Consider the following 57,671-nt stretch of genomic DNA (forward strand, 5'->3'; position numbering starts at 1 on the left):
GCCTTTTGATCCTGTGCCTCGATAAGAATTGATCAGTGGAGACAGGTCGAGCTGGTCAACAACATCCACCACAAAGCGAGCCATATGACCTTCTGGAAGATAATCCTGGATGCTGGCAGGGAAAAGGTCGGGAGTGTTTCGGTCGACCGGTTTGAACTTCCACTTATTCATAGTGCTTTGAGTGTTACTGGTACTGGAATCAGGATTTTACCTGTTTTGCTGGTTAAGTCCGACAGGCTCCTAGGGTTATTTAATGGCTTTTTGCTCTTTTAGTTTGGCAATGTCGTTTGCAGAGAAGCCTGCTTCTGACAGAATTTCGTCGGTATGCTCTCCGACCCGGGCAGCCGGTCTTTGAATCTCACTGTCGGTTCGGCTGAAGCGTGGTACTGGTCTTGGCTGCATCACGCCTTCTCGTTCCACAAAGGTTCCACGAGCAACATTGTGTGGGTGACTGTACGCTTCAGACATGGGTAATACGGGCGAGAAACAGGCGTCGGTGCCATCGAGTATTTCACACCATTCATCCCGGGTTTTGGTCTTGAAAACGGCAGTGAAGCGATCTTTCATATCAGGCCACTGTCCCATATCCATCTGATGAGGCAGTTCTTTCTCTTCCAGTCCGATCAGGTTGAGCAGCTCGGCATAAAACTGGGGTTCAAAGGCTCCAACACAAATGTATTTACCGTCTGATGTTTCGTAGGTGTCGTAGAAGTGCGCACCGGAATCCAACATATTGGTTCCGCGTTCTTCTGACCAGAAACCACTTTGCTGTGCACCATAAACGCTGGCCATGAGTGCAGCGGCGCCATCCACCATAGCGGCATCGACCACCTGTCCTTTACCGGAGATTTTAGCTTCGAGAATGGCACAGACCATGCCGAAAGCGAGCATCAAACCGCCGCCGCCAAAATCACCCACAAGATTCAGGGGAACCACAGGCTTTTCACCACGGTTGCCAATGGCGTGGAGAGCTCCAGTGATGGATATGTAGTTAATGTCATGACCACTGGCATGAGCGAGAGGGCCATCCTGCCCCCAGCCTGTCATTCTCCCGTAGACAAGGCCGGGATTCAGAGCCATGACCTGCTCCGGACCAATACCGAGCTTTTCAACGACACCGGGTCGAAAACCTTCGAACATGGCGTCGCAACTTTCGGCAAGCTTCAGGACGGTTGCAACCCCTTCAGGTGTTTTCAGATCAACCCCGATACAGCGTTTACCCCGATTCAGGATATCCAGTTTGGGGTTATCTCCGAACATGCCCCCTTTGGGACGTTCAACCCGAATAACGTCGGCACCCATATCCGCTAGCATCATGCCGGCAAACGGTCCTGGTCCGATACCGGCAATCTCCAGAACCTTGATGCCTTTTAAAGGACCCATGGCCTTCCCCTGTTGTTGTTATGTCAGGGCCCTATTATCCATTAATGTAAGTCGATCGCTTTAGTCTGAATGGCTGATAAAGGCAGATGTCTCGAGCGTTTCTCACCGCATTTATGCAGCGTATCCAGAAGCAACTGTCTATCCTCGTGACTCAAAGAAGCGTTGCAATTGGCCTGCGAAGAATTTTCTCTGTGCTAACTTAATTTAGTTTTCGTTTGGAGAGTATGAATGAGGGCTTTTATTCTTTTCTTTACGGGACTGATACTGGTCCAGTTGCAGGCCTGGGCTCAGCCTAAAGTGGTGCTGGTTACCGGAGCCAGTAAAGGTATCGGAAAAGCGCTGGTGCTTAAACTGGCTGAAAACCCGGATCAATACAAGGTATACGGCACCTGGAATACCACGCTGCCCGATCCGCAAGACTTTCCTGGCGTCACCATGCTGAAGATGGACCAAACCCGTCATGTGGACATACAGCAGACCATCGGCATTATCAGGAAGAAGGAAAGTCGTCTGGATGTGCTGGTGAATAATGCCGGTGTAGGGGTGTATGGACCTCTTGAGCTGCTGACAGAAAAACAGATCAGAAAGCAATTTGATGTCAATGTCATCGGTCCCCTGCTGCTTATGAAAGAAGTACTGCCGGTTATGCGGGAAAACAATTATGGCCGTTTACTGAATGTTTCTTCTTTGGCAGGGGCCGTTGGTATTTCTATGATGGACGTCTACTCTGGCTCAAAGTTTGCCCTTGAAGGCACTTGTGCGGCGCTGGAAGGCTATTTGGGTGTAATGAAGCAGGCCGATGGAGAGCCCTGGAATCTGAGCTGTCAGGTGATTGAGCCTGGCTATACCCGAACAGAATTCAAGAAGGGGGCTGAATTCCCGGAAGCAGGACAGATCCCCGACTACTTTGCCAAAACCTATCAGTCTTTTGAGAAGAAGCTGGAACAGGGGCTGAGCCACGGACAGGATCCCGTTGAAGTGGCTGAGGTTATTAAAGCAGCTATTGATGACGACAGTGGCAGTAAGGCATTCCGTATTCAGACCCAGCAGGGAATAGCGCAATACATGAAGGAAAAGTATGGAATAAATCTTGATGCGACAGGCGCTTCCTTAGTGATCAGGCCTGTGCCTTCAATGGCTGGGAAGTGACGATAGAATCCAGTAAGAGCTACAACAAAGACTATGCTGTTTGACGGTATTCATACGACAGGATAGCTCTGATGAAGCGTTTTCTGATCTTGCTTTTGTTGATCTGCCCATGGGTACAGGGCTCGGAAATTGACAGTTTTACAGCCCGTACCCAGCTGATTGCCAGTCAGCACCCGCAAAATCTTGAATTTATCAATCAATATGTCAACAGACTGATTCAGGAAGCCGCTCAGGAAACCATGGGCTGCGACCGAGAGGCCTTCTACGATAACATGCTGGCCAAATTAGGGGGCATGACCAAAGATGCTTTCAATAAGGAAGCAGAAAATAACCACAGCCTTGTAAAAGTCAAGCCGCCTTTTGATCAGAGTATCTACAGCGATGTCAGGGAGCCTGACAGCCTGTGGTTCCCTATTCGAATGCCTGGTGTCTATAACCCTGCACTGGGTGTAGATGGTCTGGTAATAGGCACCGATAAAGTTTCCCACTTTCTGGGAACAGGCTACGTCTATTTCTATTTTGTTCGCAGTCATCGCCATCCAACGCTCAGGGCGCTGCTGGATTTTGGCATATTTACTGAAGCAACGTTTTATGGACTTTCTACAACAGGAGTCTTTTCCCGGGGAGACCTGGCGGCCAACTATGAAGGATTTTTATTCTGGCAGGATCTGTTGGGAGAGCGTTATTTTGATGAGATCAGAACTACAAAAACCTATGTGGTTTGTGCCAATGATCACTATGAACTGAATCAAAAGGTGTCTTTTGATGTCAGCACCTACATGTCACCTGCCTGGGATGAGAGCGTAAACTGCAGTTCCTACTCTGCCCGGCGCATGGCCCAGTCAGTGAATGGGAAAATAAAGGCCGCACAGGGTGGCTATGACTGTCCTCTGGAAATTCAGCGATGCCGAACTATTGTTGAGCGCTATCAACATCAACCATTGGTTCTGAACTATTTGTTAGCACCCGAATGCCGGTTCTCTGAGAAAGTCGACTTTGAGAAGTTGGGAGTGAAAGGGGATCCCTTCAAACTGAAGGCTGTGGAAAACTTTTCCACGCATCCTCATTCTTTGAAAAAACTGCTGTTTTCTTTGGAAGAACAGATTTCGCTGGAATTGAAGGATCTATACAAGAAGATGGTGCGTTCTTTTCGGGCTCAGCGGGATGAACTCTGAGAGAGATCACTTCAAGGAGAAATAGTGGAGCTCAAGGCTCCACTGTTGAGAGTGGTAGTTAACCGAAATCACCGGCAATGTAGTCACGGGTCTTCTGGTTAGCAGCATCCTTGAAGATCTTGCTGGTTTCATCAAATTCAACCAGCTCACCCAGGTACATAAAGCCGGTATAGTCAGAGATACGCATGGCCTGCTGCATGTTGTGGGTTACGATTACGATGGTGTATTTCTCACGGAGCTCAGTAATCAGTTCTTCAATAGCGCTGGTGGCCAGAGGGTCAAGAGCCGAAGTCGGTTCGTCCATCAGAATCACTTCTGGCTGCAGGGCTATAGTGCGGGCAATACACAAACGCTGCTGCTGACCACCGGACAGGCTGCTGGCATCAGCATGCAGCTTGTCTTTGACTTCTTTCCAAAGGTGAGCTCGTTTCAGTGCTTTCTTGGCACGGATAGCCATTTCCGGCTTGCTCATGCCTCCCCTCATTTTCAGTCCAAAGGTGATGTTATCATAAATGGACATAGGGAACGGGGTTGGCTTCTGGAAAACCATGCCGACTTTTGAGCGAAGGTCGTTCAGATCCACACCACGCTGCAGGATGTTTTCATTATCCAGCAGAATCTCGCCTTCAGCACCCTGGTTTCCGTACAGATCAAAGATACGGTTCATGGTACGCAACAGTGTGGATTTACCACAGCCGGATGGACCAATCAGAGCCGTAACCTTGTTGTTGTAGATCGGCATGTTGATCTCTTTCAACGCAGGCTCGGAACCCTTGTTGTAATAGAAACTGAGATCTTTGACTTCCATTCTCGGGTGCAGAATATCTTCTGCCAGAGTGGAATCTGTATTGAGGTCAGTCAGGCTTTCTGTAGCCGCAGGAGCAGTAGCAATGTTCATGTTCATTTGGCTGCCTTTCGAGCTTTGATCCAACGCGGTAAAACGGTGGCCAGAATATTGATAATCAGGATAAATACGGTAATCAGTAACGCGCCAGCCCAGGCCAGTTCATTCCAGGATTCATAAGGGCTCATGGCGTACTGATAAATAGTCACCGGCAGGTTAGCCATCGGCTTGTCCAGATCGGTGCTCATAAAGTTACTGTTCAGGGCGGTAAACAACAATGGTGCTGTTTCACCGGTGATACGGGCAACAGACAACAGAATACCCGTAATAATACCGGGGCCTGCTGCTCTATAGCACAACTGGGTAATCACTCTCCAGCGTGGAGCACCCAGACCACTGCCTGCTTCTTTCAGTGTGGTAGGTACAAGGCGCAGCATTTCTTCAGTGGTGCTGACAATAATGGGCAGTGCCAGAATAGCCAGTGCTGTAGCGCCTGCCCAGCCTGAGAAAGATCCAGTGGTAACCACTACCACCTTGTAGACAAACAGACCTACCAGAATGGAAGGTGCACTCATCAGCATGCCGTTTAGAAAGCGCAACATTTCCGCAATCTTTGAGCTTTTGTCAGATTCAGACAACCAGGTTCCAGCCAGTACACCCAGAGGTGCGGCAATCAGGATACCCAGTCCGGTCAGAATCAAGCTGCCTATAATGGCGTTTTTCAAACCACCAGGGCTACCCGGTCCAGGCGTCAGTTCGGTGAAAATATGCAGCCCCATGCCGGAAATACCTTTTCCAACCAGGCTGTAAAGTACGCTGGCCAGGACCACCAGGCCAAACAGTGCACAGAAAATGCAAAAGCCGATAAAGGCGTAGTTCTTGAGTTTCCTGACTGGCATTATCGCGTCCTCAACAGCAGACGGGCCGCACCCATCACAATAAATGTCAGTACAAACAGTACGAGACCCAGGCTGATCAGAGCCGAGATGTGCATCTCATTGGTGGCTTCGTTGAACTGCTGGGCAATCGTGGAAGAAATAGAGCTCGCAGGCATAAACAGTGAGGTCTCTATACGGTTGGCGCCGCCTATAACAAAGGCTACCGCCATGGTCTCACCCAGGGCACGACCCAGGCCGAGAATTCCGGCACCCACCGCAGCATTCTTGATACTTGGCAGCAGTACACGGGTAATCACTTCATAAGGTGTAGCTCCAACACCGTAAGCAGCTTCCCTGACCACATTAGGAATAGTCTTCAGGGCGTCACGAGTCAGGGCGGTAATGATGGGCAGAATCATAAACGACAGAATGATGCCGGCCGTCAGCAGACCAATGCCGATGGGGGGGCCATCAAACCAGTGACCAATCAGAGGCAGGCCCACGAGATTTTCCAGAGCCCAGAACTGGAAACCTTCTGAGAACCACGGGGCAAAGACAAAAAGACCCCACATACCGTAAATAATACTTGGAACAGCGGCCAACAGTTCAATGGCCATGCTGATGGGCTTGCTGATCCAGCTGGGAGCCAGCTCAGCCAGGAAAATGGCAGTGCCCAGACCCACTGGAATAGCAATAACAATAGCGATAAGAGAGGATACCAGGGTGCCGTAAATGGCCGCAGCTGCACCGAAGTCGCTGTTTACAGGATCCCAGACATTACGAAAAACAAAACCGGGTCCAAACTCGGCGAGGGCTTGCCAGCCTCCGTCGATCAGGGAAAGGATAATCCCGATCAACACCAGAAAGATCAGTATGGCGCTGGTGAGGCTCAGTCTGTGAAAGATTGAATCACCATTGATGGCGCGGGGCGTCGTAGTCGAAAGCATAAGCAGCAGTACGACAGCTGACCAGCGCTATGCTGATCAACTGTCGTTCGTTTCCTAGTTCAGAAAGCTTTGGGTACTTGGACTCTTGATTATTGAAATGCTGCCAGAGGCAGCATTTCAGGCTTAGGGCTATTTGATAATGGTCTTGCCATCAGTGGTCAGGTCTTCTTTCCAGACGTTCTCAACCATTTCAACTACAGCCTCAGGCATTGGGATGTAGTCCAGGCCTACTGCGTAGTCGCCGCCTTTCTCATAGCTCCACTCAAAGAACTTGATGATCTGCTTTGCTTTTTCAGCGTTAGCCTGATCCTTGTGCATCAGGATGAAAGTAGCGGCAGTCATAGGCCAGGAGTCAGCACCAGGCTGGTTGTTCAGCAGCAGACGGAAGCCAGGAGCATTTGCCCAGTCAGCGTTGGCAGCAGCGGCCTGGAAGGTGTCCATATTAGGCTGCAGGAACTTGCCTTCAGCACTGGCCAGCTGGGTGTAAGTCAGGCTGTTTTGCTTGGCAAAAGCGTACTCAACATAGCCGATTGCACCACGGGTACGACGAACAAAGTTAGCGACACCGGCGTTACCGTTACCACCAATAGTGGTAGCTTTCTTTGGCCAGGTAATGTCGGTGTTCTTGCCAATGTTTTCTTTCCACTCCGGGCTCACACGGCTCAGGTAGTCAGTGAAGTTGTAAGTGGTGCCGGAACCGTCAGAGCGGTGTACGACATAGATAGCCTGATTAGGAATCGTGACGCCCGGGTTAAGGTCAGTAATACGTTTGTCGTTCCACTTCTTGATGTTACCCAGGTAGATATCTGCCAGTACTTCACCGGTCAGCTTCAGTGCACCGGGCTCAATGCCTGGAACGTTGATAACAGGAACGATAGCGCCCATCACCATTGGGAACTGGATCATGTCTTCTTTATCCAGCTTCTTGGCGTCCAGAGGGGCATCGCTGGCGCCGAAATCAACAGTCTTGGCTGTGATCTGACGGATACCACCGCCGGAACCGATGGCCTGGTAGTTGATACGAACACCGGTTTCTTTCTGGTATTCCTCAGCCCAGTTGGCATAGATAGGGTGTGGGAAACTGGCCCCGGCACCGTTGATGGTTTCAGTCTTGGCAGATGCAGAGAAGGACGCAGCAGCCAGTAGAGATGACATCAGAACAGACTTCAGTAACTTCACTTGTTCTCTCCCCGAAAACTCGCTTGGAGTGTGTAGTTGTGTTCACTGAGAAAAATATTTTGCCGCGCCGTTATCTGATTATGGGTTGTGCAAAACACTTTTCTGTTGTTGGTAAATTTGATGGTTGCGAGAATAGGGGGATAATATTTCAGTAGTGTTACAGCTTTGTTGGTGTTTTATGATAATATCGACTTCGTTGATCCGACTACTTGTGAGCCGGGGCCTCCAGGCTCATTAGCCTGGATTTTTTAGTTGCGCTGGTGACGGTTTTTTCAATAATGGCGATCAAAGCCAGCATGATTGCCGAAAGTCTGGATGCGTCACGATCCGACAAAATAACACTTTTTCCATCCAGTTTTATCTCTTCCAGTGAGTGCATCAAAATTCGGGCACTGTTGGAAACATCCTGATAGCCGAATGATTCTCCAGAGCCCTGCAGATTGCCAATTTTGATCATGAAGGCTTTCAGGTCATCGGAGTTAAGCGTCTGGCTGTCGATAGCAACCAGCTGATGCTGAATGCTCTTGATCGACTGATTGAGGTTCTTCAGGTATTTCTGACGAAGCTTCTCCAAGCCATCACTGTAGGCTTCTGCACTTTTCTGGTGATAGTCATTCCAGATGTCATTGATCTGTCGTGGCAGCTCAACGGGGTCAAAGGGTTTGGAAATAACGCCGGCAGCACCCAGCTCAAGATATTCTTCTATCTCTTCTTCCTGATTTTTGGCTGTGAGGAATATGACGGGTACCGTCTGGTAATGCTGAATCTGTTGTAACTCCTGGAAGACATTGGGGCCACTGATGCCTGGCATGATCACATCCAGTAAAACCAGTTGGGGTTTGAGTGTCTTACACTTCTCCAGGGCGTCCTTGCCATTGACGCATGTGTCGACATGATAGTTGCCCAATGAATTCAGAGCGATCTTGACGAGTTCACGAATGTCGCTGTCATCTTCTACGTAAAGAACATTCTTCAGGACGGGCTTGTTCATCATTTTAAGGGTCAGGAGTAATGATAAAAGGCTATCGGCTCAGGTGTTTAAAGCTTTATGGATGAATCAAGAGCATAAGACTGAAGCCGATAAACTCCTGAATATTGTCTTAACATCTGAGTCAGGGGTCAGGGATGAATCAGCAAGATGATGGCCTGAAAACAATTCTTTATGCAGAAGATGACGAAGATATTCGTTCGATTGTTGAGATGACGTTGGAAGCCATGACGAATATAGAAGTGATCAGCTGCAAGAATGGTTCTGAGGCTATTTTGAAGTCATCTTCTGTATCGCCTGATCTTGTTTTGCTGGATGTCATGATGCCAGACATGGATGGCTTGACCGTTTTTGAATACCTTTCCCGTCAGGAAGATTATTGCAAGGTACCGGTAATACTTATTACGGCCCGGGTGCAGGCTCATGAAATTGATGAATATCTTGCCAAGGGTGTTGTCGGGGTTATTCAAAAGCCTTTTGATCCCGTTACCCTGCCTGACCAGCTGATTGCTTTCTGGGAAGCGTTTCAGGCACAGGTGTCAGGAACAGACCTGTCATGAATCGTAAGCAATCCTACCTTTATCTGACGGCCATTCTTTGTCTGCTCTCGGGTCTGACATTTTTTGCTGTCAGCGCTTACTTGCAGATGAAAGCTGAAGAGTCCAATCGAGAACTCCTGAGGTTTCAGAGCAGTGCACTTCAAGCTGAAGTGTCTATCCAGAGGGCCATCACCAGTAAACTGGATGTTCTGTATGCCATGAGGGACGCTTTTGCTGTGAGTACCCGAGAGATCAGTCGTGAACAGTTCAGGGTTCTGGCTGAAAGTGTCTATCAGAGAACCGGTGGCATTCAGGCGCTGGAATGGATCCCAAGGGTCAAGGCCAGTGAGCGTCGACTGTATGAAGCCAAAGCTCAATTGGAGGGTTTCTCCGAGTTCATGATCAAGGAGCCCGATGCCAGAGGCAATATGGTCAGGGCAGGTGAGAGTGATGAATACTTCCCGGTTTTTTTTGTTGAGCCATTAAAGGGTAATGAGAAAGCTCTGGGCTTTAACCTGGCATCGAATCCTGCCAGAAAGGCCGCTCTGAAAGCTGCGCTTAACCTGGGAACTATGGTGGCCAGTTCCAGAATCAGGCTGGTTCAGGAGACCGGATCCCAGAATGGAATCCTGGTTTTCTACCCTCAAACGGCAGGGCTTGATCTGGTTGAGGCTCGAAAGAATCAGAATCTTTTTCTGGCTGTATTCCGTGTGCAGGATATGTTTATCAGCGCCTTTCCTGGGGGATACGACCCCAACTTGCACATCTATATCTATGACGTTGAAGATCGATGGGACCCTTCACCTTTAGCTGTACTCAGTAATGATCCGGCAGTGAATACTCAGTTACCTGTGCATAATTTGAGTCAGGAGTTCAGTCAGACAGCCTCTTCGGATATTCAGGTAGGAGGGCGGACATGGAAAGTAGTGGCTGTGCCCTCTACTCCGGTGAGAACCTTTGATAAGGAACATCTGGCCTGGATGATTGCCTTTATGGTGTTGGCGGTGGCATTAACCATGAGCGCCTATATTCTCAGCAGAATCAAATACGCGCTTGAAGTCAGGGCTTCTGAAGAAAGACACAGGGTCATGAGTCAGCGTCTGAATGCCATTCTGGAAAATACTCTGGATGGCATTCTGACGATTAACCATCATGGTGTCATTCAGTCTTTTAATAAGGCTGCACAGAGTATGTTCGGTTATACCCACGTTGAAGTTCTTGGTAAACCTGTCACTTTGTTACTGCCGGATATTGATTGGCAGCAAGAGCGGGAAAGTACCCAAGAACCAGAAAATACTGAGATGGCCGCAAATTCCCGCTCGGGCAAAGACTTCAAGGGTAAAAGAAAAAGCGGGGGCAGTTTTTACATTAGGCTGGGAATCAGTGAAGTGCCCGTTCAAAGCGACCCTATCTATGTAGGTGTCATACAGGATATAACCGAGCAGAAAAAAATCGAAGCGCTCAAAGACAGCTTTATATCCACTGTAAATCACGAGTTGCGAACACCCCTGACGTCTATACAGGGGGGCGTGGAGTTGCTTAAAAAACTGTATCAGGAAGCACTTCCGGAAAAGGCACAGAGCCTTCTGCACATCACAGAGAAAAATACTCGACGCATCATACGACTGGTGAATGACATTCTGGATCTTCAGAAAATGGAAGCGGGAGAAATGGTGTTCAAGTATCAGCCTGTTTCTTTGCAGTCACTGATTGAGTCTGCGGTTTCTGAAAATCAGCTGTATGCCGGTCAATATAAGGTGTCAACAAAGGTACTTCCCTTTAGTGACGATACTTTTATATTGGCCGATGCCGACCGGGTGATACAGGTTCTGACCAATCTGCTGTCCAATGCCATCAAGTTTTCACCTGAAGGTTCAACCGTTGAAGTTTCGGTCAAATCAGACCCAGAGAGCAAAAAAGTCAGGGTGAGCATCAGGGATCAGGGGCCTGGTATTCCCCCAGAGTTCAAAGATAAATTATTTGATCGCTTTACTCAGGCAAGCAGTGTACTTACCCGGAAAGAGTCTGGTACAGGGTTGGGGCTCAGTATTTCCAAATCGATTATAGAGCGTCACGGTGGGGCTATTGGCGTTTCCAGTAGAGAAGGGAGTGGGGCTACTTTCTACTTTGAGCTGGACAGCTATGAACATTCGTCGGCCATGGCTACATAAAGCAGGTTGATCATAGCGTTTGAAGCTGTATCCATGATCAACCCTGCTCAAATCAGCCTTGTTTTTTCATCAACCTTAATGCATTCAAAGTCACCAGAACGGTGCCACCTGCATCAGACAGTACTGCTGCCATCAAACCGGTCATGCCAAACAGTGTGGTCAGCAGGAATAAGGTGTTGATGCCCAGGGCCAGAGCGATATTCTGACGGGTGATTCTGGCGGTATTCTTGGACAGCTTAATCATGTGGGGTAGTTCAACCAGACGCTCATGTGTCAGGGCGGCGTCGGCAGTTTCAAGAGCAACATCACTGCCGCGTCCCATGGCAATGCCCAGTTCTGCAGTTTTCAGCGCTGGGGCATCGTTAATTCCATCCCCAACCATGGCCACTGCACCATTATTTTGAGCCTGGATTGCCTGAACTGCTTTAACCTTGTCTTCAGGCAACAGTTCGGCCTTGAAATCTATCCCTAGTTTACCGGCAATAGCGGCGGCTGCACGTCGATTGTCGCCGGTTAACATGACACTGCTTACGCCAATTTTCTTCAGTTTGGTGATGGCTTCAATCGCATCTTCTCTTAAAGTGTCAGCCAGACCAATCAGGCCCAGAACGGTATTACCTTCCAGCACTACGACCACGGTATTGCCTTCTGACTCCAGCGACTCAATGGTAGTCTTGTGTTGTCCCAGGGCGCTGTCGTCAATGTAGCGGGGAGCCAGAATTTTCAGGGTTCTGCCTGAGACAGTACCTTGTACTCCTCGTCCTGTCAGAACCTGAAGATCAGTAGCTTCTGTAAATGCCAGATTTCTGTTTTTGGCTTCATCAATGATGGCTGCTGCCAGAGGATGACTGGAGCCCATCTCGATAGAACCCGCCAGGGAAAGGAGAACGTTTTCCTGTTCCGCAATACCCGCTACATGGGTCACCTTGGGTTTGCCTTCAGTCAAGGTGCCGGTTTTATCAAAGGCCAGTTTTTTAATACTTCTCAGTTGTTCCAGTGCCGCACCCCCTTTAATCAGAGCACCAAAGCGAGCGGCGGAGGCCAGAGCTGAAGTCACAGCTGCAGGAATGGATACCACCAGGGCACAGGGGCAGGCAATTAACAGCAGAGTCAAAGCTTTGTAGGCCCAGGGTGTCCAGGCGGCTCCTGTGAGCAAAGGCGGGATAATCATGACCAGAGCTGCAAACCCCATAACCAGCGGAGTATACCAGGCACTGAATTTATCAACCATTCTGGCAATGGGTGCACGACGCTCTTCTGCTTCTTCAATCAGGGTGACGATACGATCAATCGCATTTTCTCCCGGTTCGGACTCAACGGTCAGGCGCACAGGCTTATCAACGACCAGGGAGCCTGCCATGATTTTTTCACCGGCTTCACGATTGACAGGTATAGACTCACCGGTCAGGGCACTTTCATCAAATGAACCCAGCTTTGAAAAGAGAACCGCATCTACTGGCAGACGATCGCCGGGTAATACTTCAATCTGTTCTCCGGGAACCAGAAAATCTGCGGGCACTTCTATTCGTTCACCGTCTTGTATTTTCCAGGCCGTATCCGGGGTCAGCTGCATAAGGCTTTTGATACCGGCTTTGGCTTTGCGACCGGCAAAGCCTTCCAGCATTTCCCCCAGAGAGAACAGCAGTAGAACCAGACCCGCTTCAACGGTTTCACCCAGAATCAATGCACCCAGAGCAGCAACGGTCATGAGGGTTTCAATACCAAACCAGGTACCGTTGCGGATCTGATTGAGAGATTTTTTTGCAAAGGGAATGACTCCAGCCGTAGTTGCTACCAGAAAACCTACAGAGCCCCAGGTGGGATCAACAATCATGAAGATACTGGCAAGCGTCATCAAAACGGCCAGCAGAGTGAAGGTCGAGTGGGCTTTCCAGAGTGGCTCTTCCTCTTCACTCTGATCAGTGCTTTTGATGGTGAAGCCGAGCTGCTGAACGGTTTTTGTAATGGCTTCAGGCGACATGTTCTGGTCAAGATCCACCAACAGGCGTTCAGTTGCGAAGGCGACTCTGACCTGTTTAACACCGGCAATAGAGGCCAGTGCTTTTTCGATCTTTGCTGCACAGCTTGCGCAATCCATACCCCCTACAGACCACTTATAACGGGTGGTGGCTTCTATGGAAGTAACGGGCTTGACCACTTTATCTGCTGAGCAGCAGCTTTTGGTTGTTGTGCATGTGGACATGACTGCATCCTCCCAATACATATAAACATCTATTTATATGTTATGCCGAATTTTATGTGAGTCAACCTGTTTTTTGTATAAACATACGTACTTCTTATCAGGATTTTTTATGGGAGGGATTGGGTGTAGAAAAGTGCACTCAAAAGCTGCTTATTTTTTGCGGATGCGTCAACAGATCAGAAAAAAGGTGGGGGATGGGAATATGTGCCTGAGTTAACTCAGGCACAGGGCGTGGAATCTTGTGGTATTACTTCAAAGCCACCTTGATAGCTGCCTCCGCACAAGCCTGGTCCAGGTGACCACCTGGGGCACCACCGATACCGATACCACCTACGATTTGTCCGTCAACCTTGATGGGCATTCCGCCACCCAGCAGCAACATACGTGAATCCATATCTTTCAGACCTTGAAGGAAAGGCTTGTCAGTTACCAGCTTGGCCAGGTTGGCAGTAGGCTGGCCCATGGATGCGGCAGTGAATGCTTTCTTCTGTGCGCTGTCGACTGTATGTGGTCCAGCCAGTTCAGAGCGACCAAACGCTTTCAGGGAGCCCGTGCGGTCAACAACTGCAACGCTTACGTTGTAACCATCTTTGCTGCAGGATTGCAGACCCTGGTTAACCAGTTCCAGAGCTGCTGTGTCGGTCAGGGTTGGCAGGGCAGTGGTTTTAGCCTGTACGCCAGTAGTCAGTCCGGTTGCGATGAAAGCCAGTGCGATGATGCTCTTTTTCATGATGATGTCCTTAATATTATGGGTTGTTGTTTCTGTGTTTTGTTGCTGTTGTCTCAGCGCTTGGTTGTAGATTACGGCGTCATTATTGCCCTGACCTTGCCTGAACATTACAGACTGGAAAGGTTTCTTCATTTCTGGCTTTTTACTGGTAATCTAGCCCTGAAAAATGATTCTAATAATGGTCGCTTGAGGTGTACGCCGTTGAATATCCTGGTAGTAGAAGACGATTCTGTTATATCCACATTTGTCAGCGATGGACTGAAAGAACATGGGTATGGTGTCACTCAGTGTCAGAGTGCAGAAGAGGCGATGGATGAAGTGGTGATCGACCCTTTTGATCTGGCCATTGTCGATATCATGCTGCCCGGAATGAACGGTCTGGACCTGGTAAAAAACCTCAGGGGACAGGGGGTTACCTTTCCTATTCTTTTTCTGAGTGCCCGCAAGACCGTTGAAGATAAAGTTTCAGGCCTGCGAATTGGCGGCGATGACTATTTGACCAAGCCTTTTTCTTTTAATGAGTTGTTAGCAAGAGTTGAAGTTCTGCTGCGGCGCAATCCATCTTCTCAAACGACAGTTACCGAGCAATTAAGCTTTCACGGTCTCAGCTTTGATCCTTCCCGAAAGCTGGCCTGGCGGGGGGACAGGAAGCTTTCTCTGCAGCCTCGGGAAATGGTGCTTCTGGAATTTTTCCTCCGTAATCGTGAACGGGTAATTTCCAGAACCCAGATTATGGAACATGTCTGGGATTATCAGTTTGACCCTCAAACCAATGTTGTGGACGTTCTGGTTTGCCGGTTGAGAAGTAAAATCGACAAGGATGAGCCCGTCAAGCTGCTGCACACCATCAGGGGGATGGGCTATGTACTCAGAGCCGGTGAATAAACCAGAAGGCAAAGTGATGACGCCAACCAAAAGTGTGCTCACACTCTGGTACGGGGTCATCATGATGGTCATTGCTGTTGGTTTAGGGGCTGTCAGTTACCATCTGTTTGAAGAAGAGCTGGTGAGTCGTGATGCCAAGCTGTTGAGAGTCGTCAACAATAATATGAACAGGATTTTCGTCAGCAGTGGTCAGGATAAACTTCTGAAAGTCCTGGAGCGGGATCGGTACTTTCTCCGGTTAAGTGGATACAGTGCCAGCCTTTGGGAACAGGATGGAGAGCTGCTCTACCATGAAGGAGTGGATCTGCCCTTCTCGGAAACCCGACGTTTGGACGACGGAAGTCTGGTTACCCATAAAAACTTTGGCAGTCAGACACTGGTACTCAGCTTATCGAGTAATTTGCGCTTTGAAGAACTCGCCAGTTTTCGCAATGTCATGCTGATGACGCTGCTTGCTCTTTGGGCTATCAGTATTCTGTTGGTGGCTTGGCTGAATGATCGAATGCTTAAACCCATTCGAAAACTGGTGGAGCATGTTAAAAGCCTGCAAAGAAAGGGGCTTCAGGATCAGCTTCCATTGTCGTCTTCCAAAAACAGCGAGTTGGGTCAGTTAACCCTGCTATTTAATCAGCAGATGAGCCGGATTGATCAGTTGATTCGCAGTCTGGAAGATACACTCAATGCGGCGGCTCATGATCTTAGAACCCCCTTGACCCGCATGCGACTCAGTGCCGAAAAAGCCATGGTGAATAATGACCCTGAAGCTTTGAAAGAGAGTCTGATGGATTGTCTGGAAGAAAGTGAAAGAATGCTTTCCATGGTCAACAGTTTGCTGGACGTGGCAGCGGTAGAGCAACACCTTGATGCTCGGGACAGAACCCAGGCCAACCTTTCAGATCTGATTACTGAAGCTGGACAGCTTTATGAGTACCTGGCAGAGGAAAAGTCGATCCATCTGCAATTCCAGATACCAGAGAGTATGACTGTATTGGCCAGCCCAAACCGGTTGCGGCAGGTTTTTGCCAACCTTCTGGACAACGCTATGAAGTTCACACCGGAACAGGGAAGTATTGTGGTTTCTGCTGGCAGGGAAGGTGACAGTTGGAAGGTTTCAGTCAGCGATTCTGGCAGAGGGATTGCCGAGGCTGATCTGCCCCATATCTTTGATCGCCTGTATCGGGGGGATGCCAGTCGGAAAACTCCAGGATTTGGGCTTGGGTTGTCTTTGGTGAAGGCTATTGTTGAAGCTCACAACGGCAAGATCAGTGCAATGAGCATTGAGAGAAAAGGGACAGAATTTACCTGCCTGTTGCCAGCCAGTGAGTGAGGGAGCCCGATCGGGCTCCCTTATTGCAGGCTTATCTGTGACGGATAAACTGCAGGAATTCTTCACGGGTGGGCTGATTTTCACGCATCAGACCCAGCATGACAGAAGAGGTCATGGAGGAGTTCTGCTTCTCTACACCGCGCATCATCATGCACATGTGCTGAGCTTCGATGACAACACCTACACCCTTGGCGCCAGTGGCCTGGACAATGGCGTCGGCAATCTGCTTGGTCATGTTTTCCTGAATCTGCAGGCGACGGGCAAACATATCGACGATACGGGCAAACTTGGACAGACCCAGTACTTTGCCATCGGGAATGTAGCCAATGTGGCATTTGCCAATAAAAGGCAGCATGTGGTGTTCACACATGGAGTACAGCTCGATGTCCTTGATCACCACCATTTCGCTGATGTCAGATTCGAACACCGCATTATTGACGATATCCTCAAGGCTCTGGTCATAACCGCGAGTCAGGAACTGCATAGCCTTGGCAGCCCGTTTTGGGGTGTCTTTCAGGCCATCCCGGTGAATATCTTCCCCCAGGGACTCAAGAATGGCTTTGTAGTGTTCGCTCAATTGTTCGGTCATGGCTCGCCCAGTGGTGAGTAGTCAGTTTTGTATAGCTCATGGGGACAGTCAGAGAGGGCTGCCCTGAGCCCAGCATGAAAGGGCAGGTGTCTGTGACTGCGCAGTTTCATGGAAAAAAAAGTGGCAAGAGTTTAACACAAAGGGGGCAGTGTGGAATGGTTTCGGACACTTCCAGCCGAAACGGCGATGAGCAAAGCAAAGTATTCTTAAAGGTACAACATAGCAGAGCTTTACTTTATTCAGTGTTTTAGTTTTGTTCTAGTCTTCTCACCAAGAGGTCTCTGGCAGAATTCAAAGCTTTAAACTTCTCTTCGTCATCTTCCTGGGTTTTATCAGGGTGGTATTCTAGTGCTAGTTTTCGAAACTGGATGGCAATCAAGCGGTATGTGATATAGGTCTCATCCTGGATTTTCATTACTTTCAGTGCATTCTTTTCTTCAGGGCTCTGCAGGTCATAGCAAGTAACATAGGATTCGCTCTTGGCTTTCCAAGGCCCTGTTTTAGCTGCGTTTACTCTCAGAGGGTCGATTTGAGTTGCCTTTATCCGTATTTCTGCTTCTATATCGCTCACTATCGTATGAAGATCCTGAGGATTTAAAGAGGACAGCTGAAAAGCTACAAAGTCGACACCTGGTTCAAAACCATCCAATTCTGAATACAGGGAGTTGTCTTTCCATTTGTCTGTAAGCTTTCTCAGGAGCCTGTCTTTAATTTCACTGATTGCACTGGCAATAGTTTCCGGACGGTACTCTACAAATGATTGGAGTAGATTATTGAGGTATGCAGTTTGATAAGTTTCTGCCAGGTCCTTAAGTAGCTCTTCAGTTTCTATATCTCTATCCCATATAGAGGAGGCTATTTTGGAGAGCTGATGGCTGATGCCATATGCAGTGGCAGTAGAAATGGGAACTGTCTGAGAAGCTTCTCTTGCTGCCAGAGGAGATGCTGATCGACTATCACCTTGCCTGTCTATGTGGGTAGTAGCCGGACAAGCTTGGACTGCACTTGTCTCTTGAGAAAAATTCTGAGGGCAATCATTGGGTGCTCTGCTAGTGGCATCAGGCGCAGTTGTTTTGTACATATTGAATCCATAGATGTTTTTTGAATCCTTTTTAGAGTTGCGGTCTAGTACATAAGTTCCAGATAATAACTCGCTGGTTAGTGAAACTAACCGCTGACTGACGTTCCAGGCAGCAGGGTAGACAGTTGCCAGCCCAGCCCATTAGCGGTAAGGTTTTGCAGGTATCAGATGCCTATTTTGATGTAGAAGAACAATAACAATCAGGACCGGAACCATGATCAGAAAACTCAAAAAGTGGGTCGCGCCCGCCCTTTTGCTGGCCGCTGCCGGCGCTCAGGCAGAGACCAGCAGTACGACTCTGGAAACTGTTTTAAGCAAGGGGTACCTCAGTTGTGGGGTGAATACGGGTCTGCCTGGTTTCGCCACTCCTGATGAGAAAGGTCAGTGGTCCGGTATGGATGTGGACGTTTGTCGCGGAGTAGCTGCAGCCGTTCTGGGCGATGCCGGTAAAGTGAAATACATTCCCCTGACGGCAAAAGAACGATTCACCGCCCTGCAATCCGGTGAAATTGACATGCTTTCCCGTAACACCACCTGGACGCTCACCCGCGATGCTTCTCTGGGTCTGAACTTTGCCGGTGTCAGTTATTATGACGGTCAGGGCTTCCTGGTGAAAAAAGAGCTGGGTGTAACCAGTGCCAAGCAGCTCGATGGCGCGGCTGTTTGTATTCAATCCGGCACAACCACTGAGCTGAACCTCGCCGACTACTTCCGTTCCAACGGTATGAAATATCAGCCTGTTGTTTTTGATACCTCTGACGGCACCGCCAAAGGCTTTGATTCCGGCCGCTGTGATGTGCTGACTTCGGATCAGTCCCAGCTTTATGCCCTGAGACTGCGTCTGTCAAAACCGGATCAGGCTGTTGTTCTGCCCGAAATTATTTCCAAAGAACCTCTGGGACCGCTGGTTCGCCAGGGGGATGACCAATGGTTCAATATTGTTAAGTGGTCACTGTTTGCCATGATCAATGCTGAAGAGCTGGGTCTGACTTCTGCCAATATTGACAAGAGCAAGTCTTCAACCGATCCGTCTGTACGTCGTTTCCTGGGCATTGAAGGTCCCAAGGGCAAAGGCATGGGATTGAAAGATAACTGGGCTTACCAGGTGGTGAAGCAGGTAGGCAACTACGGTGAAATCTTTGAACGTAACATTGGCGAATCCTCGCCATTGAAGATTGAGCGTGGCCTCAATGCCCAGTGGAGTCAGGGCGGCATCCTCTACGCACCTCCTTTCCGCTAAGAGTCAGGGAGGCTGATCGTTCTTTCTGAACATTAGGTCTTCCGGCAGTCCATGATTGAGAAGTTCATGGGCTGCTTGTTTGCGCAATTAATAATAAAAAGAAAGGCGTCTCTATGTGGGTAAGACTTTGGCGTGATCCAGTCTGGCGGGCCGTTTTTTTTCAGGTTCTGTTGATTCTGGGTGTGGTCGCGGTGGTGGCCTGGGTCATAAATAATACCCTTACCAATCTTGAACATCGTGGCATCAGCACCGGCTTTGATTTTCTTTCACAATCTGCGGGTTTCGGCATCATACAAACCCTGGTCGAGTACGACGAAAGCCAGAGTTTTGGCAGAACCTTTCTGGTAGGACTCCTTAATACCTTGCTGGTGTCGTTTCTTGGTGTGATCTTTGCCACGATTCTGGGTTTTCTGATCGGGGTAGCCCGACTCTCCAGTAACTGGTTGCTGGCTCGTCTGGCCAGTACTTATATTGAAATATTCCGTAATATTCCCCTGCTGCTGCAGATTTTCTTCTGGTACTTTGCCGTACTCGGCGTTTTACCGAGCCCAAGACAAAGCATTAACTTTTTCGATGCCATTTTTCTGAATGTTCGAGGTATTTCTCTGCCCTGGCCCATTCTGGATTCCGGGATGGAAATAGTCGTCTGGGCAGGCATTGCCAGTTTGGTTCTGGCCATGGGAGTAGCAGGGCTCTGTCGTAATTACCGGCGTACTAAAGGCAGGCCTCTACCGCATATTAAAGTCATCATTGCGTCAGTGATTATAGGTCTTCCACTGCTGACAGCCTGGCTTACCAATGCCCATTTACAGTGGGAAATGCCTGTGTTGAGAGGTTTTAACTTTTCAGGCGGGCTGGTCATTCTTCCGGAACTGGCAGCATTATGGTTTGCGTTGAGCATATACACCGCAGCATTCATTGCTGAAGTGGTTCGCTCAGGCATTGAGTCCGTCAGTAAAGGTCAGAAAGAAGCGGCGGCTGCGTTGGGGTTAAAACCTCGACGGGTTCTGAGCCTGGTGGTTATACCCCAGGCGATGCGAGTCATTATTCCTCCCCTGACCAATCAATATCTTAATTTGATCAAGAACTCTTCTCTGGCAACGGCTATCGGTTACCCCGATCTGGTGAGTGTATTTGCCGGTACCACATTGAATCAGACAGGGCAGGCTGTGGAAGTAATTGCTATGACCATGGCTGTCTATTTGACCATCAGCCTCACGGTCTCTGTTTTGATGAATTTATATAACCGATGGGTATCGCTGGTTGAGCGATAAACGCCCTGTTCATGGAGAACGAGATGGAACAGAAGATGATACCCGCACGTGAGCCCCCGGTTAATTCCAGAGGTATCCTGGGGTGGGCCCGGGAAAATCTGTTTGCCAGTCCTTCCCAGTCCCTGGTTACACTGGCTCTGTTGTATGGCTTATACCTGTTTATTCCGCCTTTCTGGCAGTGGGCGGTCATGGATGCCAGCTGGACTGGCAGCAGTCGATCTGATTGCACGACAGAGGGGGCCTGCTGGGCTTTTGTAACCGCAAGGCTCGATCAATTTATTTACGGCTTTTATCCCGACAGTGAAATCTGGCGGGTGAATCTCTTTTTTGCTCAGCTGGCGGTGGTGCTGGGCTGGCTCATGATCCCTCGAATACCCGGTAAAAAAATGGCATTAGTGATAGGCCTGCTCGTATTGCCTGTTACATCCTGGTTGATCCTGACCGGAAGCCTGCTGGGGCTGCCTCCGGTTGAAACCCATCAGTGGGGTGGCCTGATGGTGACGCTTGTACTGGCGCTATACGGTATGTTGGCATCGTTGCCGGTGGGGGTTTTATTGGCTCTGGGCAGGCGTTCTTCGATGCCCGTGGTACGCACCTTTTGCACTGCCTATATAGAGTTGTGGCGGGGTGTCCCTCTGATTACCGTGCTGTTTATGGCCTCGGTTATGCTGCCTTTGTTTGTGCCGGAAGAAATTGTTTTCGATAAGCTGGTCAGAGCGATGATCGGTATTGTTATGTTTCAGTCGGCCTATATGGCGGAAGTGGTCAGAGGCGGTCTTCAGGCAATACCCAGAGGTCAGGTAGAAGCCTGTCAGAGTCTGGGCATGGGTTACTGGCAAAGTATGTTGCTGGTGGTCTTGCCTCAGGCTATTCGGTTAGTCATTCCAGGGATTGTGAATACTTTTATTGCACTGTTTAAAGACACGAGTCTGGTATTGGTGATCGGTCTGTTTGACCTGCTTTCGATTGTCCAGGCCGGTCTCAATGATCCCCAGTGGTTGGGAAGTGCAGTGGAAGGGTATCTGTTTGCCGGATTCGTTTTCTGGCTGTTTTGTTTTGGTATGTCTCAGTACAGCCAGCGTCTCGAAAAACATTGAGTTTGAATGTTGGGCTCAAAAAGAAGAATAAAATGAGAGGTCACCATGGAAAAGATGGTCCGGGAAGGTCAAGACCCAACAAGCCCCGTCATTCAATTGAAGGGGGTCAATAAATGGTACGGCAACTTCCATGTACTCAGGGATATTAATCTTGATGTGATGCGTGGCGAGAAGATCGTCATCTGTGGTCCCTCCGGCTCCGGCAAATCGACCCTGATTCGCTGCATCAATGCATTGGAAGAGCATCAGGAAGGTCAGATTATTGTGGACGGTACCGAGTTGAATCGGGATCTGAAGAACATTGAAAAAGTGCGTCGTGAAGTAGGGATGGTCTTTCAGCAGTTCAATCTGTTTCCACATCTGACGGTATTGGAAAACTGTACATTGGCGCCTATCTGGGTCAGAAAAGCATCTAAGAAAGATGCTGAAAAAGTGGCGATGGAGTATCTGGAGCGGGTACGTATACCGGATCAGGCAGACAAGTATCCCGGCCAGTTATCCGGAGGTCAGCAACAGCGCGTGGCCATCGCACGCAGTCTTTGTATGAACCCCGAGATTATGTTGTTTGATGAGCCAACGTCTGCACTGGACCCGGAAATGATCAAGGAGGTGCTGGATGTCATGATCGAGTTGGCTAATGAAGGCATGACCATGATTTGTGTGACCCACGAAATGGGTTTTGCCAAAACCGTGGCGGATCGTATGATCTTTATGGACCAGGGGCAGGTAGTTGAAGAAGCGACACCGGAAGTGTTTTTCAACAACCCTGAATCGGAGCGGACAAAAGAGTTTCTGGGGCAGATTCTTATTCACTAAGAACGGCCCGATTATTTGACAGTTCAAACCAGAGTGCTTTCTTTAAACCTGATTGATAGAGAAACACCCATCAGGTAAGACTGGATGACACTTTTTGATACTGTTAAACATGCGGTTGAGCGCAGCTTTACCGTCAATGAATACCCTTGTCTGCATGAGCAACTGGGACGCTTTGAACAGGAAAAGCCTTTTGCAGGCAAGCAGATACTGTATGCCGCTCCTCTCACCGAAAACACGCAGGTAGCACTTCTGCCCATGATTGCCGGTGGTGCTGAGTTGACGCTCTCATGGCCCGAAATTATAGAAGCAGATCCTGAAGTGGTGGCTCTTTTCCAGAGTCAGGGGATATGTTGCTATAAGCAGGTCCCTGATGTTTTATCCTTTGACGTTATTCTCGATTGTGGCGGCCATCATGCTGATCTTGAAGCCCGCTACGGGTATGTTGAGCTAACCCGAAGCGGGCTTAATTATTACCACCGCCTGAAAGGAAAACCCTGTCTGGATGTGGATTCTACCGAGGTGAAGAATCTTGAAACCGTTTTGGGTACTGGAGACGGTTTGCTAAGGGCGATGAAGCAATCGGGTTATCAGGCTTTGAAGGACAAAAAAGCCTTATTGTTTGGTTATGGCAAGGTGGGTGTAGGGATTTGCAGAGCTTTGAAGGCTGAGCAGGCTCAGGTGTCTGTTGTTGAACTCAGGGACCGGCCTGCAGGTAATGGTGTGGCTGACTGGATAAAGGCTGATGATGTTTCGACGGTTCTGGCTGCGGTAGCTGATTCGGACTTTATCATCACAGCCACAGGCTTTGGAGGCGTGATCGAGCAGAATTATCCGGTGAAGGCTTTTCTGGAGAGCCCGGCGACTTTGATCAACATGGGGGCAGAGGATGAGTACGGTGAATCTTTTCCCGAAAAGGCGATAGAGAACGACAAGTCGGCCTTTAACTTTATTCTTGAAGAGCCCACGCACATGAAGTTTATTGATCCCATCTTTGCCCTGTATAACGAATGTGCTGCCTTGCTGATTTCACAACCCTGGGGAGAAGGTATACGGCAACCTCCTGAGGTACTGGTTCAGTCTTTGGTCGGCAGATTTTGTCGGGATCAGGGCTATAACAGGAAAGATTTTCAGGTCCACTAATAAAGCTTTATAAGCAACTAATCTGTAGTCATATTTATTTTCTGCAGAGAGGCTGTTCTATGAAGTCCCTGGCTCTTATATTGCTTGCTGTTTTATTTGTGCCTTATGCCTTGGCTCAACCTGCGATAGAAACGCTGGTTATTTTCAGGCATGGGGAGAAGCCGAAAGCAGGCCTTGGGCAGTTGGACTGTAGGGGATTGAATCGTTCCCTGATGCTACCCGACTTGTTGTTGGGAAAATATCCAAAGCCGGATTTCCTTTTTGCTCCCAAACCTTCTGACAGAGTCTATGAAAGGCATGGTGATCAAAAGCATTATGACTATATCCGGCCTTTGGCGACGATAGAGCCTACAGCCATCCGTTTGGGGCTGCCTGTTAACGTTGAGTTTGGTTATAAACAGGTGAGAGCACTGGCCTCAGAAGTGACCAAGAAGAAGTACCGTGATTCAACGCTCTACCTTGTCTGGGAGCATACTGAGATTCTGCGTTTTGTTAAGGAGCTGCAGAAACAGTTTCGCAATTATCAGTCATTAGAGGAGTGGGGGAATGAAGAGTACAACCGGGTGCTGATTGTGAAAATCAACTGGGATCAGAAACCACCTGTAATGGAGCTGGAAGAGCAGGAACTCGTCATCAACCATCTCAGTGATCATTGCCCGGGGTTTAGTGGTGACTCAGAGATGATCAAATAATGATCTCAAAAATAAACAAGGCCATGGATCTTTCGATCGATGGCCTTGTGGTGCGACTCTGCTGAAGAACAGTCTTAGAACTTGTACTTCACAGTAGCGTGGATCGCGTAAGCGTTAGACTCATACTTGCCAGGGTGAGACTTGCTGGCACTGCTCAGATCACCACCGCCTTTCACGCTGTCATTCTCAGCCATGTTGTATTCAGCGGCGAAGTCCAGATCAACCTGTCCGTCCAGAATGGTTGTACCGGCACCGAAGGTGAAGGAGTGTGCGTTAGCTGGAGTAGAGAAGGTTGGGGCAGCGTACTCTTCTGTAACAACAGCTGTTGTGTAGATGTAACCCGCTCTCAGAGCCCAGTTCTCGATACCAGTGTATTCAGCAGCAATACGGTAGTTGTACTGGTCTTCCCAGTTAGCATTGATTGCTGGCACAGCGAGAGCTGTGTCATCAGATTCAAACTTGATCTGTTCATTGTTGCTGTACTCGGAATAGGTGATTTCACCAAACAGTGTCCAATTAGGAGCCACCTGATAATCTACACCGGTAGAGATCTGCATTGGCAGAGCGGTTTTAGCAGTTGCATCAACTTTGTTGTACTCGCCTGCGCCCAGACCATTTTTATAAGAAGCATCTCCATCAGCTTCAATATCAACTTCGGAGCGATAGTTGATACCCCAGCCCCAACGGTTGTCGTCAGAGCGGAACATCGCACCCAGGCGAACACCGAAAGTATTGAAACCACTCATGTCGTTGTAGCCTACAGAGCCACCAACATTTTGGGAGATAGGGCCCAGATTAATATCAGTAGCAGATAGCATATTGATATCAGCGGTGGCGTATGTCAGTCGATAGGTGCCACCAACGGACCAGTTGTTGTTGATGCGATATGCCAGACCCAGGCCAGCTTCGATAACCTGGATATCAGTAGAGTAGTCTCCAGTGATAGGACGGTCGTTACCAACAGTCACATCTTCATATTTAGAAGAAGCACCACCGGCAGCATAAACACCGTAACCCATAGTGAACTTGTCGTTCAGCTTGAACAGACCGGTCAGGCCACCCACTGGAGAGAAGTTGGTTTCGCCATCAATAAAGGTGTTGTCACCCGCAGCCGGACCATTAGTAGTGGTAAAGGTTGGGGAAACATGCAGAGCAATGTCATTGGACTCTGCAAAAGCCATACCGGCCGGGTTAAAGAAGATCGCGCTGGAATCATCTACGGAAGAAACAGCAGCACCCGCCAGTGCACTGTATTGGGCATCCCAAAGAGTCGCTTTTTCAAAACCACCGGCGACAGCATTACCTGCTGAAACTGCAACGGCGAGAGAGGAAACTAAGAAAAAACGCGAGGAACGTGTATGGCTTGTCATTACAACTCCTGATGGTGGCAAGACCGGAGGCAGTTCTTTGTTCAATTAAAAGTCCCAATGAAAAATCACATAAAAAGAACTTTTAAAACAACAAGTGGTATGAACCTGCCTGATTGCGAACCCTGTTTGCTCTTGTGAAGTCTTTTAAGGTGCGCTGGTCGAAAGGCCGCTAGTCTATTTATGCTTATTAGGAATTTCTGTTGTCGTTTTGTAAATATCTGGTTATTAAAATCACTTTTTTATTGTGTATTAAAACAGGCATTTGAAACGACGGTACGAAATATCTCTGTTTAAAAGTGAGGAGTCAAGTTCGGCAGTGTTGTTAATTAAAATTCGAATAGTATTCGATTTTTATTTTAATTAATTTCGACATCTTTTTAAGATGGGTTTGAAAGCTAACTGGTTGATATTTATTGAAATTATGTAAGTGCTACTTTCTGGATGGAACTATTTCAGTTACTCAACAAAGTTGAAAAAAAATTGTAAGACGTTCGTCTTATTTTTGGCTATACATACTTTGCCGTTTGAGATACAGTCCAAAACCACTCAAAGAGATCATCAAGGGCAGAATAAAAAATAAACATCCAGTGATGGAAATCCGATCCGTTTGAGTGCTTAAAACATTAAGTATAAAAAACGAAAGACAAGCAGTAATGATTAAAAAATACACATCTGTCCTGACAACAGCGATTTTGGCATCCACTCTTTCTTTTTCTGTTCAGGCTTCTGAATGGTTTAATTCCAAGGATGGTGTTGGAAATACAGTAGCACATACCGAAAGCACAGATAAAACCACCTACCTGTTCTACACCAGGATTGATGGTGATGAAAAGCTTCAGGTATTGAATAAAGATACCTATTACCTGCGCGATGGTGATGAAATTAATGTCACTCTTTCTATCGATGATATGGAAGACAGCTACTACCTCGAAGGGACAGTAGATGAAGGGATGCTGGTTATCCATGAACTGGATAATTACAGGGAAATGAAAGGGCTTTCTGCCCAAATGAAAATGTCAGACAGCCTTTCTATCCGTTTTTCATTCGAACCACGTGATGAAAAAGGAAATCGTCAGGAAACCGTAGACCGAGTGTTTAACTTCTCTCTGGATGGCTCAAGTCGCACGATGTCTGAAGCCTACTACAACTGATTTTCAGGCCATACTTCAGATGAAGTATGGCCCTCCTTCCAGACTCAACCTGTCCCATGCAATGATATTCTTTCCTGAACAGCATACATAGCTTAACTGGCGAAACCCGAATAATCAGAGCAAAATAGAGTCCATTCGACCTGTTTTTATGATGTCTGAGGTAGAGATTTTAATGGAGAGATTGCTAGAGAGAGTGTTGTACTCTGCACGCTGGTTACTGGCGCCCATGTATCTGGGTCTGAGCCTGGTGCTCATCGTATTACTCATAGAGTTTTATCAGGGTGTGCTGTATCTGGCGTTCAATGTTCTGGAAATGGCAGAGCATGATGTCACACTGAAAGTGCTGACACTGATTGATGTAGTGCTGGTAGCAGGGCTGATCGTAATGGTGATGTACTCCGGTTACGAGAACTTTGTGTCCAAGCTCGATATTGATGAAGACACTGAAAAACTGAGCTGGCTGGGTAAAATGGACAGCAGCTCTCTGAAAGCCAAGCTGGCTGCCTCGATCGTTGCCATATCGTCCATCCAACTGCTGAAAGTCTTTATGAATGCGGAGAATATTACCAACGACAAGTTACTGATGAATGTCGTCATGCATATGACCTTTGTGATTTCAGCATTATTGATGGGGTTCCTGGATCACTATGGCCGGAAGAAGCCCAAGACTAATGGCGTAAGCAGCCCGGTTTCAGAAAAACTGATTGATTAGTTCTGTCAAAAAACTACTGCTGCAAGGCTAGCGCAGCAGTAGCCAGCCACCGGGAGCGATCTCCCATCCATTTTTGCAGGGGCTCAGAGAGAATTCTTTGAGCCTCAGCGATCATTTTTCCTCTTATAGACATCGCCAGTTGTATATCTCCGTGCTTGAGGAGAGACAGATAGATTTTCAGCATCTCTTCAAGGTTGTACTTCTGACCGTTACTGTTCAACTGTCTGGCGTTGCTCAGAGCATGATGTCTTGAGTACAGTTCCTGCTCCAGTTCAACAAGAGCCTGCTGGCCTATTACTGCCAGATTCACAGGTGTGCCCAGGCGTCTGGAATGTTCAGCAGGCAGCAGTCTGAAAATGCCCAGTTTATCTTTGGCACTAAGTGCCGGGTGCTGAAAAAAGATCGACTTCAGACTTGAGGGAGACTCTGTTGCAATCCGGTAGCAGATGGCCAGACAAGCTTTCCTTTCCTCGCCTGAAATTTTACCGGTGAGTTTTTTCAGCAATCGATCCGGACTGGCCCTGCGATTCCTGATAGCGGCAATAATCAGATCAGGATGCTGCAGTGCAGAAGCCACTTCCACGGTTCGGGTGAGAGAAGCTTCTCCGAATTTTTCAACGACTCTCAACTCTTTGGAAGATAACTGTTCAGGATCTGAAGGTAAGGCATCAGCGAGCTTCAACAAAGCATCAGAAAAGCTGCTGTCCACTTCAAGATTCTCCGGGAGCATATGAACCAGCGCCTTGCGTCGGCAGTCTGGCAATGGAGCTTCAGGTAATAAAAAGCAATCAAGGAGGAAGTCACCGAGACATCCTTCCATAATCTCCTGTTTGACAGAAACTGACTGAACAGAGGAAAACAGTTCAATGGCACGTTCACTGCTCTCTTCACTGTCGAGAGGGAGGTGTTCGATCAGCTTGGCGCAGGCTTTTTCGCTGAAGCCAGGATAGGCGTCACCTTGTAAAACTTTCAGTTGATGAAGTAAACAGGGAATCTGTTTCTTATCAGAGCCCGGCTTATAGACGGACAGCGTTAATTGTCTGATGAGATCCTGTTCTTTCTTCTCTCGAAGAATCTTTGCATGATCTTCAACAGGAGCTGCCTTTATGGCCAGCGGCTTTGGACTGATGCCTTGCCATCTTGCCAGAGTTTCTTCCAGCTGAGTAATGGCTTTGCCCATTAATAGTGCTTGTGAAGCATCCGCAGAAATACAAGCTTTCAAATGGTTTATTAGCAAAGCAATGTCTGCTGGAGGCAGGCTGAGTGCAAGAGCATCAGGAATGTCCGTTAACTGTTGGGCTAGAGAGTAGGCGGGCTTCAACTCCTGATGTAAAGAAGCTGGCAGACAGTCTTTTTCAATCAGAAGAATCAGACGAGCCGCGGGTAGAAAGCTTCCCTCGGAAATAGCTTGTCGCATCTTAGCCAGTCCGGCTTCTTCGTTAGCCCGAAAGCCTGTTCCGGTATATTGTGCGATGCCCTGATACAGCCCACGTTCTTCTGTATGGCCAATGAAGGGGGCAATCAAGTAGCGATAGCATTCAGATTTAACACCAGAATCGGTATCCGGATTGAGCAGGCACCAGTCGAGCAAACGACATTGAGCTTCTACATGGAGGCGTTCTGCACTCTGGCATAGCTCAGCGACAATGTCGGTTTTTGTGTTTTCCGGTTTCAGGTGGTGCCAGGCCAGCATGGCCAGAAGATAAGGCCCTGTTGTTTTGCTGTATGTGCTTTTCTTGAGTAATGCATTATAAGCGGATGAAAAATCCCTGAATTCAACCAGTCTGGAACCCATGGTCAGATAAATATCAGGAGCAAATCTTTCACTGGCAAGTATGCACTGCTGTTCTGTAGGAAGCTCATTTTTATCGTTTGCCACCCAGGCTCTTAATGAAGCTCTTTCCGGGGCGCCGGGTGAGAAATGTTTGACTAAAGGCCTTGCTTCCTCCTTGGAAAGCACTCCAAGCCCCAGGCTGAGGCACAGTAGCTTAATCTTTTCTCTGTCTTTCACAGACTTGTTTTTAGCCTGTCCTAAAACGTATTCCTTGCAGGGATCTCCGTTCAGGAAAGTGACGATCAGCCGGGCAAGAGGTTTTTGATGCCCTGAATGGTTTTCTATGATCTGCTCAGATTCTTGTGGTGTTAATGTGTGCACACCTTGTGCATGGAGGGCTCTGATCCACTCAGCAGCCATGGCTGGCTCTTCCATTAGAGTACTGACCAGATAATTCACGTGAGCTTGCAGGGAAGTCTGGGAAGACTGATGCAGCTTGCTGAAAAAAGCCTTGTCTTTTTTGTGGAGCCCCATATGCATGCTTTTGGCCAGTGAGTCTGCAGCTTGTTCAGTTTCTTCGGTCAGACGTACTTCCAGGTCTTCAGCCAGAGCTGATGTGTCTTCGCCCTCATGCTCTTCGATATAGGAGCATAACCCCTGTAATTGCTGGCCTTTGAGCTCATGCTCGAGCTTTTCAAACTTCTGCTGCTGATCTTTGATTTTCTCAAGAAGCTGAGTTAACAGCTGTCTGGTTTGAGCTTCGAGCCGACGGGGAACGGAAGAAAGGTGTGCGATAGCTCTGAGTGTCAGGGCCAAAGGATCAGAGTCTTCATATTGAAGACACTGTTCAGCCACCCTTAAAACTTGAGCTGGAGGCTGCTCTGATTCCAGTGATCTTTCCATAGCATGCTGGTGACAAGGGTTAGGAAATGAACTCGGCAGTTTGAAGTGATACAGCTCGTTTCTCCTGGCCAGCGGTCCAAAGCATTGAACGGCTTTTTGTTCCAACTCTGACGCTTCTTTACTTAATGTCATGGACTGCCTGTCCAGCTCTGCCAGTCTTTTTTCCAGGATTGTCTGGGCACAGGATAAATGGTTTTGAGTTAAGCTGTGAGTTCTGACAATGAGGGTGTCCATTGCTTTTATCAGCTTTAGAAAGATCTCGCGATCAATATGACGGCTGGAATAGGTGAATAAACTTTGTGTTTTATCGAGCCAGACTTTAAGAATAGCGGGATTTTGTTCATCCTTAAGAGATTCGAAAATTCGCAGCAACTCTTGCCCTTTGATAGGTGCATCGAGAGGATGATGGGTGACGACCTGCATTTTGCACAGTTCTGAATAGTGGAGAGGCAGTTCACCGAGCAGGACTCGATGGTCCTGAGGATCTTTCCTGTCTTCTTGTTTGGAGTGAGCATGTCGTCTTCTCATCCGATCCGATTGGTTGGCCGCCTGGTATTGCCTGCTGAAATTTTTGAAAGCGGCTGTATCCCCCTGTTCGAGAGCCAATTTACTTAGTGACTCATAAATATGACCATAGTCTTTCGGGCTGATTCCCAAATCAGAAGCGATAGCCAGGGCCAGGTGGAGAGAGGTTTCTGCTAAGGAAAAATAGCTGTAATGATTTTTAAGGTCATACCAGAAACTGTTAAAGAAAGCGTGTTCATGGTGCCAGCGTTTGAGCAAGTGGCTTTTCCGGCCCACGGTCTTAAGTAATTCTTCAAATACCGCTTCTTTGGATAGACTGGCTGAGCAATGGTTGAGTGATGCAAGACGATACAAAGTAGCCAGTCTGTCTGACGACAGTGCACTCTCAATTAAAGCTTCATCACCAGAACCATGATTGTTGACCTGTACCAGATGGGTGAACACCAGTGTCTGTGGGTCGCAGGAGTATTGCCAGTCTTCAAGTAATGCCAGAGCCCTTTCCGGGAAAGGTTTGGCCTCAGCCGTTCCGGCGGCACGCCAGTCATCTACCGAACGAATACTGTCCTTGCAGAGTGGATAAAGTTCTCTTGCCCGGGCATCGGAGTGACAATGGGACAGGCAGGTAGACATGAGTTGAACTTGATCATGCCGTTGCATTTGAGTGGACTCGGGTAACTTCCTGCTGCACAGGTAAAGTGCATAAGCAAGATCTGGGCAGAATCTTATCCAAGGTTTCATCTCAGGCTTGAGCAACGATACCAACAAGATTTCGCGTTGTTGAGGTGTACCGGAAACCAGATATAACTCAGCCAGTCGTTGTTGCGCTGGAGCGAAGTCATTGCGGGAGAGCTTATTGAGTGTTTTTTCTGCCAGATGCTCATCTCCCTTGACCCAATTGCACTCGGCCGTCCAATAATCGAAGAGAAAACGAGCTGAGTCCCCTGTTTTAGTCCCTTTTGCAGCGCAATCCTTTTCAAGAGATTTAAGAGTGGAATCGGCTTTCTCTGTATCAATATCGCCAAAAATCTCTTTGAGGTAGAGCATTGGAGCGAGCTGTCTGACATTAGGATCTTCATGGGTCATCAGCAATGATGCAAGATGGTCTCTATTTTCCTCAGAAGGTGAGCTCAGGAAATCCGCTATGTGCTTCACGACTGTCTGATCATTTGTTAACGGCTTCAGGCGCTCTATTTCTTGACAGGGGAGTGAGCACATCCATTTAAGTGCCTCATCAAACTGAAAGGCAAAGGCTTTCTCTTTTGCAGGAAGCAGTAGCTGGGCGGAAAGATCCAGTTTGGCTTTGGGACTGCCGGCATCAGCCGCTCTTCTCAGGCAGAGTAATTCAAGATCCCTGGAGCTATTGATGGGAGACGCCGAGTTAGCTGCAGCTTTAGCTATTTCGAGGTGCCAGAATATAAACTCTTCGCGATTTTCTGACGGGAGTCGGGCCAGGCATTCATGCTGACCCAGATTTAATTTAGAGAGAAATATTATTGTCTCAAGGTACTGGATGACCTTTTTGAGTTCTTCTGCATGGCCTTCAGTCATTTTCAGCTGCTTCTCAGCAAAACTGATGGCGTTCTCAAACTTGCCTTGAGCAAAGCACCTTTCTACAACTGGCAGCAATTTCTTGAGTTGTACATTGTCGGTTTCAGGAAGCTCAGGTGTTGAACTCAAACACTGAGCTGATTTATCAAGATTGAAGGAGGCTTTTGGCGGATTGGAATCGGCACGTCTGATGCTATAGCTGGAGAGTGTTCTTCTAGAGCCAGTCTGTGAAGCCGATGATTCTGTAGACATAATAGAAGGCACAACGGGTGGTTGAACCGTTTGTGGTTCCACGTGTTGTAGTTGTTGGGATGCATGTAATGAATCCGAGCTGGCTTCTGGTCCCTGCAGCATGTTTTGACCTCCTGTCATTGCAATAGCGCACGCCAGATGAAGGCATCTGGGTATAGTTGAGACCCTGAGGCTGGTGGAAAGTTCCTGCTGAATTAAGTAAGCGTCCTGATATGGAACGGGTGGTTTAGAATTTATAATTTGAGTATTAACTAACCTTTTCTCAGTCTCGCTCTCATGTTGCTTTATACACTGGATTTATTTGGTACCGCGGTGTTCGCCATCAGTGGTGCCTGGCTGGCCTGCCGCAAGGATATGGATATATTTGGCGCAATGGTCCTGGCCTTTGTGACAGCAGTCGGCGGAGGTACGATTCGCGATGTGCTTCTGGGTGCGACACCGGTATTTTGGGTGCAGGATCATGATTATGTACTGGTGATCCTTGCTTCAACATTATTGGCTCTGCTGATCAGGCGCTGGCACGATCAGACTCATAATCTTTTATTGATTGCCGATGCCCTTGGACTGGCGGTGTTCACCGTTATTGGTGTTACCAAGGCTATGGCCTTTGGTGCATCTCCGACGGTGGCTGTGATGATGGGGGTGTTGACCGGATGTGGCGGGGGTGCCATTCGGGATCTGTTGTCGGGAGAAATTCCGCTGGTTCTGAAAAAAGAAGTTTACGCTTTTGCCGCCATGGCAGGTGGTGCCTTGTTTGTTGTGTTGGAGCCACATACCGGAACTGGTGAGGCCACACTGATTTCCGCAGGAGTGGTCCTGGCACTCAGATTGCTGGCCATGTATAAAAAAGTCTCTCTTCCCCGTTTCGACCTGCCTCCAGTCGCCCGCTGACCTGTACAGAGCTCTGATTTATAGCCTTTTTAATCAGAGCTCTTTGATTTTAATAACAGTTACTTACTAGTCGTCGTTTATGCCTGTAAAACAAGGCATGGACGCGAATCTGCGTCTATACATTTCAAACCAACACACACATTGAGGTTTGAAAATGGCTTTCTGTTCACGACAGAGGGTGGCTGTCCTGTCACCTCTATTTGCTGCCATGGCAGTTTCCTTTCACTCCGGCTCAGCGCATTCTGCTGGCTACGGTATTTATGAAAACTCGGCGAGCTATATGGGTACAGCCTTTGCGGGGAAGGCTTCCAACCCACAAGATGCGTCTATCGCTGCTAATAATCCGGCGGGTATCGCTTTTGTTGAAGGTACACAGATTTCTGTGGGTTCAGCCGTTATTTTTAAAGGGGGAGAGTTTGAGGGTAAGCATACCAGACCAAATCCACTTCCAAGACAACCAGATATAACTGTTGCTGAAGGGAAAACCAAAGATTTCCAGTCCACTACATGGGTTCCTTTTGGTCATTTTGTGATTCCAGTGAATGAACAACTCAGTTTTGGTTTGAGTGGTTATGGCCCTTATGGAATTGAGCTGGATTATGATAAAGACTGGGCTGGCCGATATTTTGGTAATAAAACCAGCGTTAAAACCATTAATCTTCAGGGAATTGTTTCCTACAAATTTCAGGAAGATTTTTCCGTTGGCTTCGGATTAATCGGTTCTTACGTCAAGGGAAAGTTGACCCAGAAGACGGACCTCACGAACTTTATGATTCCCGATCAGCCTGCGGCAGAAGCCAAGGTTGATGGGGACGCTGAAACACTTGGCTGGACTCTCGGTGCACTGTGGAAAGTTAATGAAAAGACAAATCTGGGTCTTGCCTATTTTTCCCAGTTGGAATTCAAACTGAAGGGCGATGTCAAAGCCGATGGTACATTGCTGGGCCAGCCTGTTAATAAAAAATCAAAAGGGAAGCTTGATATCACTATGCCGGAGAAGGCGGCCCTTAGCTTGACGCATCACTTGAATGATCAATGGGCCGTGATGGCAGAAGCAACCTGGACTCGCTGGAGCCGCTTCGAAGAATTTTATGTCAGAGCGGATGATCCTGCCATGTCCAGTTTTGTCCCCATCAACTGGAAAGATGTCTGGGCGTGGAGCTTCGGTGCTTCCTGGCAGGTGATGCCTGAGTGGCAACTCAGGGCAGGTTATATGTTTGACCAGTCCCCAGTGGACGATAAAAACAGAACAGCTCGTACTCCTGATGCAGATCGTAACTGGTTTACTCTTGGGGCTAACTGGAAACCTGATCCCAAATTCTCTATCGACCTTTCCTATGCTTACGTCAGCCTGAAGAAAGGAAAAATCAACGAAACCCAGCATAACCCTCCAGGAGTCTCTCCCGATGTAGTTGATAGCTACGGCGCACTAACCGGTGAATACAACAACAGTTCTAATATTGTGGCTGCACAATTGAATTATATTTTCTAGACTTGTTACGCCCAGCCTGCCTGTTGAACGGGCAGGCTATTTTACTGCTATTGCTGAACCAGGAAGTCAACAATGGGAAATGTCTTGAGTCACAATAAAACCAAATTGCGTGTTATCACTGCTGCTTTGATGGCCTCTGCAGCTATTTTTGTCTCTGGGTGTGCCACACATTCAGCCCAAAACAAGGATGAAGTGATTACGGACAAACGTGTGATTGATCAGAATAAAGTCTGTCAGGATCTGGGACAGATTTTTACCAAAAGCCATAATGGCTTTACCGATATCCGAAAGCAGCCCGCTTTTTACAATAAGATCACTATCTGGCAAACGGATTTCCAGCCTCTGGATGGTGGGTGTGAAATCTGGCAGTGGTCGAACCGTTACAGCTATGTCTGCAGTCGTGTTTTGCCCGATGAACAGACCGCAACCCGTGTATTTGATGAAGCGTCCCGCATTATTGGCCAATGTCTGCCCGAAAAGTGGAGTCAGCAACAGGTAGCCTTGCCGGATCAGAAAGGTCAGAAAGTTCAATACTCCATCAATAACCAGGTCAGAGGCTCTCTGGAAAAAGTCAGTACCGGAGGCCTGTTTTCCAAAGATTGGACAGTCTATCTGTTAATTTCATCCCCCGAAAATACTCAATAACGTTCTATTTGTGGGTTTATATCGGTTATGAGTACAAGAAAAGCATTTCGCCTGCTGTCGTTCATAAGTTTTGATTTCAGTCGGGTGAAATGTTTTTCAAAACGTTTTTTATCCGTTTGTTTACCCATCTTTCTTTTGCTCTCAATATCCCCTTTGCTATGGGCCTATGATTTTCCAATCAGAAACCCATTCCTGGCAACTGTTGCAGGGACACCTCCAGAGCAACAGGTAAAGCTGGATCATGTCACGGTACGGGAAGCAATACTGGGGCTGGCCAATGAAACTGTTGAAAATGCTCCTGATATATTCTGGGATGTAAACAAGCCCAGGTTCAAACTGGCCTGGCAGGAAAAGCCAGCGCCACTTATTTTTATAATTGCCGGAACCGGTGGGCGATTCGACACCAGTAAGGTGGAGTTTCTCAAGCAGGTTTACTATCAAGCCGGTTTTCATGTTATCCAGATTTCCTCCCCTACCAGCTACGATTTTGTCGTTTCTGGCTCTCAGACGCATCGACCGGGTTTAACACAGCAAGATTCCGAAGACCTTTATCGAATGATGAAAGCTTCAGTGGAGAGAGCAAAGTTATTTACCAGACTGGATATTAATGGCTGGTACCTGACGGGCTACAGTTTGGGCGCACTCAATGCGGCCTTTGTTGCAAGGCTCGACAGTGAACAGAAAGCATTTGGTTTTGAAAAGGTTTTATTGCTGAATCCTCCCGTCAATCTGCAACACTCTATCAATAATCTGGATCGTCTTTTGATGGCCGATGTGCCTGGTGTAGATGATTCAACTACGCTCTTTGATCATTTTTTTGACAAGCTGGCTGACTACTTTCGGACGCACAAAAGCATCGATCTGGATGAATCCATGCTGTTTCAAGTGCAGAAAAGTCCTTATGCCCTCAGTCGTGAGGAGCTGGCTCTGCTGATAGGCGTCAGTTTTAGACTTTCTGTAGCTTCTATGTACTTCACTTCGGATGCCATGACCTGGGACAGCAACCTGATTCCAAAGGACTTCAAACTAAAGCGCAGTGACAGCCGAACACCCTATTTTAAAAAGGCCATGCTGTGCAGCTTTGAGTGTTATGTGAACAAAGTCTTGGTTCCGTACATAAGTACACAGGATAATTCTGTCTCAAAAGAGCTGAAGGACACAACCGCACTACGAACGCTTTTATTCAAGCAGAACAGTTTGCCTCATTTGGAAGGCTGGTTAAAAAAGGCTCGTCATGTGGGCGTTATGCACAATTCTGACGACTTTATTATTGATCAGAAAGGACTCGATTTTCTTTACGATACTTTTGGCCAGAGGATAAAGGTTTACCCTCTGGGTGGGCATATGGGCAATCTTCAGTATCATGAAAATGTACGGGATATGCTCAGTTTCATCAAAGGTAAGGGGTTCCCTGATGCATAGGGCTGGGCTGATAGTAGTAATGATGCTGGTTATGCTTTCGCAAGAAGTCTATGCCGATCAACGACTTCCCTACACTGACCCTATGCAAACCCTCAAGTTTAATGACAGTGACGATGACCTGTTGGAGGATTGGCATAACCGGATAGATCGTCTGCAATTCATGGATGTGTACGATCCCTTTGAGTCATTGAATCGCCAGGTCTTTGCTTTTAATCGCCAGCTGGATCGTTATTTTCTTGAGCCCGTCATTCAGCTCTATGAAACAGTTACACCGTCTTTTGTTCGCAAGGGTGTAGCCAACTTTTTTCAGAACCTCAAAGAAGTACCCACCATTTTGAACAGTCTTCTTCAGTTTGAGGGAGAGCGGGCAGTCAAGTCTGCCGGTCGATTAGTGATCAACTCAACATTGGGAATGCTGGGCTTTTTTGATCCTGCTGAGAGTATGGGATTGCCTCATAAACGCAACGAATTTGGTACGACACTGGCCAAATATGGTGTAGGAGCAGGCCCTTATCTGGTGGTGCCTGTTATTGGCCCCTACAGTCTCAGAGATGTCAGTGGCCTGGTAGTGGATTTAACGGCTGAAGACTCCATTGATTTCACCGGAGTGCCATCTCAGGTTTTCTCTGAACCAGAAGTATTTGCTATCTATGGCATCAACTATCGGTACACAATACCCATGAGTTACGACGATTTCAGTTCTCCGTTCAGCTATGACCTGATCCGCTTTCTGTATACCAGAAAGCGGGAGTTGGAGATTAAGGTGGATCAGTGATCAGGCTTCCTTACGGATGAAAACCCATTCCTTCTCATTGGACATGGCTTCGTTGTAGCTGTAGCCCTCGTAATCAAAGCCTTTCAAGTCATCAACCTTTTTCAGGTTGTTATCGATGGCATAGCGGCACATCAGGCCTCTGGCCTTTTTGGCGTAGAAACTGATGATTTTGTACTTGTCGCCTTTCCAGTCTTTGAAGACGGGAGTAATAATCTCACCGTTCAGTAATTTCGGCTTAACGGCTTTGAAGTATTCATTGGAAGCCAGATTAACCAGTACATTATCTTTCTGGGCTGCAATCTCATCGTTTAACTTGTCAGTGATCTGTTCGCCCCAGAATGCATAAAGATCCTTCCCGCCATTGTTTGCAAACTTGGTACCCATTTCCAGACGATAGGCTTGCATCAGGTCCAGAGGCTTCAGCAGTCCATAAAGCCCGGACAGAATTCGCAGGTGCTTCTGTGCGTAGTCAAACTGCTTGGCATTCATTGTTTCAGCATCAAGGCCCGTGTAAACATCACCCTTAAAAGCCAGAACTGCCTGCTTGGCATTTTCCTGGGTAAAAGGCTGCTGCCATGCTTCGTAACGGGCGGCATTCAGCTGGGACAACTTGTCGCTGATGCTCATCAGGCTGCCAATGTCAGCCGGGCTCAATTCGCGAAGCTGCTCGATAAGCTCTTGTGACTGGTCCAGGAACTCTGGCTGGCTGAATTTCTTTGTCACCGGTGCGGTGTCGTAATCCAGCGTTTTGGCAGGTGATACGACAAAAAGCATATGAGTTTCCTTCCTTTCGAATTCCGGTTGGTAAGCAGCGTGACCTGCTTTAGCACTATGGAACACATAGTAGTAGAGGGGGCAGGGCTTTGGTAGTGAATTATCTCTATTAGCTTGATAGGCAAGGCTTCCATGCCCAGTAGATACTTACTTGGCAGGGGCTATCTTGGCGTCTTTCTCATCCACCCGGCTGTAGTAGTCGGTGACCAGAATCTGGGAGTTCCAGCTTTCCTGCCCTTTGTATTGAACCAATGACTGGGTTTTGATCTGGTCTTTGCCATCCTTGTCTTTCATCAGAATGCCGGACATTGAGATCACAACCGGGGAGTTACAACCTTCCATACTGATGCTCACTGAAATGGCATTTCCATTGGCAAAGCCCAGAAAGGGGGCTTTGTAACCTATACAGGTCTTAGTTTTGGCAACGGCTGTTGTGAAGTTGCCTGACAATTCATTTTTTTCCTGCTTGAGTTCAAGGATTGAGCCTCGACTGTTCTTCCAAAAGCCTGAAACTTTTTCTGGCTCAGTGGGAGAGGCTGCAAGTACAGAAAGGGAAGTGGCCATGCAGAATAAGGCCACACAGCCATTGAGAAATTTCATCAGCTTGACTCCAGAAATCTTGATGCTTCAAGGAATGTAGCCAAGCTGTCAGATTTTGCCATTATCTATGAGGTTACTGATCTCTTATCAGTTTCAACAACTCTTCTGTTTTTTCTTTCATCAAGGCTTGATCACCTCTACTTTCTACATTCAAGCGGATAACCGGCTCGGTGTTGGACATTCTCAGGTTGAAGCGCCACTGCCCCATATCAACAGAAATACCATCGGTACGATCGATATCGACAGAGTCTTTTTCGTAGAGGGAAAGAATGTGTTCAATGGTCCGCGCCGGATTGTCCAGCTTACTGTTGATTTCCCCTGAGGAGGGGAATTTGGCAATCCGTTCGGCCACCATAGAAGAGAGCGACTGTCCTTTTTGGGATAATAGTTCTGCAACCAGCAGCCAGGGAATCATTCCAGAGTCGCAATAGGCAAAGTCACGGAAGTAATGGTGGGCACTCATTTCACCTCCGTAAACAGCGTCTTCAGCTCTCATTCTTTCTTTTATAAAAGCGTGACCGGTCTTACACAAAACAGGCTCACCCCCAGAGCTTTGCACCTGATCAATAGTGTTCCAGGTGAGACGAGGGTCATGAATAATTTTGGCTCCCGGTGAATGGCTCAGAAAGGCTTCACCCAGAAGGCCGACGATATAGTAGCCTTCTATGAACTGCCCTTTTTCATCAAAGAGGAAGCAGCGATCAAAATCCCCGTCCCAGGCAATCCCCATATCCGCTTTATGTTCCAGAACGGCATTACTGGTAGCCTGTCGGCACTCGGGCAAGAGAGGGTTAGGGATACCATGGGGAAAATGACCATCAGGTTCGTGATGGACTTTAATAAACTCAACCGGGATGGAATCTGACTTGAATCGATCTTCAATTGCGTCAATAACATGGCCAGCAGCACCGTTACCAGCATTTACTACCAGCTTCATAGGCTTTAGTTGAGCCGGTTTGATGTAACCCAGAACGTGATCAATGTAAGCATCAAGAACAGTGATCTCTTCATAATGGCCTATTAATGAAGAGCTGTCGTTCAATTTTGCGGATACAAAAGTTTCTTCAGCCAGTTTCTGAATTTCACGTAAGCCGGTGTCGCCAGAGATAGGTTTGCTTTCTTCCCTGACCAGTTTCAGGCCATTGTAGTCTTTTGGGTTATGACTGGCGGTCACCATAATACCACCACCTGCTTTCAGATAAGAGGTAGCGAAATAGATTTCTTCTGTTCCACACAGGCCAATATCAAGAACATTCACACCGCCAGAGCGAAGCCCATCACTGAGGGCTGCTTTCAGTGAGGGTGAGGAAAGGCGAATGTCTCCTCCAATAACGATGGTGTCAGTTTTCAAGTATTCGGCTGTTGCACGACCTATTCGCCAGGCAATGTCTTCATTTAATTCATCCGGCATGCGACCCCGAACATCATATGATTTGAAACAGTTCAAAGATTTCATTAAAAACAACCTTTTCGTTTGATGTGTTAATAATACCGTTTTATCGTCTTGTTCGCTAATTAAATATTAATGATGATTATTAGAAAAGAGCTGTCTTATTAATTTTTAATTACATCATAATATTGACACATTTGAATCTTAATAATAGATTTGCGTTGTCGTAGCTAGTCTGTCGCGCAGAAGTATTCTCGGTTTTTCTTGGATGTTTTATTAAATTTAAGCGACCTTTGTCTTTAAATTTGATTTCAGGGTTCTGATTGAATTGTTGCGATAATATTTCATGCTTAATTATGGTGCTCGTTATTAAGAGTAGGTGCATCTTATTATCTAAAGAAAATAAAATGTATTAAATTGGTGCGTACCTTAATTAAGAAAGTTCCAAAAAAATGCATTGATTATTAATAATCTTGAAATAGAAAGGGAATTTAACAATGTTAAATATAAGTGTTTTTGGAATGGGCTATGTGGGGGTCGTTTGTTCTGCCTGCCTTGCCAAGAAAGGTCATCAGATGATTGGTGTAGACCTGAATCACACCAAGATATCAATGATCAACGACGGGATGTCGCCTATTGTTGAGCCTGAACTGGAAGAGTATCTCTCCTCCGCTGTGAAAAGCGGTCGACTCTATGCTACCGATAATACTCGCCATGCCATTATGAACAGTGACGCAAGTCTCATCTGTGTTGGCACACCCAGTATGAAGAACGGTGACCTTGATCTGTCCTATATCCGCCAGGTCAGTGAAAACATCGGGCAGGTGCTGGCAGAAAAAGAAGACAAGCACGTTGTTATTATTCGCAGTACCGTTCTACCAGGCACGACTCGTAATGTTGTTGTTCCTATTATTGAACATGCATCCGGTAAAAAAGCTGGCGTAGATTTCTATGTGGCCATGAATCCGGAGTTTTTGAGAGAAGGTACTGCAATCAAGGATTTCTTTGAACCTCCTATGACAGTTATTGGTCAAATGCATGCTGAGGCCGGAGACTTTCTGGCTAAAATGTATGATGGATTGCCGGGTGGTTTTTACCGAAATGACCTTGAAGTGGCTGAGATGGCAAAATACATTGCTAATACCTGGCATGCAGTAAAAGTGTGTTTTGGTAATGAAGTCGGTGTATTAGCTAAAAACCTGGGTGTTGATGGCCGAGATGTTATGGAGTTGGTATGTAATGATACCAAGTTGAATATCTCCAGTGCTTACTTAAGACCGGGTTTTGCTTTTGGTGGTTCTTGTCTTCCTAAAGATGTGAAAGCTTTAACCTATCGTGCTCGTTCAAAAGACGTCAGTCTTCCTTTATTAAGCTCCATCATGCCCAGTAATAATCGTCATGTTCAACATGGCATGGAATTAATTACCAAACAAAAGGCTAATCGAATCGGAATGTTGGGTTTGAGTTTCAAAGCCGATACCGATGATCTTAGAGAAAGTCCTTTATTGGAATTGGTTGAGCGTTTAATGGGTAAGGGGTATGAGCTCAAGATTTATGACGAAAATGTTTCTGTGGCCAAAGAAAAAGGTGCCAGCAAGGAATACTTCGAAAATGAAATCTCTCATATCAGTAACCTGCTGAATAATGATCTTAGGGAAGTGGTTGATCAATCCGATGTTCTGGTGGTGGGAAACAGTTCCAGTCATTTTAAAAACATGCTGAATGAATTGGCACCCAGCAAGAAAGTGATTGATTTTGCGGGTATTTCCAAGCAGCTGTCCAATGAGCAGTACGAAGGTGTTTGCTGGTAAGGAAGCCATGATGGAGATGCCTGATTCCAAACAGGGAGGAAGCCGCTGGCAGGGGTTTGCGCTTTTGGCGCTCCTGCTGGCTGCGCTGAGCTTTGCATTGCCCGACGCCATGTTGAATATAGAAAGCCGACACTTTCTGTTTCTCATCGGTGTCATTGGGCTGTGGCGATACAGCGTGGGCTTGCTGCACTTTATCCGGTCACAGATCTTCCAGCGCTGGTATTACCCGAAGCTAAGCAAACAGGTAAAACAGGGCGGGGCAGATTTGATGCCATCAAGTGTTTATTTGATGGTGACCAGCTTTCGTATCAGTGTTGAGACTTCTATCGAGGTTTACCACTCAATATTTCGCGAGGCGGTGCAGTGTCATTTAGAGCATGGAATAGAAATGACCGTGGTTGCTTCCATTGTTGAAGCTCAGGATGAAGTGCTAATCCGCACGATACATCAGACTTATTTATCCGAGGCGGAGATAGCTCTGTTGATTGTCCGGATTCCTGGTACAGGTAAGAGAGACGGTTTGGCTTCTGGCTTCAGGGCCATTTCAAGAACCAGCCCGGCATCCGACGCTGTAGTGGCAGTAATTGATGGTGATACGGTTCTTGAGGACGGTGTGACGCAGACGTGTATTCCTTACTTTAAGTTGTTGCCCTCAGTGGGTGCGCTGACGACCAATGAATACTGCCAGATGCCCGAAGAGTTTGAGGACAAATGGGGGATCATGGAAACCTGGCACTCCCTGCGGTTTGGGCAGCGTCATATGTACATGAATTCCATGGGACTCTCGAAAAGGGTTCTGACCCTGACGGGTCGAATGTCCGTTTTCAGAGCAGATATCGTCTGTAATCCGATGTTTATCAAGGATGTTGAGGAAGACTTTCTGGTGCATTGGCGCCTGGGTAAATTTCGGTTTTTGACCGGCGATGACAAGTCCAGCTGGTTCAGTGTGATGAGCCTGGGCTTTGAAACCTTTTACGTGCCGGATGCCATGGTAAAAACCATTGAACATCCGCCTGAGAAGAGTTTCATCAAGTCTACCTTGCGCTTGATGTATCGCTGGTACGGGAACTCATTGCGGCAGAATTCCAGGGCACTCAAGCTGGGTCCGAGTCGAATGGGTTGGTATGCCTGGTATGTTCTACTGGATCAAAGGGTTTCAATGTGGACCTGCCTGATTGGCCCAGCTTTCGCCATTCTGGCTTCCATTCAATACACGATTACCGCAGGCATTGCATACATCCTGTGGATTGGTATTACCCGGATTCTGATGATGCTTTCTATCAGCGCTTCCGGACATCCGATCAGTGCCATGTATCCATTCCTGATTTACTACAACCAGGTGGTGGGGTCTTTGGTGAAAACCTATGTGGTCTTCCGTCTGGACAAACAGTCATGGACCCGGCAGGACACCAGTCTGAGCCGAAACATGAGTCGCTGGCGTGCGCACTTTAATGACTGGAGCACACGGTTGACCTACACCTCGTCGGTCATGATGTTTCTGGCATTTACCTTCTGGCTGGTGTGAAACAGATCAATATTGAATAGCAGGATAGATGAACAAGGAGTTAGCACATGAATGATATGGCCACCCGAAGTCTGGTTCATGAGTCGGAAGTTCAAAGGCAGTATCCGAGAGTCAGATTGAATGGTTTTATCAGTATTCAGGCTGGAGATTCCCAGATAAGTTGTGAGCTTATTAACATCTCCAGTGGTGGTGTGGGTTTTAAAGTAACCGATTCAGAACTGGAGGCCGGTGCTACTTATACCGCTCGAATCATTACCGCATTTGCGGGTGTTGAATATCGAATCAATACATCCATCGTTATCGTTCATATTGATTCTGAAAGCCATTTAGCAGGTGCCATGTTTGATGATTTGGGTGTGCGTGAACGGTCCGCTATTCAGCTCATCATCAATAGCTATGTTTCGGGTGAGTTACTTGAACCGGAAGATATGATCAATGGTTCAAAAAGAGATAATTTTGTTACCCCCAGAAAGAAAAAGAAATCAGATGACCCTGGCAAACTGGGACCCAAGGCTTTCTTTGGGACAGCTATTTATTCGTTAGCCGGTATTCTTGCCTGCTATCTGGTGCTTTACCAGATATACGATCATTATCTTGTGGATCGTTCAACCACCGCCAACCTGAGCATCAACACAGTTGAAATGACCATGCCCAGGGATGCTGTATTCACCAGTCTGATTCCTGAGGGGGAGACTCGGGTCGCCAAAGGGCAGCCACTGGCCAGTTATACGGTCTCAGCAATGAGCCTGATTAATGACCGTGCAATCAATGATCCCGATGTGATTGAAAATCTGGATAAGCTGATCTCTCAGGATTTTACTACCACATTATTCAGTCCCTGTGATTGCCTGATCAAGGAAGTAGGTGCACTGGATGGCACTGTTGTGAATCGGGGTAAAACGATTTTTCAGCTGATTCCTGACCATCAGGAGGTCATGGTTATGGCGAAATTCCGGTTTCAGGATTCGGCACATCTTGAAAACAACAAAAATGTTGTACTGGAAGTGGTAGGGGAAAACACAACCATCAATGGCACGATTTCCGAATTCAAAATGGCTCAGGCTGCTCTGGATGCAGAAGGTACCCGGGGTGTGGACGTCTGGATCAAGCCAGAGGAAGCGCTGCCTATAGAGTGGGTGAATCGTCCGGTTCAGGTGAAAGTATCTCGTGTTGATGTGAGCTTTATGGGCTGGCTATGAACAGATTCGTGGTGTTTCCAGGCTTCTTTTCAGTCCTTCTGATGGCGGGTTGTAGCAGTTTGCCGGATTTAGACGCAGGCAAAAGAGCTTTAACTGAAAACAGCTCTGCTGAGGCCGAGCAACATTTCATGGCGCTGTCTCGAAGAGGCTTTCCTGAAGCTACTCTGCTGCTGGGTGATATACAACGAGATCAGGGGAATCGAGAGAAGGCTCTGGAGCTCTACAGGCAGTCTCTTGAGCTGGGGGTGGACAAGGCTTATTCCAGAATGGCCCGTTTACATTACCGTAAAAGTGCTGGTGGCCAGAGTCCTGAACAAGCCCTGTCCATCATCAAGGAGATGGAAGAGTTTGATGAGCTCCAGGCCAAACTGGAAAGGGCAAATCTCTATCATGAGTGGCCAGAACTGACTCCTTTTGATACCAGGCTGAAGCTCTTTGATGAACTGATTGCCTCTGGCATTGAAAAGGCCTGTTTGTATAAAGGGACAGCCTTGCTGAATAAAGTGCTGGATGAAGAGCGGCTTCAACCAGACAGAGAGAAGATGACTGAAGCCTGGAATTGTTTGCTGGGTGTTGTTGGCTCGGAACATCAGGCATTAAAACCGGCTATTCAATTGGTAATGGTGTTTCCTGAAATAGGCTCTATTGAAGCACTCAAAGATCAGTTAGAAGATTCAGATCTGGGAATAAGTCGTTTATATGCCCAACTTGGCAAGGCTTTTTACAGTGATGAAAATAAAACGACAGAGTCTTTGTTGGCTGCTAAAGAATACTTCCTGAAGGCTACGGAAACTGATCATGAAGCTTGGGCCGAACTGTTTAGAATGGCGCTCAAATACCCTCATGTAACGGATTCAGAAGAACTGAGTGAGTGGTTTGAAAAGGCAAAGGAGTCCGGTTTTAAAGAAGCCGATGTCTGGAAAGCCAAGCAATTCCTGGCTGGGGTCTATTCAATTACAGATCCCTTCTCAGCAGAAAAGCTGCTTTTACCGCATGTTGAGGAGAATGCTGAAGCCAGTTTTCTTCTAGGGCGACTTTATTTAACCGAAATGCTGGGACAAGCCCGTTTTTATGAAGGCTTTGAATTGCTGAGTCAGGCTGCAGAGATGGGTAAGCCTGAAGGGTATCTGGAAATTGCCAGAATCCTGCATGAAGGACTCGGTATTGCTGCTAATCCCATTCAAGCTCGTATCTACGCAGAAAAGGCCTGGCAAATGGGAGCCCGGAGAGCACCTGAGTTGCTTTATGAAATAGAGGCTTCACGGGTATCAGAATCGGGTCAGGATTCGAAACAAGACTCGGTTATTCAGAGCGAAGGTTGATGTAAGGGAGTAGGTACAGTGGAAGTTAGAAACAAGATCATCAAAACCCTGACTGTCACGACGGCTGTATTCACGATGGCGACAAGCATTAGCGCTAGTGCTGATTGGTCATCCTTTGTAAACGCCCGGGTGAGTCATGACAGGGCAACCGATTCTTATTTGGGGAGTCGTGATACCAAAACTGATTTTGGCATTACAGCTTTGGATGTTCGTTATGGTGGCGTCTGGCAGAACGATAATCTGGGTTCACTGGATTTGCTGACACGCTTCTATCTGGCAGGCAGTGATAAGGAGATCGGTAACACAGGCTTCGATGACAATAACTCCAGAACCTTTGCAGAACTGAAGCGCTTTAATTATCAGCTCACGAATCCGGTGCACAATGGTGAATGGCAATATGCCATTGGTCGGACCCGTTTCAGGGAAAGTTCAGGCATGATGTGGGATAAAGACATTGAAGGATTCTCTCTCGGTTTTCATTCAACTTTGCTCAATGCAGAAGTCAGAGTTTCTGAAAGGCTAATGGCCTGGCGAACCGATCAGACCGATTTCTTTAATGAAGATCAAAAGATCCGATATTACTCAGGCATTGTCGACTATCAATGGTTTTATCAAAGCCACATCAGCGCCTTTGTTTTGCATCAGGATGATTATTCAGGCTTGCAGCCGATTGGCAGCCTTCACAATTCAGAAGATATCGATCGTCATGATCGTAATGCTACCTGGTTGGGCCTTTCCATATCCAGTCAGTTTGAACAGGGTATAGCAGTCCATCTGGGCGTTCAGACTGTAAAAGGTGAAGGCGTTGATTCCAATAGCAGCTCGGTTGGAAGTAAACGGCAAATAACAGGGCAGCAAACCTATGATATCAGTGGCTGGCTGCTGGATGCCGGAGTCTGGTGGGAAATGCCACAACTGTCTTCCTGGTTTGGAGTCAATCTGACTCTGACCTCCAAAGGTGAAGATAAGGGTGACAGGGAAGGGTTCATCCAGTCTGACCTGGCCAGCAATCGTTATCGTGCAAGTGATCTTGGTCTCTCTTTTTACAAGACGGGTTACGCCTATCGCCAGACTTTGGAAAATCTTTCCATGGTTAGTCTGCTGTATGGGTTCCGCCAGGAGCAATGGCGAGCAGGCGTACAGTGGAATCTTATCCAGCGTCGAAACAGTAAGGCTGGTGTGGGTGACAGTCAGATCAGTACCGAAGAAGGGTTGATCGCTGGCAATCATTCTCTTGGTCAGACTCTGGATTTCGAAGTGAGCTGGTTACCGGAAAACCTGCAGTTTTTTGAGTCTGTGGACAGGGTGCAGCTGACCATGAGGGCGGGGTTGTTCAGGGCTGGTGATGCTTATGGCAATGCCAGCGGAAAGACACGTTCCAGAGTGCTGTTGGAGTTTAAGGTCAGACAGGATCTGGAGGATTTCTGATGATAAAAGGAATTTGGATGATCGGGTTTATGTTCATAGCCAGACCTTTGTTTGCTGTGGATGACCAACCCATTGATCAGACGCTATCAGAGGTAACAGCCAGAGCCGTTTCATCAGATGCATTAGCTTTGCCAGATCTGAGCCAATTCAGTACTGATGGCATCAGGGATATGGCTGCCAAAGAGAAAAACAGTCATCAATCTATTGATATAGAGATCTCGCGTTTCTGGGATCATGATGAGTTACTTCGTTTTACCCGTGATGGAAATCTACCGGTATACCTGCAAAAACAGGGAAAACTGCCAGAAGCCATAGTCATAAAGGAAGGTGTTGCCACACTGGCTGAACTTAACCGGATCATTAATGATGATCAGGTCATTAAACGACTAGAGGATAAAACCTATCTTTTAAGACGACCGATTCTGGTTAAACATGGCAGCTCTTTGCTGATAGAAGAGGGTGAAGAGCTTCGTCTGAGTGAAGAGCGTGGTGCTTTTCTGGTTAATAGTGGTCAGCTGTTTGTCTTGGACTCTATAGTTGCAGGGTGGCGAGAAGAAAAGCAACAGCCCGCACTTTACTCAGGTGATGAAAAAGCCTTTAGACCTTTTATCCTGGCCTGGAGTAACTCCCTGACCTACGCAGGCAATAGTACCTTTCAGTCACTGGGGTATCTGAAGGGAAAATCCTATGGCCTTTCACTGTCAATGGGACCTGCTCAGCTGGTGCAGAGTGGAGAAAAGCTGGATCACCCTACGGGCTGGCTGATTGGCAATTACTTCACTGATTTGTATTACGGCTTTTACAGTTACGAAGCCAACGATGTGGTGATCGCGAATAACCAGTATGAGAAGAATATAGTTTACGCTATTGACCCCCATGATCGTTCTGAGCGACTGATTATTTCCGGCAACAAAACCTTCGGAACAAAAAAGAAACACGGCATTATTGTCTCAAGGGAAGTGATCAACAGCTTTATTATCAATAACGTCAGTTTTAATAATAACGGCAGTGGGATCATGTTGGATCGCACTTCCACTAAAAACCTGATCTACAACAACAGCACCTTCAATAATAAAGGCGATGGTATAACGCTTTATGAATCATCGGATGCCCTGATCTACAAAAATAATGTTTTTGACAACAAGAGAGACGGCATTCGGATGAGAAACAGTCAGAACGTCATTGTCGTTAAAAACAAAATTATGGCGAATAAAGGTGTGGGTGTTTATGGCTACATAAAGGAAGAGATTGAAGGTCGAAACCTTGAGCTTGATCCCTTTGAACCAAAATCTTCCATAGATCTGCTTGTCAGTAATCAAATTGAAGCCAATACGACAGGTGCTTTTCAGTTTGATGGGCTCGATTTTTCAATCTTTGGAAAAAATCAGCTTGATCATAATGGTCGGGGTGTCTTCAAGGGAGACTATTCAAGGTATGAAAGTCAGCTGCTGAATTACATCTATAAAGAACAGAAAACGGTATTGATTGAAGCTGAAACGGAAACAGAAATAGAAAATATCTGAAAATTAAGGTCGGTCAGGGAGACAGGGTTATGGTGTTCTCATCAACGGTATTTATTTTTCTCTTTTTGCCACTCTTTTTAATGCTCTATTATCTGACGCCCGGGCGTTGGAAAAACCTTTTGTTATTGGTGGCGAGCTACTCCTTCTATGCCTGGTGGCGAGTGGACTTTCTGGCACTGTTTATTGGTGTCACATTATGGAACTGGGTATTTGGAAACCTGATTTATCAGCGTCAACAGGCCGGAGGCAGTGGTAAGAATTTACTGACAGTTGCCATTATTGGTGACCTGCTAACACTGGGTTATTTTAAATACGCAGATTTTGGTATCGACAGTCTCAATGGGTTGATGGCGACCATGGGTTATGAGCCTTTTGATCTGGCTCATGTACTGCTGCCTATAGGGATTTCATTCTATACCTTTCAGGCGATCAGTTATGTCATTGACGTTTATCGAAAAGATGTAAAACCTACCAAAAACCTGATCGATTTTGCCGCTTTTATTGCCCTGTTCCCACAGCTGATCGCGGGTCCTGTTCTTAGGTACAAAGACCTTGCCGATCAGTTTGAGTCCAGAAGCCATACACTGGAAAAGTTTAACGAAGGTGCCTGGCTGTTCATGATCGGCTTCTGCAAGAAAGTGCTGATAGCCGATACCATTGCGCCTATTGCCGATGCCAGCTTCGCCCTGGAATCTCCGACTTTCCTTGAAAGTTGGCTCGGGATTTTCGCCTACACCTCGCAATTGTATTTTGATTTCAGTGGTTACAGCGATATGGCCATTGGATTGGGTCTGATGCTGGGCTTCAGGTTTATCAACAATTTCAATCAGCCTTATATCAGCCAGAGCATTACCGAGTTCTGGCGTCGATGGCATATCAGTTTGTCCAGCTGGCTGAGAGATTATCTGTATATTCCCCTGGGAGGTAATCGGGGAGGTGCATTCCTGACTTATCGAAATCTGTTTCTGACCATGCTGCTTGGCGGCCTCTGGCATGGAGCCAACTGGACGTTTCTGGTCTGGGGTGCCTGGCATGGTTTGATTCTGGCTTTTGAGCGTTATTTCAAGCTGGGAACATCGGATACCGATCCTCTTAAAGCGGCAAGGATACTGACTACTCTTCTTCTAGTCATGATGGGGTGGGTATTCTTCAGAGCCGACAATGTCGGTACCGCTTTTGAATTCCTGTATAGCATGCTGGGTTTGAATGGACTCGAGTTTTCTGTAAAAGGCATCGCTGATGTCGCTTCCCTGTCCTTTCTTATGCTCTGTTTTTCCTGGTGGCTCATCTTCTACCGGGGTCTGAATCAAAGGTTAAAGAGTGAAAGTGTCCCGATTGGAATTAACTATTCCCAGTTGGCAATGTGCGGTCTGTTTGCGGTGGCGGTCAGCAAGCTGATGGCTGAATCCTATTCACCTTTTCTTTATTTCCAGTTTTAGAGGGACGAGCGATGAACATGGATTACAGAAACGGGTTGAGGCGTTTCAATACTGATAGGCGCTCAAGGTTGTTCCCATCATCTGCGTTTGGATTTCTGTTAGCTCTGATGCTTTTCTCGTTGGCTGGATTGTTGCCATGGAAGCAATGGTTTGTCCTGGAGGGGAATTGGAAAAATGGCGAAATCACTTCCGCTGTGGGCAAGCTTTATGACAAGGAGCATCCGGCTAGAAACTATGCCGTAGGGTTGTGGGCCCTGGTCAGTTATACGCTGTTTGGAGAAGGCCAGAAAGGCTTGTTTGTCGGTAAAGATGGTTGGCTTTTCATCAAAGAAGAGTTGGAGCCGTCAGCTCACGAGCATCAGGAAGTAGAGGCCGCGCGGGAACTCATTGAAATAGTTAAAAGTCATTTTGCAGAAAACGAAAGTCAGTTGTTGATTACAGTGATACCCGCCAAATGGCGTGTGGTTCCTGAAAATCTGGGCGAAAAAGAGATCGCTCCTGATATTGCTTTGAGAAGAAGTTATCTGCTGGATGCGTTTAGTAATAAACAAGCTGTTGGTCAGCAAGATATAGCCGTGTTTGATGCCTATGAGACCATGCGTGATTTAGGTGAAAAGGCTTTTCTTAGAACCGATACCCATTGGACTCCCCAGGCTACTGAGTCTGTGGCTGAGCGTTTGTCTCAGTCGATCAGGCAGCAATTTACAGATTTATCATACGATCAGACCTCATTTGAATGGCAGAGATCAGATCCGGAGATTTTTCGAGGAGATCTTTATAACTTTTTGCCCTTGGGTAGGGGACTGGAAATGTTTGGACCCAGCCCGGATCTGATTGAAACGAAGCAATTGGTTTTGACTCATGAAGCTATTAATGGAGCTATCAATAACACTGAAAACATCCTGTTTGATGGACTGTCTTTCCCGGTCAATCTGGTAGGTACCAGTTATTCAGCTAATGAGCGTTGGCACTTTGCTGATGCTTTGCAGAAGTCGTTGGGCATGGAAATTCCCAATCATGCTCAGGAAGGAAAAGGGCCCTTTCAACCGATGTTGGAGTATCTGGTCTCTGAAGAGTTCATTGAAAGTCCGCCTGAGCTGGTGATTTGGGAAATTCCCGAGAGGTATATGGGCGTGGAAGGTAATCAGAAGGTGTTGGAAGAGTACAGGAGCAAACAGTCATGAAGACCATTGAACGTCAATTCTTTAGCATTCTCCGGGCTTTTAGTGCTTTTCTGACAGCGATCTCTCTGTTCGCTTCAGGATCACTGTGGGCAGAAGTTTATGATCCGGTCGCTGCAGCAGATTCAGCTTTTGTCAGAGTGTATAGCGACCAGCCGGCCAGCATGAAAGATCTTTTGGTAGGAGGGAAAAAGCCGCCTTTCAACAAGGTGTCCGGGCTTACCCCCTACATTTTGTTAAAAGAAGGGACTCACAGTGTTCAGGGGTTACCAGGACTGGATGAAATAGAGCTGAAAGCCAAACGCTTTTATACCCTTTTAGAGCAGGGAGGAGGGTATATCGTCAAGGAAGATGAAGCATTCAATCGAAAATCGAAAGCGATGGTTCGTCTTTATAATGTCAGTGACATGGAGAATATTTCTCTCAAAACAGCTGATGGCAAAGTCGCTATTCTCGAAGAAATTGCTGCCGGTTTGGAAGGTAGCAGAACGATCAATGCGGTGAATGTTTCTTTAGCTATCTATGCAGGAGAACAACAAGTTGCCAAGGTGGGCAGCATTAAGTTCAAACGGGGAGAGGTTACCAATATTTTCTTTGGTGGTCAGAGTCAGCGTGTTTCAGTTGATAATAATAAGGTGTATACAAGGTTATGAAACAGATCATTCCAGGCTGGCTTTTATTCTGTCTGTACTGCTCTTTTTCCCAGGCTGATATCTGGAATGGTGTTGATCTGACGCCACTATCTGTCTGTAAGGAATCTCAGAATGAAAGCGCTTATGAATCAAAAAGGTCCAAAGGTGCTTTGTTCTTGTCGAATGGCAAAGAGCAGTGGGTTTTCAGGTCAAAAGTCGGCTATACGACTAATTATTCGATGGACAAGAAGATAGTTGATGATCTGAAAAGACTTCAGGATGCTTTTGAGAAAAATGGTATAAGGCTGATTTATTTAAACCCTCCGGCCAGGACGCTTGTGAGTTCAGAGATGCTTGACTGGAATGACCCTTTTACCCGTCAATTTGATATTGAGAAAGCAGAAGAAAGCTATAAGGAGCGAATAGAGCTTTTACAAGATAAGGGCGTGAATACCATTGATTTTTCTTCACTTCATCACTGGAAAAAAATCAATGAGCCTCTTTTTTTGAAGCGAGATATTCACTGGTCACCGGAAGGGGCGTTACAAACGGCCAACGTTGCCGCTGATGCCATTAAAATGCAGCCGGAATATGGTGATCTTGATGAGGTTATCTATAAAAGGGAACCTGCAGGGGTGAAAAGAATTAACAAAAGTATGCTAATGATGACGTTAGCTGAGGTTTGTGATCGAAACGTCCCCTGGGAGTATGCTCGAGTCTACAGCTTTACAAAGCAGCAGTCAGAAGCTGACGCATCAACTTTGTTTTCTAATGACCTTTTTTCTGATGAAAAGCAACCCCAGATCATTTTATTGGGAACCAGCTTTAGTGCTTTGGATTACTTAGGCTTTGCAGATAGCCTTCAAAGTGAGTTGAAGAGAGATGTACTGAACTTGTCTGTGATTGGAGGTAACTATTCAGGGGCTATAGATCAATATTTACATGGCGAATATTCTTCTGAGGCTAAGCCTAGCTTTGTGGTTTGGGAGTCACTCTTACATCATATACCCAAGTCAGAATCTTTTTTTAGAAGAATGATTCCTCCTGTTTATGGTGGGTGTGAAATTGATGAAGAGATTATTAATAATGAGAGTGAGCTTTCAATTGGAATTAACCCTGCTTTAGTCAATAAAAAGCCTCTTGATGAAATATTTAAAAGTGATGAACATTTTCTAAAGTTTGAATTCGATAACACTTTGATTAATAAATTCGAAGTTAAGGTCTGGTACGCTAACGGCAAGTCGGAAAAGATTAAAATAGAACGATCTAACCGAGTCGATAGTAATGGTCTTTTCTTTATTGAGCTGAATGCTGAGCCACCTCTTAAGGATCAGATGTTTGTTGCTGCAGACATCCTTTTAAAAGAAGATTTACCTCACTCAGGCACAGTGAAAACTTCCTTGTGTAAAAGAAAAGATTTGAATGAATCCAATTATATGGCAGGGATAAATAATGAATGAATTACAGTTTTCTAGAACTGTTTCAATAGTGTTGTTAAAGATTTCTTTATTGGCTTTGATACCTTTGAATGTGTCAGCTTCTAATTTGTTAGGCAGTGATCGATATGAATCTCTCTACAGTAGAAGTCTTAAAACGGATAAAAGCTATAAAGCAGTAAGTCAGGATTATTGCTCAGAAGTGGTAACCCCTTTTAGTGGACCTTTGAGTATGCCCAGTAAATATGAAGGCAGTGGCTCTGGAAGGGATCAGTTAAACGCAGAAGCTGAAGCGCGCTATAAAAAGCAGACTGAGGATATTAAGAAGTATGAGCAGTACATGGCCAAAATTACCGATAAGTATGTACTGTCAGCAAGAAGGGATTCTGTTCTTCAGCAATGTGCGCTCAGTTGGCTGAATAAATGGGCTGAGGCAAAGTCCATGACACAGGATGCGACAACCTCAACCGGCCGTGCTGTGCGTCAATGGTTCCTCAGTTCAATCGCAGCAAGTTATCTCAAGCTTAATCGACCGTTGTCAGAGGACGAAGCCATCAGGAATTGGCTGGCCGCCGTAGCCCTGAAAGTCATGGAAGATTACCAGGGCTACTTTGTCCGCCCTGAGAAAATTAACAACCATATGTATTGGGCAGGTGCAGGGATCATGTTGACCGGGATTGTTGCCAGCAGGAAAGACTTTTTCGATTGGGGTGTAAGGGCTTTCAATGCAGGTGCCGACCAGGTGGACGACAACGGGTTTCTTAAAAATGAAATGAAAAGAAAGACCAGAGCGCTGGTTTACCATAATTTTGCCTTGATACCTCTGGTCATTATGGCTGAGGAAGGAAAGTTGAATGGGATAGACCTTTATGGCCGAAATAATCAGGCAATCAAGCGTCTTGGTGCGGCGGTCATGACGGGAATAGAAAATGTTTCGGTGTTCGCTGAAGCCAGTGGTTCAGCCCAGGATACAACCGGCTTGGAAAAGTCCTACTCACTGGTCTGGATGGAGCTTTATCAGCAGCATTATCCACTCACTACAAGAGGTAAGCAGTTACTGACAGAACTACGCTCCATGCGACACACGTATATCGGAGGCAACCTGACCAATCTGATTTTATTAACGGAATAAACTGTAAAACAGCTGAACAATTGGAAATGCCGCTTTCCTGAATAATGACAATAACAGTACTCCAGTCGTGGCATTTCAACGGAAAAAGCATAAATCGTAAGTACCTGGCCAGTTGTTTCGCAATATTCTGGCGAGTGGATTTTTTCATCCTTCAAGGCGCAACGTCGGGCGCGTAGCCTTAGCTACGTAACCAGAGCTGGAACACAGAAGGATGGAAAAAGCCGCCGTCCAGATTATGCGAGCACAACTGGTTAGGTACTTATCAGCCGTTGAACAACAAAAGGAGAATCTTGATGTTCACACCGGTCATTCTGGCTGGCGGGTCTGGTACCCGTCTCTGGCCGTATTCCAGAAAACAGTATCCCAAACAGTTTTTACCTTGCCTTGGCAAGCGCTCAATGCTCCAGCAGACTCTGATGCGTCTTGAGGGGCTGGATGCACATCCCCCCGTGATTATCTGTAATGAAGAACACCGATTTATCGTAGAAGAGCAGTTAGAAGAACTCGGGATGACCAATGGCAGTATTTTGCTGGAACCGGAGGGCAGAAATACGGCTCCGGCTCTCGCGGTAGCCAGCCTTCTGCTTCGCGAAGAAAATGAAGTTATGGTGGTTTTATCTGCAGATCACTTTATCAAGGATGAAGCAGCATTTCGTGCAGCAGTGGTTGATGCCGTCAATGTCTCTTCGCAGGATTATCTGGTGACTTTTGGTATTGAGCCTTCAGCTCCGGAAACGGGCTATGGTTACATCAGCAAAGGTGATGTGTTGAGCAGTGTTTCTGAAGAAGCTTACCAAGTGTCGTCTTTTGTAGAGAAGCCGGACTCTGAAACTGCAAAAAGTTATCTGGAGTCCGGGCAGTATTACTGGAACAGCGGCATGTTTGTGTTCAAACCTTCGCTTTATCTCACTGAGCTGGAACAGTTCAGACCCGACATTCTTTCAGCTTGTCGAAATGCTGTGTCCTCTGCAGAGCACAAGTGGGATTTTATTCGGGTGGATCGAGAGGCTTTTCTCAGCTGCCCGTCGGACTCGATTGATTATGCGGTGATGGAGAAAACCCAAAAATCAGTTCTGGTACCTGTCAGCTGTGGCTGGAGTGATGTGGGGTCCTGGTCTTCAATCATGGAGCTGGAGTCAGGTGATCAGGAAGGCCTGACTTGTTATGGTGATGTTGAGTCGGTCAATTCCAAAGACTGTTATGTGCGTTCCGAAAACAGACTGGTCTCTCTGGTCGGGGTCAAGGATCTGGTGGTGATTGAGACCAGCGATGCGGTCATGATTGCGGATAAAAACGATGCCCAGTCCGTAAAAGATATTGTGACTGCCCTGAAAAAGAACGATCGTCAGGAGGCGCTGTATCATCGACATGTCTATCGACCCTGGGGTAAATACGATTCCATTGATCAGGGGCACAGGTATCAAGTGAAGCGAATCAGTGTGAAGCCGGGTGCCCGTCTCTCCCTTCAAAAGCACCATCACAGGGCTGAGCACTGGATTGTGGTGAAAGGAACTGCCTTGGTGACTCGTGGCAGTGAGCAGGTTCTACTGTCTGAAAATGAGTCCACCTATATCCCCCTGGGGTGCACTCACAGGCTGGAGAATCCCGGTAAAGTCATGCTTGAACTGATTGAGGTTCAGAGCGGTGCTTATCTGGGTGAAGATGATATTGTCCGGTTTGAAGACACCTATGGTAGAACAGATGTGTCAGTTGAACAGTAACCCTCTGAATGTCTGAAACACTTATCAGCTGTCAACTTTATATGGTCTATAAAGTTGACAGCTGGCATTCCCCAAATAGACTTTCTTCCAGAAATAACTCAAGTCATCTTCACTGGTAGTATTTGCGTATGTCCAAGGTTGTCAGGCAGGAAGAGCTTATTCGTACGGACTGGACGCTGGACGAAGTCAGGGAAATCTATCATCAACCCTTTAATGACCTGTTGTTTCAGGCGCATTCCATACATCGTCAGTTCTTTGATCCTAACCATGTTCAATTAAGTACGCTTCTTTCGATTAAGACGGGTGCTTGTCCTGAGGATTGTAAATACTGTCCTCAAAGTGGCCGTTTCAATACCGGGCTCCAGAAAGAAAAGCTGATGCGAATTGAGGCGGTTCTGGACAAAGCCAAGCAGGCCAAAGAGAGTGGTGCAACTCGCTTTTGTATGGGCGCCGCCTGGAGAAATCCTAATGACAGAGACCTCGGCGAAGTCATAGAAATGATCAAAGGGGTAAAAGCTCTAGGAATGGAGTCATGTGTGACTTTGGGCATGCTGACAGATGAACAGGCTAATGCTCTGGCTGAAGCTGGACTGGATTATTACAACCATAATATTGACACCTCTCCTGAGTTTTATGGGGACATCATTACGACCCGAACCTTTTCAGATCGTCTGGATACACTGGATTCAGTACAGAAGGCTGGTATTAATGTCTGCAGTGGCGGGATCGTCGGCATGGGTGAGACTTCTGTGGACAGAGCGTCATTCTTGC

47 protein-coding genes (1 of these 47 running past the window's edge) are annotated in these 57,671 nt (G+C 47.1%); 32 read left to right on the top strand and 15 right to left on the bottom strand.

Features of this window, described 5'->3' with window-relative positions; translation table 11 throughout:
* Nucleotides 1–246 precede the first annotated feature (246 nt).
* Entirely contained in the window at nt 247–1,383 is a 1,137-nt protein-coding gene (locus tag WG89_RS09575) for a CaiB/BaiF CoA transferase family protein (protein WP_062264813.1), read from the bottom strand.
* A 228-nt stretch (nt 1,384–1,611) separates the two neighbouring features.
* On the opposite strand from WG89_RS09575, the gene WG89_RS09580 reads away from it, so the two are divergent.
* Complete coding sequence (locus tag WG89_RS09580) at nt 1,612–2,532, top strand: SDR family NAD(P)-dependent oxidoreductase (RefSeq protein WP_062264816.1); 921 nt, start codon at nt 1,612–1,614, stop codon at nt 2,530–2,532.
* Nucleotides 2,533–2,603: 71 nt separating this feature from the next.
* Nucleotides 2,604–3,707 carry a hypothetical protein gene (locus tag WG89_RS09585; protein ID WP_062264818.1) on the top strand — a complete coding sequence of 368 codons (1,104 nt, stop codon included), beginning with the start codon at nt 2,604–2,606 and terminating at the stop codon, nt 3,705–3,707.
* Between the two features lie 58 nt (nt 3,708–3,765).
* Here WG89_RS09585 and pstB read toward each other — a convergent pair whose 3' ends face one another.
* The 5 genes from pstB to WG89_RS29300 form a co-directional block, all read right to left on the bottom strand.
* The gene (gene pstB / locus WG89_RS09590; protein ID WP_153301503.1) at nt 3,766–4,611 is read right to left on the bottom strand and encodes a phosphate ABC transporter ATP-binding protein PstB; all 846 of its coding nucleotides are present in this window, start codon (nt 4,609–4,611) and stop codon (nt 3,766–3,768) included.
* Nucleotides 4,608–5,450 (bottom strand): phosphate ABC transporter permease PstA, encoded by an 843-nt coding sequence (gene pstA / locus WG89_RS09595; RefSeq protein WP_062264821.1) that lies wholly within the window; start codon nt 5,448–5,450, stop codon nt 4,608–4,610. Before pstA ends, pstB begins: the two co-directional genes overlap by 4 nt.
* Entirely contained in the window at nt 5,450–6,376 is a 927-nt protein-coding gene (pstC, locus tag WG89_RS09600; protein ID WP_062264824.1) for a phosphate ABC transporter permease subunit PstC, read from the bottom strand. The genes pstA and pstC overlap by 1 nt, the downstream gene beginning before the upstream one ends.
* A gap of 129 nt (nt 6,377–6,505) precedes the next feature.
* A complete protein-coding gene (pstS, locus tag WG89_RS09605; protein ID WP_172806764.1) occupies nt 6,506–7,555 on the bottom strand; it encodes a phosphate ABC transporter substrate-binding protein PstS in 1,050 nt (349 codons plus the stop codon).
* 205 nt (nt 7,556–7,760) lie between these two features.
* Nucleotides 7,761–8,549 (bottom strand): response regulator, encoded by a 789-nt coding sequence (locus tag WG89_RS29300; protein WP_216638462.1) that lies wholly within the window; start codon nt 8,547–8,549, stop codon nt 7,761–7,763.
* A gap of 131 nt (nt 8,550–8,680) precedes the next feature.
* On the opposite strand from WG89_RS29300, the gene WG89_RS09615 reads away from it, so the two are divergent.
* Together WG89_RS09615 and WG89_RS09620 are read left to right on the top strand one after the other, a co-directional pair.
* A complete protein-coding gene (locus WG89_RS09615) occupies nt 8,681–9,103 on the top strand; it encodes a response regulator (RefSeq protein WP_062264826.1) in 423 nt (140 codons plus the stop codon).
* Nucleotides 9,100–11,253 (top strand): CHASE domain-containing protein, encoded by a 2,154-nt coding sequence (locus tag WG89_RS09620; RefSeq protein ID WP_062264829.1) that lies wholly within the window; start codon nt 9,100–9,102, stop codon nt 11,251–11,253. Before WG89_RS09615 ends, WG89_RS09620 begins: the two co-directional genes overlap by 4 nt.
* A gap of 52 nt (nt 11,254–11,305) precedes the next feature.
* Here the strand turns inward: WG89_RS09620 and WG89_RS09625 are convergent, their stop codons facing one another.
* A complete protein-coding gene (locus WG89_RS09625; protein WP_062264832.1) occupies nt 11,306–13,456 on the bottom strand; it encodes a heavy metal translocating P-type ATPase in 2,151 nt (716 codons plus the stop codon).
* 247 nt (nt 13,457–13,703) lie between these two features.
* Nucleotides 13,704–14,318 carry a GlcG/HbpS family heme-binding protein gene (locus WG89_RS09630; protein WP_216638463.1) on the bottom strand — a complete coding sequence of 205 codons (615 nt, stop codon included), beginning with the start codon at nt 14,316–14,318 and terminating at the stop codon, nt 13,704–13,706.
* Nucleotides 14,319–14,387: 69 nt separating this feature from the next.
* Here WG89_RS09630 and WG89_RS09635 point away from each other — a divergent pair, with 69 nt between their 5' ends.
* Nucleotides 14,388–15,071, top strand: a complete 684-nt coding sequence (locus WG89_RS09635; protein ID WP_062265047.1) for a response regulator transcription factor — start codon at nt 14,388–14,390, stop codon at nt 15,069–15,071.
* Entirely contained in the window at nt 15,049–16,398 is a 1,350-nt protein-coding gene (locus WG89_RS09640; RefSeq protein WP_062264839.1) for a sensor histidine kinase, read from the top strand. The genes WG89_RS09635 and WG89_RS09640 overlap by 23 nt, the downstream gene beginning before the upstream one ends.
* A 31-nt stretch (nt 16,399–16,429) precedes the next feature.
* On the opposite strand, the gene folE is transcribed toward WG89_RS09640, so the two are convergent.
* Nucleotides 16,430–16,987, bottom strand: a complete 558-nt coding sequence (gene folE / locus WG89_RS09645; protein WP_062264842.1) for a GTP cyclohydrolase I FolE — start codon at nt 16,985–16,987, stop codon at nt 16,430–16,432.
* A gap of 247 nt (nt 16,988–17,234) precedes the next feature.
* A complete protein-coding gene (locus WG89_RS09650; RefSeq protein WP_062264844.1) occupies nt 17,235–18,068 on the bottom strand; it encodes a J domain-containing protein in 834 nt (277 codons plus the stop codon).
* A gap of 214 nt (nt 18,069–18,282) precedes the next feature.
* On the opposite strand from WG89_RS09650, the gene WG89_RS09655 reads away from it, so the two are divergent.
* From WG89_RS09655 to WG89_RS09680, 6 genes are all read left to right on the top strand, one after another.
* Complete coding sequence (locus tag WG89_RS09655) at nt 18,283–19,308, top strand: amino acid ABC transporter substrate-binding protein (RefSeq protein ID WP_062264846.1); 1,026 nt, start codon at nt 18,283–18,285, stop codon at nt 19,306–19,308.
* Nucleotides 19,309–19,421: 113 nt separating this feature from the next.
* Nucleotides 19,422–20,582, top strand: a complete 1,161-nt coding sequence (locus WG89_RS09660; RefSeq protein WP_062264849.1) for an amino acid ABC transporter permease — start codon at nt 19,422–19,424, stop codon at nt 20,580–20,582.
* A 23-nt stretch (nt 20,583–20,605) separates the two neighbouring features.
* The gene (locus tag WG89_RS09665; RefSeq protein WP_062264852.1) at nt 20,606–21,679 is read left to right on the top strand and encodes an amino acid ABC transporter permease; all 1,074 of its coding nucleotides are present in this window, start codon (nt 20,606–20,608) and stop codon (nt 21,677–21,679) included.
* A 45-nt stretch (nt 21,680–21,724) separates the two neighbouring features.
* Nucleotides 21,725–22,495, top strand: coding sequence for an amino acid ABC transporter ATP-binding protein (locus WG89_RS09670; RefSeq protein WP_281177684.1), 771 nt, complete (start codon nt 21,725–21,727; stop codon nt 22,493–22,495).
* An 84-nt stretch (nt 22,496–22,579) separates the two neighbouring features.
* Nucleotides 22,580–23,635: a Rossmann-fold NAD(P)-binding domain-containing protein gene (locus WG89_RS09675; RefSeq protein ID WP_062264855.1), complete on the top strand. Its 1,056-nt coding sequence runs from the start codon at nt 22,580–22,582 to the stop codon at nt 23,633–23,635.
* A 59-nt stretch (nt 23,636–23,694) separates the two neighbouring features.
* Nucleotides 23,695–24,327: a hypothetical protein gene (locus tag WG89_RS09680; RefSeq protein ID WP_062264859.1), complete on the top strand. Its 633-nt coding sequence runs from the start codon at nt 23,695–23,697 to the stop codon at nt 24,325–24,327.
* Between the two features lie 74 nt (nt 24,328–24,401).
* Here the strand turns inward: WG89_RS09680 and WG89_RS09685 are convergent, their stop codons facing one another.
* On the bottom strand, nt 24,402–25,697 hold the full coding sequence (locus WG89_RS09685) for an OmpP1/FadL family transporter (protein WP_062264862.1): 1,296 nt from the start codon (nt 25,695–25,697) through the stop codon (nt 24,402–24,404).
* Between the two features lie 653 nt (nt 25,698–26,350).
* Here WG89_RS09685 and WG89_RS09690 point away from each other — a divergent pair.
* On the top strand, nt 26,351–26,848 hold the full coding sequence (locus WG89_RS09690) for a hypothetical protein (RefSeq protein ID WP_062264865.1): 498 nt from the start codon (nt 26,351–26,353) through the stop codon (nt 26,846–26,848).
* Between the two features lie 172 nt (nt 26,849–27,020).
* Entirely contained in the window at nt 27,021–27,560 is a 540-nt protein-coding gene (locus tag WG89_RS09695) for a TIGR00645 family protein (protein WP_062265052.1), read from the top strand.
* Between the two features lie 13 nt (nt 27,561–27,573).
* Here WG89_RS09695 and WG89_RS09700 read toward each other — a convergent pair whose 3' ends face one another.
* Nucleotides 27,574–32,664 carry a hypothetical protein gene (locus WG89_RS09700; protein ID WP_062264868.1) on the bottom strand — a complete coding sequence of 1,697 codons (5,091 nt, stop codon included), beginning with the start codon at nt 32,662–32,664 and terminating at the stop codon, nt 27,574–27,576.
* Nucleotides 32,665–32,838: 174 nt separating this feature from the next.
* Here WG89_RS09700 and WG89_RS09705 point away from each other — a divergent pair, with 174 nt between their 5' ends.
* The 5 genes from WG89_RS09705 (at nt 32,839) to WG89_RS09725 (ending at nt 37,787) form a co-directional block, all read left to right on the top strand.
* The gene (locus WG89_RS09705) at nt 32,839–33,453 is read left to right on the top strand and encodes a trimeric intracellular cation channel family protein (protein WP_062264871.1); all 615 of its coding nucleotides are present in this window, start codon (nt 32,839–32,841) and stop codon (nt 33,451–33,453) included.
* Between the two features lie 154 nt (nt 33,454–33,607).
* The gene (locus WG89_RS09710) at nt 33,608–34,945 is read left to right on the top strand and encodes an OmpP1/FadL family transporter (protein ID WP_079253755.1); all 1,338 of its coding nucleotides are present in this window, start codon (nt 33,608–33,610) and stop codon (nt 34,943–34,945) included.
* Between the two features lie 72 nt (nt 34,946–35,017).
* Entirely contained in the window at nt 35,018–35,590 is a 573-nt protein-coding gene (locus WG89_RS09715) for a hypothetical protein (protein WP_062264877.1), read from the top strand.
* Nucleotides 35,591–35,617: 27 nt separating this feature from the next.
* Entirely contained in the window at nt 35,618–37,012 is a 1,395-nt protein-coding gene (locus WG89_RS09720) for a hypothetical protein (protein WP_062264880.1), read from the top strand.
* Between the two features lie 31 nt (nt 37,013–37,043).
* Complete coding sequence (locus WG89_RS09725) at nt 37,044–37,787, top strand: MlaA family lipoprotein (protein WP_172806765.1); 744 nt, start codon at nt 37,044–37,046, stop codon at nt 37,785–37,787.
* Here WG89_RS09725 and yaaA read toward each other — a convergent pair whose 3' ends face one another.
* From yaaA to WG89_RS09740, 3 genes are all read right to left on the bottom strand, one after another.
* On the bottom strand, nt 37,788–38,561 hold the full coding sequence (yaaA, locus tag WG89_RS09730) for a peroxide stress protein YaaA (protein ID WP_062264886.1): 774 nt from the start codon (nt 38,559–38,561) through the stop codon (nt 37,788–37,790).
* Between the two features lie 147 nt (nt 38,562–38,708).
* Nucleotides 38,709–39,161: an avidin/streptavidin family protein gene (locus WG89_RS09735; protein ID WP_062264890.1), complete on the bottom strand. Its 453-nt coding sequence runs from the start codon at nt 39,159–39,161 to the stop codon at nt 38,709–38,711.
* A gap of 73 nt (nt 39,162–39,234) precedes the next feature.
* Nucleotides 39,235–40,617: a phosphohexomutase domain-containing protein gene (locus WG89_RS09740; RefSeq protein ID WP_062264892.1), complete on the bottom strand. Its 1,383-nt coding sequence runs from the start codon at nt 40,615–40,617 to the stop codon at nt 39,235–39,237.
* Between the two features lie 431 nt (nt 40,618–41,048).
* On the opposite strand from WG89_RS09740, the gene WG89_RS09745 reads away from it, so the two are divergent.
* The 13 genes from WG89_RS09745 to bioB all read left to right on the top strand — a co-directional run.
* Nucleotides 41,049–42,362, top strand: coding sequence for a nucleotide sugar dehydrogenase (locus WG89_RS09745; RefSeq protein WP_062264895.1), 1,314 nt, complete (start codon nt 41,049–41,051; stop codon nt 42,360–42,362).
* Nucleotides 42,334–43,887, top strand: a complete 1,554-nt coding sequence (locus tag WG89_RS09750) for a glycosyltransferase (protein WP_245662892.1) — start codon at nt 42,334–42,336, stop codon at nt 43,885–43,887. Before WG89_RS09745 ends, WG89_RS09750 begins: the two co-directional genes overlap by 29 nt.
* A 47-nt stretch (nt 43,888–43,934) precedes the next feature.
* On the top strand, nt 43,935–45,086 hold the full coding sequence (locus WG89_RS09755; protein ID WP_062264898.1) for a PilZ domain-containing protein: 1,152 nt from the start codon (nt 43,935–43,937) through the stop codon (nt 45,084–45,086).
* Nucleotides 45,083–46,408, top strand: coding sequence for a tetratricopeptide repeat protein (locus tag WG89_RS09760; protein ID WP_062264901.1), 1,326 nt, complete (start codon nt 45,083–45,085; stop codon nt 46,406–46,408). Before WG89_RS09755 ends, WG89_RS09760 begins: the two co-directional genes overlap by 4 nt.
* A gap of 18 nt (nt 46,409–46,426) precedes the next feature.
* Nucleotides 46,427–47,836, top strand: coding sequence for an alginate export family protein (locus WG89_RS09765; RefSeq protein WP_062264904.1), 1,410 nt, complete (start codon nt 46,427–46,429; stop codon nt 47,834–47,836).
* Nucleotides 47,836–49,359 (top strand): right-handed parallel beta-helix repeat-containing protein, encoded by a 1,524-nt coding sequence (locus WG89_RS09770; protein ID WP_062264907.1) that lies wholly within the window; start codon nt 47,836–47,838, stop codon nt 49,357–49,359. Before WG89_RS09765 ends, WG89_RS09770 begins: the two co-directional genes overlap by 1 nt.
* A gap of 29 nt (nt 49,360–49,388) precedes the next feature.
* Entirely contained in the window at nt 49,389–50,798 is a 1,410-nt protein-coding gene (locus tag WG89_RS09775; RefSeq protein ID WP_062264910.1) for an MBOAT family O-acyltransferase, read from the top strand.
* Nucleotides 50,799–50,815: 17 nt separating this feature from the next.
* Nucleotides 50,816–51,982 (top strand): alginate O-acetyltransferase AlgX-related protein, encoded by a 1,167-nt coding sequence (locus WG89_RS09780; protein WP_172806766.1) that lies wholly within the window; start codon nt 50,816–50,818, stop codon nt 51,980–51,982.
* The gene (locus WG89_RS09785; protein ID WP_062264917.1) at nt 51,979–52,632 is read left to right on the top strand and encodes an alginate O-acetyltransferase AlgF; all 654 of its coding nucleotides are present in this window, start codon (nt 51,979–51,981) and stop codon (nt 52,630–52,632) included. The genes WG89_RS09780 and WG89_RS09785 overlap by 4 nt, the downstream gene beginning before the upstream one ends.
* A complete protein-coding gene (locus WG89_RS09790; RefSeq protein ID WP_062264920.1) occupies nt 52,629–54,071 on the top strand; it encodes an alginate O-acetyltransferase AlgX-related protein in 1,443 nt (480 codons plus the stop codon). The genes WG89_RS09785 and WG89_RS09790 overlap by 4 nt, the downstream gene beginning before the upstream one ends.
* Nucleotides 54,064–55,179 carry an alginate lyase family protein gene (locus WG89_RS09795; protein WP_062264921.1) on the top strand — a complete coding sequence of 372 codons (1,116 nt, stop codon included), beginning with the start codon at nt 54,064–54,066 and terminating at the stop codon, nt 55,177–55,179. The genes WG89_RS09790 and WG89_RS09795 overlap by 8 nt, the downstream gene beginning before the upstream one ends.
* Nucleotides 55,180–55,472: 293 nt before the next feature.
* Nucleotides 55,473–56,900 (top strand): mannose-1-phosphate guanylyltransferase/mannose-6-phosphate isomerase, encoded by a 1,428-nt coding sequence (locus WG89_RS09800; protein ID WP_062264924.1) that lies wholly within the window; start codon nt 55,473–55,475, stop codon nt 56,898–56,900.
* Nucleotides 56,901–57,028: 128 nt separating this feature from the next.
* Nucleotides 57,029–57,671: the 5' portion of a biotin synthase BioB gene (gene bioB, locus WG89_RS09805; protein WP_062264927.1), read on the top strand. The gene runs 383 nt beyond the window's last position; only the first 643 of its 1,026 coding nucleotides appear in the window; it begins with the start codon at nt 57,029–57,031; the stop codon falls past the right edge of the window.

It is taken from the genome of Endozoicomonas arenosclerae (assembly GCF_001562015.1).
Taxonomy (GTDB): domain Bacteria; phylum Pseudomonadota; class Gammaproteobacteria; order Pseudomonadales; family Endozoicomonadaceae; genus Endozoicomonas_A; species Endozoicomonas_A arenosclerae.

Bases quoted from the DNA above. Each gene is read 5' to 3' on its own strand.
- WG89_RS09575 (WP_062264813.1), bottom strand. From the start codon at position 1,383: ATGGGTCCTTTAAAAGGCATCAAGGTTCTGGAGATTGCCGGTATCGGA.
- WG89_RS09580 (WP_062264816.1), top strand. From the start codon at position 1,612: ATGAGGGCTTTTATTCTTTTCTTTACGGGACTGATACTGGTCCAGTTG.
- WG89_RS09585 (WP_062264818.1), top strand. From the start codon at position 2,604: ATGAAGCGTTTTCTGATCTTGCTTTTGTTGATCTGCCCATGGGTACAG.
- pstB (WP_153301503.1), bottom strand. From the start codon at position 4,611: ATGAACATGAACATTGCTACTGCTCCTGCGGCTACAGAAAGCCTGACT.
- pstA (WP_062264821.1), bottom strand. From the start codon at position 5,450: ATGCCAGTCAGGAAACTCAAGAACTACGCCTTTATCGGCTTTTGCATT.
- pstC (WP_062264824.1), bottom strand. From the start codon at position 6,376: ATGCTTTCGACTACGACGCCCCGCGCCATCAATGGTGATTCAATCTTT.
- WG89_RS29300 (WP_216638462.1), bottom strand. From the start codon at position 8,549: ATGATGAACAAGCCCGTCCTGAAGAATGTTCTTTACGTAGAAGATGAC.
- WG89_RS09615 (WP_062264826.1), top strand. From the start codon at position 8,681: ATGAATCAGCAAGATGATGGCCTGAAAACAATTCTTTATGCAGAAGAT.
- WG89_RS09620 (WP_062264829.1), top strand. From the start codon at position 9,100: ATGAATCGTAAGCAATCCTACCTTTATCTGACGGCCATTCTTTGTCTG.
- WG89_RS09625 (WP_062264832.1), bottom strand. From the start codon at position 13,456: ATGTCCACATGCACAACAACCAAAAGCTGCTGCTCAGCAGATAAAGTG.
- WG89_RS09630 (WP_216638463.1), bottom strand. From the start codon at position 14,318: ATGAAGAAACCTTTCCAGTCTGTAATGTTCAGGCAAGGTCAGGGCAAT.
- WG89_RS09640 (WP_062264839.1), top strand. From the start codon at position 15,049: ATGTACTCAGAGCCGGTGAATAAACCAGAAGGCAAAGTGATGACGCCA.
- folE (WP_062264842.1), bottom strand. From the start codon at position 16,987: ATGACCGAACAATTGAGCGAACACTACAAAGCCATTCTTGAGTCCCTG.
- WG89_RS09650 (WP_062264844.1), bottom strand. From the start codon at position 18,068: ATGTACAAAACAACTGCGCCTGATGCCACTAGCAGAGCACCCAATGAT.
- WG89_RS09655 (WP_062264846.1), top strand. From the start codon at position 18,283: ATGATCAGAAAACTCAAAAAGTGGGTCGCGCCCGCCCTTTTGCTGGCC.
- WG89_RS09660 (WP_062264849.1), top strand. From the start codon at position 19,422: ATGTGGGTAAGACTTTGGCGTGATCCAGTCTGGCGGGCCGTTTTTTTT.
- WG89_RS09665 (WP_062264852.1), top strand. From the start codon at position 20,606: ATGGAACAGAAGATGATACCCGCACGTGAGCCCCCGGTTAATTCCAGA.
- WG89_RS09670 (WP_281177684.1), top strand. From the start codon at position 21,725: ATGGAAAAGATGGTCCGGGAAGGTCAAGACCCAACAAGCCCCGTCATT.
- WG89_RS09675 (WP_062264855.1), top strand. From the start codon at position 22,580: ATGACACTTTTTGATACTGTTAAACATGCGGTTGAGCGCAGCTTTACC.
- WG89_RS09680 (WP_062264859.1), top strand. From the start codon at position 23,695: ATGAAGTCCCTGGCTCTTATATTGCTTGCTGTTTTATTTGTGCCTTAT.
- WG89_RS09685 (WP_062264862.1), bottom strand. From the start codon at position 25,697: ATGACAAGCCATACACGTTCCTCGCGTTTTTTCTTAGTTTCCTCTCTC.
- WG89_RS09690 (WP_062264865.1), top strand. From the start codon at position 26,351: ATGATTAAAAAATACACATCTGTCCTGACAACAGCGATTTTGGCATCC.
- WG89_RS09695 (WP_062265052.1), top strand. From the start codon at position 27,021: ATGGAGAGATTGCTAGAGAGAGTGTTGTACTCTGCACGCTGGTTACTG.
- WG89_RS09700 (WP_062264868.1), bottom strand. From the start codon at position 32,664: ATGCTGCAGGGACCAGAAGCCAGCTCGGATTCATTACATGCATCCCAA.
- WG89_RS09705 (WP_062264871.1), top strand. From the start codon at position 32,839: ATGTTGCTTTATACACTGGATTTATTTGGTACCGCGGTGTTCGCCATC.
- WG89_RS09710 (WP_079253755.1), top strand. From the start codon at position 33,608: ATGGCTTTCTGTTCACGACAGAGGGTGGCTGTCCTGTCACCTCTATTT.
- WG89_RS09715 (WP_062264877.1), top strand. From the start codon at position 35,018: ATGGGAAATGTCTTGAGTCACAATAAAACCAAATTGCGTGTTATCACT.
- WG89_RS09720 (WP_062264880.1), top strand. From the start codon at position 35,618: ATGAGTACAAGAAAAGCATTTCGCCTGCTGTCGTTCATAAGTTTTGAT.
- WG89_RS09725 (WP_172806765.1), top strand. From the start codon at position 37,044: ATGCTTTCGCAAGAAGTCTATGCCGATCAACGACTTCCCTACACTGAC.
- yaaA (WP_062264886.1), bottom strand. From the start codon at position 38,561: ATGCTTTTTGTCGTATCACCTGCCAAAACGCTGGATTACGACACCGCA.
- WG89_RS09735 (WP_062264890.1), bottom strand. From the start codon at position 39,161: ATGAAATTTCTCAATGGCTGTGTGGCCTTATTCTGCATGGCCACTTCC.
- WG89_RS09740 (WP_062264892.1), bottom strand. From the start codon at position 40,617: ATGAAATCTTTGAACTGTTTCAAATCATATGATGTTCGGGGTCGCATG.
- WG89_RS09745 (WP_062264895.1), top strand. From the start codon at position 41,049: ATGTTAAATATAAGTGTTTTTGGAATGGGCTATGTGGGGGTCGTTTGT.
- WG89_RS09750 (WP_245662892.1), top strand. From the start codon at position 42,334: ATGAGCAGTACGAAGGTGTTTGCTGGTAAGGAAGCCATGATGGAGATG.
- WG89_RS09755 (WP_062264898.1), top strand. From the start codon at position 43,935: ATGAATGATATGGCCACCCGAAGTCTGGTTCATGAGTCGGAAGTTCAA.
- WG89_RS09760 (WP_062264901.1), top strand. From the start codon at position 45,083: ATGAACAGATTCGTGGTGTTTCCAGGCTTCTTTTCAGTCCTTCTGATG.
- WG89_RS09770 (WP_062264907.1), top strand. From the start codon at position 47,836: ATGATAAAAGGAATTTGGATGATCGGGTTTATGTTCATAGCCAGACCT.
- WG89_RS09775 (WP_062264910.1), top strand. From the start codon at position 49,389: ATGGTGTTCTCATCAACGGTATTTATTTTTCTCTTTTTGCCACTCTTT.
- WG89_RS09780 (WP_172806766.1), top strand. From the start codon at position 50,816: ATGGATTACAGAAACGGGTTGAGGCGTTTCAATACTGATAGGCGCTCA.
- WG89_RS09785 (WP_062264917.1), top strand. From the start codon at position 51,979: ATGAAGACCATTGAACGTCAATTCTTTAGCATTCTCCGGGCTTTTAGT.
- WG89_RS09790 (WP_062264920.1), top strand. From the start codon at position 52,629: ATGAAACAGATCATTCCAGGCTGGCTTTTATTCTGTCTGTACTGCTCT.
- WG89_RS09795 (WP_062264921.1), top strand. From the start codon at position 54,064: ATGAATGAATTACAGTTTTCTAGAACTGTTTCAATAGTGTTGTTAAAG.
- WG89_RS09800 (WP_062264924.1), top strand. From the start codon at position 55,473: ATGTTCACACCGGTCATTCTGGCTGGCGGGTCTGGTACCCGTCTCTGG.